This is a genomic window from Thalassospira sp. CH_XMU1420-2 (genome assembly GCF_037029325.1).
GTDB classification, from domain to species: domain Bacteria; phylum Pseudomonadota; class Alphaproteobacteria; order Rhodospirillales; family Thalassospiraceae; genus Thalassospira; species Thalassospira povalilytica.
This window is the reverse complement of record NZ_JAYMEG010000002.1, coordinates 398,120-455,790: the sequence shown is the minus strand read 5'-3', so window position 1 is coordinate 455,790 and position 57,671 is coordinate 398,120. Positions and strand designations below refer to the sequence as shown.

The window sequence follows — 57,671 nt, the reverse complement described above, 5'->3', positions numbered from 1 at the left end:
GCATGTCTCGGCGGTGGAAAAGAACCCGGCCTGCTACGAACATGTCGAACCGGAACTGGTCGGCAACCAGCGCCATATCCTGGTATCGGATCAGGCGGGCCGTTCAAATATTCTGGCCCGGTTCCGCGAGATCGGTGTTGAAGTCGATCCGAAATCCGAAGCAGTCGGCAAACTGGTTGAAACGGTCAAGCAACGTGAATTTGACGGCTATGCCTATGACGGGGCCGAGGCCAGCTTTGAATTGCTGGCGCGCAAGGCTATGGGCGAACTTGATCGCTATTTCCGTGTGACATCATTCCGCGTGATTGACGAACGGCGCTGGGTCGATGAGCAGGACGAGCAGGTCATCACCATGAGTGAGGCCACCGTCAAGGTCGTGGTCGGTGACGAACAGTATATGTCGGTCGCCGAAGGGAACGGCCCGGTCAACGCCCTTGATGCGGCGCTTCGCAAGGTTCTGGTGACGGTGCCGGAATATCGCGAAGCGGTCGAGCAGATCGAACTGATCGATTATAAGGTCCGCATCATAACGCGCGGCGACGGTACGCGTGCGGTGACCCGTGTCATGATCGAAAGCCGCGATGCCGATGGCAATAACTGGGCGACAGTCGGCGTTTCGACCAACATTATCGAGGCATCCTATAACGCGCTTCGGGATTCCATTACCTATAAGCTGTTCAAATCCGGTGTCCGCAGCCAGCATGGCTGAGCGGTTTGGAATGATGGCATGATGCATATGGCGGCCGGGGGAATTGCCCCGGCCGTTTTGATTTGGCCGGGCTGGGAAGTTCAGCCTCCGCGTCGCAAGGGGCGTGATGCTGGTGAACTGGTGTCAGGCGATGGGTGTCAGGCGATTGGCTTAATAAGATCGTCTTATTAAGACCGGCTTAAGGAGACTGGCGCAAGCGGTTGGCTTTTGCTAAGTAAGCGCCAATATGGACGGGAATATCCGTCACCAACCCGCATATCACGACCGGAGATCTGACCCGATGAGCGACGCCGTAGGGAGTGCCAAACCCGAAACCGGTGGCATTGCCAACCCGCCCGTAATCATTCTGATTGAACCGCAGCTTGGCGATAATATCGGCAAGGCAGCGCGTGCGATGTTGAATTGCGGTCTGGTTGATCTGCGTCTGGTGCGCCCGCGTGATGGCTGGCCCAATGAACGGGCAACGGCCAATGCATCGGGTGCCGATATCGTGATTGATAACACCAAGGTGTTCGAGCGCGAAGAAGATGCGCTTGCCGATCTGAACCGTGTCTATGTGACAACCGCACGCACGCGCGATGCGATCAAACCGGTCTTTACCCCCAAGGGGCTGGCACCGGAAATGCGCAATGTGATTTCGCGCGGTGAAAAGGTCGGTGTGATGTTCGGCCCGGAACGGACCGGCGTTCGTAACGAACATATCGCCATGGGCGATGCGGTGGTGACCGTGCCGCTTAATCCCGGTTTCACGTCGCTTAATCTGGCGCAGGCAGTTCTTCTGATCGGCTATGAATGGTGGCAGGCCGGTGTCGATGTGCCCGATTATCAGATGATGATGAATGACACCTTCCCGGCGACCAAGGATGATATGGAGCGCCTGTTTGTGCATCTGGAGGCCGAGCTTGATGCATCGGGATTCTTCCGGGTCGAGGAAAAGCGCCCGAACATGCAGCGCAATATCCGCAACATTTTCAACCGTGCCAACCTGACCCATCAGGAAGTGCAAACCCTGCGCGGGATGATTGTTGCCATGCGCGGTGGCAAATACAAATCCAAGGATTGATCAGGCCAAAGCCGATATCTTCCAGACGGTTAGCCGCGATATGGCCCAGTCGGACCGGGCAGTGTGATCGATTTGATCGGACGGATCGCCCAAGATCGCAGAAATGCAGGGCTTCCATGCAGGTCCGGTGCGGCGATTAATGTTTGACTCTTGATCAATCATCTCTATATTGCGCCTCACTTCCGAGAAAGTGGGTCGAAACAGGTGTTTTCGTCCCCGTTCCGCATGTTCGTTATTCGGGCGGTTGGAAACTATCGGGACAATAAGTGATCTTTAAAAAAAAGAGAGTTACAAAATGTCGAAACGTATTGCTGCAAAGCATAAGATTGACCGCCGCCTTGGCGTTAACCTTTGGGGTCGTGCAAAATCGCCGCTGAACAAGCGCGAATACGCACCGGGCATGCATGGCGCAACCCGTCGTAAGAAGCCGACCGACTATGGTACCCAGCTGTTCGCTAAACAGCAGCTCAAAGGCTACTACGGTTCGATCTCCGAAAAACAGTTCCTGCGTTACTTCAAAGAAGCATCGCGTCGTCCGGGCGATACCTCCGAGCATCTGGTTGGTATTCTCGAACAGCGTCTTGACGCAGTTATCTACCGCATGAAATTCGTTCCGACCGTGTTCGCTGCACGTCAGTTCGTTAACCACGGCCACATTCTTGTCAACGGCAAGAAAGTAACCATTCCGTCCTACCTTGTTAAAGAAGGTGACGTTGTCGAAGTGAAATCCGCTTCGCGTGAAATCCCGATGGTTCTCGAAGCTGCCAACCTTGCAGAGCGTGACATTCCGGAATATCTCGACGTTGATGCGAAAGCCTTCAAAGGTACCTTCGTTCGCGTTCCGAAATTCGCAGAAATTCCGTACCCGGTTCAGATGCAGCCGAACCTGGTCATCGAATTCTACTCGCGTTAATCCTTACGGATTTCGCGACGAAACGATACGAAGACGCCCGCTGGAAACAGCGGGCGTTTTTGTTTGTCCGGATCGTTGGTAAAATTGCCGCTGACCGACCATAAAACCCCCGATGCGGATCATGCATCGGGGCTTTTGGTATTTGGGGCCGCTTTTCGGGGCGGGCCGGTCTATTGTTTTTGGCTTTTCTTGTGGCCTATGGCTTGTTGAGCTGCTCGGACGCCTGTTGGGCGGCCGCGGCAACGGCTTCCTGTTTCTGTTCTGGCGTTGCGTCGGCGGGGACGTCGACCTTGACGTTGCGCGATGCCATCTGGATGCCGTTTTCCTTGAACATCGCAAGCACGCTTTGATAGACGGTTTTGCGGATGGTGAATTGTTCGCCGGGTTTGGCGGTGTATTTCAGCCCGATCACCATGTTGAATTCTTCCATCCGGCGCACGCCCTGGGATTTCAGCGGTTCGATGAAGCTGTCACCGATCAGCGGATCATTCAAAAGTTCCGCCGACAGCTTTTTGACCAGTTTCTTGATCTTGTTCACATCGGTATCAAACGGCACCCGGAATTCCAGTTTGACGATCACCCAGTCGCGGCTGTGATTGACGATGGATTTGATTTCGCCAAACGGGATGGTCTGAAGCGGGCCGCGATGGTGGCGCAATTGCATGGACCGGATTGAAATGTTTTCAACGCGCCCGCGCAGGTTATCGACTTCGATATATTCGCCAAGCCGGAAGGCATCATCAAGCAGGAAGAAAACCCCGGCCACCACATCGCGCACCAGCGCCTGACTGCCAAAACCAAGGGCAAGGCCGACCACACCGGCACCGGCAATCAGCGGCCCGATATCAACGCCAAGCGATGACAAGGTTACCATCGCCACCATGATGACAATCACGGTCAGGGCAAAGTTTTTAAGCAACGGTAACAGGGTCTCAACCCGCGAAAGCCCCGATCCGCCGCCTTCATCCCCGCCATGTCCGGCGTTTGACGCGCTCATGCGTTCGTCAAGGAATGCCTTGATCAATGACCAGATCAGATCGGCAATCAGCAGGATCATGATGATTTCGGTCGACGCATCAATGACGCGGGCAACGATGCCGGCATCCTCGGCCATGGCCAGCCGGTCAAGTCCCCAGATCCGCCACATGCTGGCCAGAACAAACACAAGGGCAAGCAACCTTACCCCGCGTTTGAGAACCTTGGTAAAGACCGGAAGTTTGGGGGCGACCGGTTCGAATTCGGCATCGTTTTCAAGGGCCGCGGCCTGTGCGATGGCGTTTTGGGCGTCTGCTTCCTGTTGGGCTGTTTTGACCTTGATGCGGTGCTGGCCTTCGATGATGTTGCGAAATACCACATCAAACACACAGGCAAGCCCGATCGCGATCAGCGCCTTGAGAATGCGTTCCGCACCAATGATCGCAGCCCCGCCCATCAGGATGATCCAGGCCGAAACAATCACCGGCCAAAGCCGCGCAATCGAAGTCGGAAGGGCGATCTTTTCGATCCCGTCGCCGGACTGATGGCGGGCAAAGAACCGGCCCAGCCACCAGGTGGCAACACAAAACGAAATCACCGAAATCACCACGGCATGGTCAAACAGGATGATATCGCCCTGAACCATGGTGGGGGCGGCACTGAAAACCCCGGCAATGCCAAATGAAAACAGCGAAATCCCCGCCGCCCAGGCCAGGCTTCCGGTCAGGGCGCTTGCGGTTTGCGGATCGACATTGATCATGCGCAGGCCGTCAGCCTTGGGCGCGAACAGGAATTGCAGGACAATCATGATGATGCGCAGCAGGAAGAATGCTGTCAGCAACGACAGGATTGCGGCCTTCATGATCGGAGGCCAATCAAATATCAGGAACGTGCCCACCGACCCAATGGCAAACACACCAAGTGACAGCAGCGACAAAACACAAAGTGCCGCCATCTGTTTGAGTCGGTCGGAAAACTTTTGCGGGGATTGACGTTCAAGATAGGCGCATATCGATGCCGAAAAACGGCGATATATCACTTCGGCAACAATGCCCACACCAACAAATATCGCGGTAAACAGGGCAATCCACATCAATCCGGTCTTGCCGACATCCGATGATATCAGATCAAGGGTGGCGGCAACTTCATGCGGAAACGCTTCAAGCCCGCGCAGGGTCGCGTCGATATGGGCCTGGGTGCGGTTAATGCCTTCGTCAAGGAAGGCATAATAGCTAAACGTTTCGGCAACTACGGTGTCGGGTGCGCCACTGGTTGTGGCATCTGAAGCCGGGGCTTGGGCATCGTCCGATCCGCTGATGGCGTCAATTGCAGCCATTTGTGCCTGTGCGGGGGCCGGTGGATTGGCAATCCAAGCCAAGCTGGAAAATAGCAAAAGACATGCTATTGATTTGATTGCTGCTTTCATCCCCGGTCACTTCCCCTGTTGCGCGAAGAATAGCATCCGTCAAGGATGGGGGAGAGTGCGCCAAGCATCAAGAAATAGTTTTGCGAGGGTGCATGTAATGAACGCAAAAGATGTGCCCGGGATATGTCCGGATGGATCGCAGGCACAAAAAACGCGCTGGCGATCATCGCACAGCGCGTTTGATGTCGGGGGGGGGGCGCGCCTTAGGCAGCGACGGCAACGCCCTTGTCTTTAAGATGCTGGGCCAGTTCGCCCGATGCAAACATCTCACGGACGATGTCACAGCCACCAAGGAACTCGCCCTTGACGTAAAGCTGCGGAATGGTCGGCCAGTTGGAGAAGTCCTTGATGCCCTGACGGATTGCCGGGTCGACCAGAACGTTCACGTCCTTGAACTGAACACCGAGTTCAGCCATGACCTGAACCACAGCAGCAGAGAAACCGCACTGCGGGAACATTGCAGTACCCTTCATGAACAGAACGATATCGTTATCGTCAATGTCCTTCTGGATGCGATCGAAAACCGGATTGTCGGTCATAATGATTGTCCTTGGCTTGGGCGGCGATCTCTCGGCCGCGAAAAACGGGTTAAACTTTTATGGCCGAAGATATGGCTGGAACCTGTGGTTCTGTCAACTGTTGCGGCGGTTTTTGCGCACAGTGCGCAGGTTATCCCACGTGAAAATGCCAAGTCCGAACCACACCAGCCCATAGGTCACCATATGCGCGCTGGTAAAGGTTTCGCCAAATACCAGAACCGCGACAATGAATTGCAGGGTCGGGTTAAGATACTGCATCAGACCAAGCACGGAAAACTTCATATTGCGCGCGGCATAGGCAAACAGAACCAGCGGAATGGTGGTGCAGACCCCAAGTCCGATAAACAACAGATCATTGGTCATGCCGGTATGGCCAAATGCCATTTCACCCTGTGCGGCAAGCCAGAACATGTAACCAAGGGCAATCGGTGTGATCAGCGCGCATTCGACGAAAAGTCCGGCAATCGGATCGGCTGGAACAAATTTGCGGATCACGCCATAAAACCCGAACAACGACGACAGGCTAAGCGCGATCCAGGGCAGATGCCCATAGGAAACCAGAAGGTTCAAAACCCCGAGTGCGCAAATACCCACGGACAGGATTTGAACGCGGTTAAGCTTTTCGGCAAAGAAAATGCGCGCCAGGATCAGCATGATCAGCGGCATGATGTAATAGCCAAGGCTTGCTTCAAGCGCATTGCCGGTATTGACCGCCCAGATGTAAATCACCCAGTTGCCCGCCACCAGAAGACTGCTCAGAAACAGAAGGCCAATCGTCTTGGCCGATGAAATCAGCACCCAGAGTTGCTTGCGCCGGCCAAGGGCAAAGATCATCGCAAATGTCAAAACCGCCGACCAGATGATCCGGTGCGACAGGATTTCAAGCGGCACCGCAAAGGATACCATTTTGAAATACAGCCCGAAAATGCCCCAGATGGTAAAGGCACCAAGTCCGGCGAGCGGTCCGGCACCGATCAGGGCCGGCTTATCTTGTGATGACATTTGATGAGCCGTGGTCAGTTAATGGGGCTGGTCATGCCGGATGTCGTCGGGTGGTGGCAAATCCGGTCTTGACGGGATCGGGCGCCGATGGTTGGTCGGCGCCCGAAAAAATCATCATCGCGCATCAAAGGGTGGCTTGCGCGTCTGGTAATCAGGGCAATCGCAGGACTTATTCCGGTGCAGAGGTCTGAAGGGCAAGGGCATGAAGATCACCGCCCATTTTGCCTTTCAGCGCGGAATAGACCATCTGGTGCTGAACCACGCGGGTTTTGCCGCGGAACTGTTCGGACACCACAATTGCAGCATAGTGATCGCCATCACCGCGCAGATCTTCGATCCGGACTTCAGCATCAGGAAGAGCTTCCTTGATCATGCTTTCGATTTCATAGGCTTCCATGGCCATGGCGTTTATTCCTTATAATGGACCGGTGCCCGGACGGGCCCGGTAAAACCTGTTTTCTCTGGTATATGTTGTTGTCCCGGGGGCTGTCAATTTCTGCGCAACAGCACTGCCCAAACATCTCGCAAAGTTGCGCGCAGGCTTGTCTTGCGCCCGATATTGGGGTAATTAGCCTGCCCTGGGTTGCCCACACCTGCCGTCCGCAAGGTTGATCCTTTGGTAAAGTGGTGCTTTGAAATCTTTCGGACCCGTTTCCCGATCAGGGTACGGCCCGGCAATGCGGACACCCGGCCTCCTGTGTGGAGACGAAAATGACTTCAAACAGTCTGAATATCGGTCGTGCGGATATCGAAACCGACCCGACCGAAAGCTTCAAGGCACAGGCAAAACGCCTGCGCAAGGCCCTGGCTGCGCGTGATGTTGCGATATCACATGCCGGGTCGCTTGAACTTCTCGCCCAAAGCCACGGCTTTCGTGACTGGAACACCGCAGTTGCCATGGCACGTCGCAATATCCCGACCAATGTTTCCGATCTTGGGATCGGCAAACGCTTTGCCGGATCATACCTTGGTCATGCGGTGACCGGCCTGATCCGGTCTGTGACCGCGACCCCGACACCGGGCGTGTTCCGGGTCGAGGTGCATCTTGACGAACCGGTTGATGTGGTGGAATCCAAACGCTTCACCGGTTTTCGCCAACGCATTGCGGCCCGGATCAACGAACATTGCGAACCGGTCCTGACCAACGGTATGGCCGGACCGGGGCTTTCGATTGATCTGCTTTTGCGTGATCAAGACGGCCAGTGACCCGGTTTATCGAAACGATAAATGACGAAACGCTCCGGCAGCTTCCAAAAGTTGCCGGAGTATATGTTTTACTATTCGGCATTTTCGGTGGCCTAACCATGCAGAACAAGCTCTTCACAGCACCAACCCTGCCCAAACGAACTTATCAATATTGAGGTTCGGCAAATGTGTGCGGTGCAATCGCTCTCTATTAAACTTCCTCTACAGGCTGACTCCATCGGCATGTGAATGATTTGACCTCGAATGCGGCAAGACAGTTCGCGCATAATCATAGCGTGTTATTTTTGAATCTTTATCACGCTAAGGTTTTGACACGCTGAGATGAATCAGGAATGCTTGATAAGCATTATCTTTATTAAATTAGTTTGTGTGCTGAGAAAGCGTAGATTGGAGTCTCAATGGTATTTCATGAGTCTGGGGACGTTCTGCCTATTCATTTTGATGTCGATCAGCACAGGCTGCCACTTAAAGACTTCGTGGAGACGGCACTTAGTGCCCAGAAGATCGTAGAGACTTTTAACGAAGAGATCCTAGACAATTCAGCTAAGTTAGAATTGTTTGTGGTGCCGCCCAAGCAGGGTTCATTCCTTACGTTAATCGGCATTGTTGCAAGCTCAGTTGCGGCTACTTGGGCAGTGATGCAAACCGATATAGGAAAGTCCTTTATCAAAGGTTTGACGGGGCAGGAGCCAGCTTACTGGGCCGAGGTTGCAGGTCAAAAACTTCGAGCTAGAATTGGGAGAACTGAGGATGATCTTGAAGTAGATGAAATCTCAGTTGAGGAACTTGTCCCAGAGAACTCTGAACTACAGCGCGAGATCACTGCCATCGTCCTGTCAGAGCTGATTAGGAGGTTCCTTGAGAAAGAGTATAATGAACTCCGTGCCTTAGGGTTCTCCAACAGAAAATTTCGTGCTGCTTACGAAGCCAAAAATCAGTTCTACTCTGCTTGTTACAAAGACAAACGCATCCAAGGAATCTCATTCGATAGCTCTGAGGGATTCAATATAACTAGAAAAGACTTTCCAAAGTACATCACTGAATTACCCCCTAAAGAAGATGATAATTCGTCTGACGATTGGGTCGTCGAAGTTACTTACGTAAAGGCGACTTCACCTAATTGGGACAGGTTCGACAAAAGCAGGTTATGGAAATCACGGGACGAAAACGGGCATTCAATTTTCTTCAGTATTGATGATGAAGCCTTTTGGGATTTGGCCTCTTCTGAACATCTTCAGGCTCAAGTTATCAACAACATGAAAGTGCAATGGGCATTTAACGAGGAGAATCGACGCCGAAAGGCAGTTCGCGTACTAAAAGTTCTCGAGTTCAATGGAGAGGTTTTATCTAAACCATTGGATGGGGAGCAACTAGAAAGAATAGTTGGAGAGTTTCGCCACGCACGCAAAGATCAAGATGACCTGTTTGACTAACAATCAATGAACTAGTGGCTAGGACTACTAGTTTAGGTCTTCGCTTGAAAATGCCCTCGAGTAGTTATCCACCCGTCATGCTCATATGACGACCAACGGCCGGTTTCTGGCCTTTGCGGTCGATGACGAAGTCATGGCCTTTGGGTTTGAGGTCCATGGCGGCATCAAGCATCTGATCAAGCGAACGCGGATCGCCGGTACGAAGGGCGGCGCGCAGGTCAACATGGTCTTCCTGGCCCAGGCACATATAAAGCGTGCCGGTGCAGGTTACGCGCACGCGGTTGCAGCCTTCGCAGAAATTATGGGTAAGCGGGGTGATGAAGCCCAGACGTCCGCCGGTTTCGGCCACCGTGGTATAGCGGGCCGGGCCGGGGGTGACATGGTCGGACGGGATCAGGGTGAATTCCTGTTCCAGGCGCTCACGCACCACGGTCAGTGGCAAATACTGATCGGTGCGATCACCGTCAATATCACCCAGCGGCATGGTTTCGATCAGGCAAAGATCAAAGCCTTCTTTCCCGCACCATGACACCAGACGCGACATTTCATCTTCGTTAAAGTTGCGAAGGGCGACCGTATTGATCTTGATGCTGATGCCGGCGGCCTTGGCGGCTTCCAGCCCGGCCAGAACCTGTTCAAGGCGGCCGCGACGGGTGATTTCGGTGAATTTCCGGGAATCGAGACTGTCGAGCGAGATATTGAGGCGTTTGACGCCAAGCCGCGCCAGATCATCGGCATAGGTGGCAAGCTGGCTGCCATTGGTGGTCATGGTCAGTTCATCAAGCGCGCCGGTTTTAAGATGCCGCGACAGATCGGAAATCAGATCCATGATGCCACGACGCACCAGCGGCTCCCCCCCGGTCAGGCGCAATTTGCGCACACCGCGATTGATGAAGGCCGTGCAGAGCTGATCAAGTTCTTCAAGGCTGAGAACTTCGGCCTTTGGCAGGAAGGTCATGTTTTCCGCCATGCAATAGGTGCAGCGGAAATCGCAGCGATCGGTTACCGAAACGCGCAGGTAGGAGACATGCCGGCCATATTTGTCGATCAGTGGTTTGGTCATGGCGTTGATTTGAAACAGTGTCGTGGTTGTCGCGGGGCGTTGTTTCTTGCAAGGTGACTGTGGCACAGCAGACCGGGTTTTGACCAGCCTGTTTAGATCGCGGCACATCACCTTTCCGTCAGATGAAAACAAAAAGCCGCAGGCGATACCCGACGATATCGACCATGCGGCTTTGACTATTGCTGTTTACCGGGTAACCGTCGGGTAAATGCTTGGCGGTTGGTGTGCGCCGGTCAGCTGTTGGCGTGGGCGGCGACGTCGGCGTCGATTGACTTCATGACTTCGCGCAGGGTTGCGACATCTTCACTGCCCATTTTGGCGACCAGTTCGGCCGAATGTTGCGGAACGGTCAGGATTTCGCGCACGTCACTGAACAGGGCATCGAGCAGGCGCACACAATGGGCCTCGGTAAAGGACCAGTGCACTTCACCCGATGGCAGATTGTCATTGACCAGTTGCAGCAGCCATTTCTTGCGGCGTTCATATTCACGGAAATGCAGCGCCATGCGCGCAAATACCAGATTGATGCGCAGCTTGACCGCCGGTTCCTTGGCCAGATGATCCCAATATTCGGCGGGGTTGCGCAGCTCGTCCTCGTCTTCGGCATGGGCTTCGATGATTTCGTGAATTTCGCGGTCGATTTCCTGAAGCATGTCCATGCCGACCATCATGCGGATGACCTTGAAGAACGGTTGCAGGATTTCACGCGACAGTGCGCCGTCTTCGATGCTGCCTGCGGCATTGCCTTCCAGAAGGTGGTCAAAGCGCGATACCAGCAAACGCCCGAACGGATCGTGGCGGACGGCGGCATGTTCGCGGGCCTTGATGGCTTCGAGATCGCTTTCAAGCACGGCCCAGGCCGCGTCAAACAGGTCTTCCTTTTCGCGGATGCCGTCGATGGCCTTGATGATCTGTTCTTCGGAAATCGAACCACCGTGGTTGCGCGCGTAATGGATCAGCCCCTGGGTAAATTGTTCCAGTACCGTAAAGGCGGCGACATGGTGGCGCTGCTTGAAGGTGTCTTGGGGTGGTTTGTTGGCTGCAATCATGAAGTGTCCAGACCTTGATTATGACGGTTGTGCATGATCAGGCAGATCCATCGGCGGGGATGGAATCCATGCGGCCCTGATTCTGCATACGCCGAATTTATTAATAAATTGATGTCAGCAAATCGTGTGCCAAGGACAGCCAGACGTGGGTCAAACCGGTCTGTGATCCCCCTGATCGGGCGCGAGCGGGGGAAACGACCCCTTATTCGTAACCGACCGCGGCCTCGACAATCTCAAGCACGACATGGCGGGGCCGGATGATCTGGCGACCGGCTTCCTCGAAATTGACGGCGATTCTGTCACCATCGACAGCCTGAATGCGGCCCAGACCCCAATCGGGCTGGTTGGGGTGGCGAACGATGGTGCCCGGTGTCAGCAAGAAATCCATGGGGTGCTCTGTGTTCAGTGTATCTTGTTTACATATAGGTCAAACGCCGCCGATCCACAATTTCACAGATTGCAAAACCCGATCCGGTTCGTGTTCCGGCCGTCGGTCGGCAAAAATTGCCGGGTCGGGTGGCGGTCTGTCACCAGACATCCGGACGGGCCGGTGCAGGTGTTTTCTGTGGTCGGGATCAATCGCCAGAATGCGACCGGCATTTTTCAAATACCACCGTCATCAAGGCGTCGGTTCGATCAGAAGTCAAACCGGTTTTACCGAATGGGGGATTGGTTGCGATCGGTGCAGGCTTCTTTGCCCTGTCGATGGCCGGAATGGCAAAATCGCGATGGGTCGGGTCTAAATTTCGTTCTGGCTAAATAAGCTCTTAACATATCACGGTCAATCTTGGGCATCAGAGACCCGCTTTGAGGGCGCGATATTTCGTCGTCCCGTCACGGAACGCCACCGGTGATAAAATCGGGCGGGGGACAGAGACCGGGCATCATGTTTGGGGATGTGATGCTTTGAAGAATAAATAGAAATACCTTGGAGAACCCGCGTAATGGTTCAGGACATCGCCCTTGAAATGACGCTGATCGAGTTGATCAGTTCGCGCATTTGTCATGATCTTGTCGGTCCGGTCGGGGCCGTCAATGCCGGGGCGGAACTGATGGGCGAAGACGGTGTTGCCGATGACGAGGCGCTTGCGCTGATGCGCAAAAGCGGCCTTGAAGCGGCCCGCCGTCTGCAACTGTTCCGGCTGGCCTTTGGCCGGGCGGGCAACAGCGTGGACACCAAGTCCATGCGCGATGCTGCGCGCCAGACCTATGAAGCCGAAGGCAAGGTCAGCCTGGACTGGCCGGATCTTCCGATTGATCCAGCTCATGGACGAGTCGTATTGAATATGGTGATGCTCGCCCGCGAGGCTCTGCCATTTGGGGGGACGATCACTGTTTCGCACGAATCCGGTCGCACGACCGTTCTGGCAGAAGGCAAACGTGCCGCATTCCGTCCGGAAGTCATGGAGGTGTTGGAAAAAGACGTGTCGGCAGATGCACTTGATCCACGCACAGTGCACGGATTCTTCGTGAGAAATCTGGCCAATCGGACGGGCGGGGCGCTTTCGGTCTTGCAACAGGATGCAAATATTGCATTGATCTATGGATAAAAAATTGACCTGTGGGTCTGGTAATAACGTGTGGTAGCTTCTACGTAAGTAACCGATGTAACATACGTTTCTCGCCATGCGCGTGTTAAATGGGAGTTCCGGTTCCGGTAAATCTAGCTTTGCCGGAGATTTGGAGGGGGTATATGGACGATCTATTAAGTGAATTTCTGACCGAGACTTCGGAAAGTCTCTCGACGCTTGACGTTGAGCTGGTGAAGCTCGAGCAGAACCCGAATGATCCGGACATTCTGTCTAACATCTTCCGTTTGGTGCATACCATCAAAGGGACGTGTGGATTCCTTGGCCTGCCGCGCCTCGAAGCGGTCGCGCATGCCGGCGAAAACGTTCTGGGCAAGATCCGCGACGGTGAACTGGTGGTCACACCGGAAGCCGTGACGCTGGTTCTTGAATCCATCGACACCATCAAATATCTGCTGGGCGAGCTTGAGCAGAACGAGGCAGAGCCGGATGGCAATGACGCCGAGTTGATTGCACGTCTCAATCATTTTGCCGATACCGGCACGATGATGGGCGGCGCTGCACCCGCAGCCGCACCGGTCGAAGAACCGCCGATCGAAGAAGTTTCAGAAGGCGGCGCTGTTGATAGCGACGCGCTTCAGGCGGCATTCGATGCCGCAGAAGTTGATCCCGAATTTGCCACTTCCTCCGAACCGGAAACCCCGGCACCGGCCGCAGCACCGCCTGCTGCTGCAAAATCCAAGGAAGTCGCACCGGCCAAGAAACCGGCCGAGCAAAAGGCAGAAGCCCCGCGCGGCGAAGCCAAGGAAAGCTCGGTTGCAGCCCAGACCATTCGCGTGAATGTCGAGCTGCTTGAAAACCTGATGACGCTGGTTTCCGAGCTGGTCCTGACCCGTAACCAGCTGTTGCAGATGGTTCGCGGCAAGGATGACAGTGAATTCACCGTTCCGTTGCAGCGCCTGTCGCACATTACGACCGACCTTCAGGAAGGCGTGATGAAGACCCGTATGCAGCCGATCGGCAACGCTTGGGCGAAGCTGCCGCGTATTGTTCGCGACCTTGCCCTTGAAATGAACAAGAAGATCGATCTTCAGATGATCGGTGCCGACACCGAACTGGATCGCCAGGTTCTTGAACTGATCAAGGATCCGCTGACCCACATGGTGCGTAACTCTGCCGACCATGGTCTGGAAGATATTCCGGGCCGTCGTGACGCCGGCAAGCCCGAAACCGGTACGGTTACCCTTAATGCGTATCACGAAGGCGGTCACATCATCATCGAGATTTCCGATGACGGTCGCGGTCTGAACCTTGAACGCATCAAGGCCAAGGCAATTGCCAACGGCCTGACCACCGAAAGCGAACTGGAAGGGATGGCTGATCAGCAGATCCAGCAGTTCATTTTCAAGGCCGGTTTCTCGACAGCGGAAAAAGTGACCTCGGTCTCCGGTCGTGGTGTGGGTATGGACGTTGTGCGTACCAACATCGAAAAGATCGGTGGTACGGTTGAACTGAAATCGGTCGAAGGCCGTGGTTCGACCTTTATCATCAAGATCCCGCTGACCCTGGCCATCGTGTCGGCCCTGATTGTCGAAAGTGGCGGCGAACGCTTTGCCATTCCGCAGATCAGCGTTCTGGAACTTGTTCGTGCATCGAACAATTCCGAACATTCGATCGAACGCATTCACGACACCCCGGTCCTGCGGTTGCGTAACCGTCTGTTGCCGCTGGTGACGCTGAAGAAAATCCTCGGTCTCGATACCAAGGAGGCCACCGACGAGGGTGTCGATGAAGAAGCATTCATCGTTGTGGCCCAGGTCGGGACCTATTCGTTCGGTATCATCGTTGACCGCGTCTTCGACACCGAGGAAATCGTTGTCAAACCGGTTGCACCGATCCTGCGTGATCTGTCGCTGTTCTCGGGGAACACGATCCTGGGTGACGGTAGCGTGATCATGATCCTTGATCCGAACGGCATCGCGACCCGTACAGGTGAAATCACCGTTGGTGGTTCGCAAGGTGTTGAAGGCAAGGCCAAAACCGACGCGTCCGATCGCGAAACCACCTCGATGCTGGTGTTCCGTGCCGGTGGCAGCGAAGTCCGTGCGGTTCCGCTGGCTCTTGTTGCCCGTCTTGAAGAAATTGATGTCGAGAATATCGAACATTCCAACGGACGTCCGCTGGTTCAGTATCGTGGCAAACTGATGCCGCTGGTCTTTATTGACGGCAGTTATCAGATGAAGGCCGAAGGCCGCCAACCGACCCTGGTCTTCCAGGATCGCGAACGGACCATGGGCCTTGTGGTTGACGAGATCGTCGACATTGTCGATGACGTGCTTAATGTTGAATTGACCGCAGATCAGGACGGGCTGGTTGGCTCGGCCGTGATCGACGGCAAGGCGACCGACCTGATTGATGCCGGTTACTATCTTGAACTGGCCTTCAGTGACTGGTTCGGGACCGAAGACAATGGTGGCGAGAAGAAGCGTGTTCTTCTGATCGATGACAGCCCGTTCTTCCGCAACCTGCTGACACCGATGCTGTCGGTTGCAGGTTTCCGGGTAACGGCAGTCGAGACCGCCGAACAGGCGATGGAACTCAAGAACCGTGGCCAGTTGTTTGATGCGATCATCAGCGATATCGAAATGCCGGGCATGAACGGCTTTGAATTCGCCGAGGCGCTTCAGAATGACGAGCTGTGGGGCGAAGTTCCAATCATTGCCCTGTCTTCGCACACCAGCGAAGAAGACTTCGAACGCGGCCGTCAGGTAGGTTTCAGCGACTATGTCGCGAAGTTTGATCGTGATGCCCTTGTCTCGACCTTGGTCCAGACCTTGAGCAACGTTTAATCGGGAGAAAGTCCAATGAGCGATAGTAACGCACTCGTCCCGAGCCACGATAGAGGCGGCGCACTGGATCTTGGCGGTGATAGCCAGGATTTCGTCACCGCGAATATCGGCAAACAGCTTTTCGGTATTCCGGTTCTGACGGTTCAGGACGTTCTTGGTCCGCAGCGTATCACCCGTATTCCGCTGTCTCCGCCCGAAGTCGCAGGGTCGCTTAACCTGCGCGGGCGTATTGTGACGGCGATTGATGTTCGCAAACGTCTTGGTTTGCGTGACAAGGATGACGATGATCCGGGTATGAGCATCGTCGTCGATCAGGGTGGTGAACTTTACAGCCTGATGGTTGATCAGGTGGGCGAGGTTCTTAGCGTTCCCAAGAAGGCGTTCGAGCAGAATCCGGCAACGCTTGATCCGCGTTGGCGTGAATTTTCCGACGGTATTTTCCGTCTGGATAAAAAACTTCTGGTTATTCTGGACGTTACGCGTCTGCTTGATTTTACCTCATCGATCAAGCAGGCTGGGTAACCGATATCTTGATATGTCGGGCGCGCAATGCGCCCGGTATTCTGCCGTTAGTGGCTTAACGACCTAAAGAAACGAGAAGGAAGTCGATGAAGAGTTGTCTCGTCGTCGATGATTCGAAAGTCATCCGAATGGTGGCGCGCCGTATCCTCGAAGAAATCGGGTTTGCGGTCGTAGAGGCGGTGGATGGACAGGAGGCATTGGACAAATGTCTCGAATCCATGCCTGATGCAGTTCTGCTTGATTGGAACATGCCGGTCAAAAGCGGGATCGATTTCCTGCGTGACCTGCGCGCAACTCCGGGAGGAGATGAGCCAGTCGTCGTCTTCTGTACAACGGAAAACGACCTGGAACATATCCAGGAAGCAATCACAGCTGGTGCGAACGAATACATTATGAAACCGTTCGACAGCGAGATCATTCAGGCGAAGTTCGAACAGGTCGGCCTGATCTAGTCCGGGTGGCACAGATTCTGTGCCATGCCGGGACTTTGAAATTGATCTCGTGACTCAAGCGGGGACGCTGCTACGTGGAAGACACGCCTATCCATTCGCCATATAAAGTTCTGATCGTGGATGATTCCGCCATCGTGCGCGGACTTGTGACACGCATGATGACCGAAGACAGCGATATTGACGTCGTCGGATCGGTCAATAATGGCGAAGAAGCATTATCGGTAATGGAACAGGGTGGCGTCGAAGTCATTGTTCTGGATATCGAAATGCCGGTCATGGATGGCCTGACCGCCTTGCCCAAACTGTTGGAAATCGATCCGACCGTTCGGGTGATCATGGCCTCTACCCTGACCAAGCGAAACGCCGATATCAGCTTCCAGGCCATGACCCTTGGGGCGGTGGATTACATTCCCAAACCAAGTTCGTCCAAGGACCTCAATGTCGGGGCAGGCTTCCGGGCCGAGCTTCTGGACAAGGTCAAGGCATGGGCCGAACAGCGTCGCAAGATGCTGGAAGTCGAGCAGGCGGCAGCTGCCGCTGCTGCTGCCGAGGCCCAGCTTGAGGACGAGGAAGAGCTTGCGCAGGACGCGGCCGCACAGACAGCGGTTGAGACCGCGCCAGAAGCCGCACCGGAGCCTGAACACGATGGTGACGGCGATGGCGGCGATCAGGACGGAAAGTCAACGACCTTCCGTGCTGAAATGTCGATCGAACATCAGCAGCTCCATAAGCCTGGCCGGATCCAGCGCAAAAGATTTACTGCCGAATTGCGCCCGCGTCCGATGCAACAGCATCCGCGTCCGCAACAGGTCCAGATGCGTCCGGCCCAGCCACAACCAAGCCCGGCCGCGCAAAGCCAGTCTGCGCCGCCGTCCCAGGCCGCAGCAGACAGCAACGCGACCGAGGCCCCGCGCACCGCACGCAGTGCGGCGGCAGCCAATCCGATGCCGACCCGCCCGCAGACCCCGGCCCGTGATCCGGGGCGTTTGATCCGTGATGCGGCGATTGCCGCGGGGGGCGGTCACAAATCAGCGGCACAAACGTCAACACGCAGTTCGCCGACTGCGGCGGCGGCAAGAACCGTTGCCGCCCCCAAACGGGCGGCGGGCAATGCCCCGGAAGGCGCGAAAGCAGCCCGTGCGAAAACTGCACGGGGTGGTTCCGCACCGGCACCGGTCCGTCGACAGGCGTCACGCGGGGCGATTTCGCTGTTGCCGGAAAAGCGGGTCAATGTCGAAGCCATCGCGATCGGCAGTTCGACCGGTGGCCCCCAGGCATTGTTTGAAGTTTTGCGCGGCCTCAATGGCGTGCGTCAGCCGATTTTTATTACCCAGCATATGCCTGCAACTTTCACCACAATTCTCGCCGAACATATCACCCGTCTGACCGGGTTGAAGTGTCAGGAAGGCAAGAACAACATGCCGATTGTGGGGGGACAGGTTTATCTTGCGCCCGGCGATTACCACATGACAGTAGAAGGACGTGGCGGTTCGCGGCATCTTATGCTTAATCAGAACCCGCCAGAGAACTTCTGTCGCCCGTCTGTCGATCCGATGTTGCGCAGTCTGGTGGCAAGTTATGGTGGAAATATTCTAACCGCGATACTGACCGGAATGGGACAGGATGGTATGCTGGGAGGCCGTGACGTTGTGAATGCCGGGGGCATGGTCGTTGCGCAGGACGAACAAAGCAGTGTTGTATGGGGGATGCCTGGTGCTGCTGCGCATGCGGGCATTTGTTCTGCTGTTCTGCCGGTTGGCGGAATTGCGGCCTATATCAAAAAATTTGCGGGGGGTCGTTAACCCACAATGATGAAGCCGGAAGACTTCGATTTCGTAAGCAGACTGATAAAGTCCAAGTCCGGGCTCGTTCTGAGCGAGGACAAGACTTATCTGCTCGAAAGCCGGCTGATGCCGATTGCGCGCAAGCGTGGCCTTAAGGATCTGGGCGAACTGATCGGCGCATTGCGTGGCGGTGACCGCAATCTGGTCGAAGAGGTCGTCGATGCGATGACGACCAATGAAAGTTTCTTCTTCCGCGATACCAAGCCGTTTGACCAGTTCCGTCATGTCGTTTTGCCGCACATGATCAAGGAGCGCGCGTCCAAGCGCCACCTGCGTATCTGGTGTGCGGCGGCGTCATCGGGTCAGGAACCCTATTCGCTGGCGATGATCCTTGATGAATTCAAAACCCAGCTGTCTGGCTGGCGAGTTGAAATCATCGGCACCGATATTTCGCGTGAAATTCTGGCAAAGGCCCGGGCCGGGCTTTATTCCCAGTTCGAAGTCCAAAGGGGCCTTCCGATCGGGCTTCTGGTCAAGTATTTCCAGAAAAAGGAAGACCAGTGGCAGATTTCCTCGGAAATCCGGTCAAAGGTTCAATACAAGGAGTTCAACCTTCTTGAGGACTTCCGTCCGCTCGGCCAGTTTGACGTGGTTTATTGCCGTAACGTGCTGATCTATTTTGATCAGCCGACCAAAAGCGATGTGCTGGCGCGTGTGTCGGCATTGATGCCTGATGACGGCTTCCTGTTCCTTGGCGGGGCGGAAACGGTTCTTGGCATTTCCGATAAATTCAAGCCGCTTGCCCGTCAGCGCGGTATTTACCAGCTGAACCGTCCCGGTGCGCCGGATGTTGATCTGACCGCACTTGAAAAGGTGCAGGCAGGCGGTGCCGCGGCTGCTGCGGCCGGCGGGGCTGCGGCAGGGGGCTTTGCCTTCCCTAAACCGAAACATATGCAAACCGGCGCCGGGACCACCGGAACACCTGGTGCGGGGACGACCCCGGCACGTCCGGGGACAACCGGGACCACTGGAACAACCGGCATTCGGCCGATCTCTGCAACCGGAACGTCCGGGCTTGGCAGCACGACGCGTCCTGGCACGACCGGAACGACCGGGTCCACCGGCACGACAGGTGGCACCACCGGGACAACGCCGCGTCCGCTGGGCGGGGCCGGGTCGACCACGCGTCCGACCGGCACCACAGGTAGTTCGTTCAGCAAACCGTCAGGTTCGACTGGTACTGGTTCGACAACCCGTCCGGGGACAACAGGAACGACCGGTACCACCGGTTCGACCTATCGCCGGCCGCTTGGTACCGGCACAGGTAGCAGTGGCACGACATCAAGGCCGACGACAGGCACCGGGAATACAAGCGGTTCTTCCGGAACGACACGCCCGTCCACGACCTTTGATCGATCACGTTTTGGCAAACCGGACGACAAAAAGTAGTCGGCAGCCGGTGTGACCCCGACTGTTTCCGTTAAACCGAAACGTCGGGAATGAATATGATCCCACAATTGACCGAGACCGTCGCAGCCCCGCGTCAGGCGCTGACTGTTTTGCAGCGCCGCCGCAAGCTGGTTATTGCGGCGCTTGCGCTGGTGTTGCTTGGTACATTGCCGCTGATCCAGTCTGTTGCCAAAGTTCAGATGTCGCTTCACGAGGGGATCGAGCTGGGGGGGATTGGCCTGATCGCGGTGGCGATTTTCGGCCGCGCCTGGTGTACGCTTTATATCGGCGGGCGCAAGGCACAGCAGCTTACCGATCGTGGCCCCTATTCCATCAGCCGCAATCCGCTTTATGTCTTCAGCTTTATCGGTGCAGCCGGTGTCGGTGCGCAAACCGGAAGCCTTGTGATTTCGGCCATCTTTGTTCTGGGTGCGGTTGCGGTCTTCCTGCCGGTCATCCTGCGCGAGGAACGGGCCCTGGCGCAGCTGTTCGGTCCGCAATTCGAACGCTATCAGGCCCGGGTTCCCCGGTTTGGCCCGCGTTTTTCGGCATGGAGGGATATGGACGCCATCGAAGTGCGTCCGAAGCTTCTGTGGCGGACCTTGCGCGACGGGCTGGCCTTTTTCCTGGCCGTGCCGTTGTTCGAGTTTTTTGACTGGTTGCAGGTCAGCGGGATTGTTCATCCCCTTGTGCATTTGCCCTGACAGGTGGCAAATGCAAAACGCCCCGGTGCAGAACCGGGGCGTTTTGTGTAACGAGCACTGCTGTGACGTTTCCGGGCGCTTGGACAGGAAAGGTCAGATATCAGGCCGCAGCACTGTTGGTATCGGGATCGCGCAGGACATAGCCCCGGCCCCAAACCGTATGAATGTAGTTGTCGCCTTTGGTTGCCGACTGGATTTTCTTGCGCAGTTTGCAGACAAAGACGTCAATAATCTTGAGTTCCGGCTCGTCCATACCGCCATAAAGGTGGTTGAGGAACATTTCCTTGGTCAGTGTCGTGCCTTTGCGCAGCGACAGCAATTCAAGGATGCCATATTCCTTGCCGGTCAGATGCAGCGGCGATCCGTCGACATCGACGGTGCGAGCATCAAGGTTGACGTTGAGTTTGCCCGTCGAAATCATCGACTGGGCATGCCCACGCGAGCGACGGACGATCGCCTGGATGCGTGCCAGCAATTCGACCTTGTCGAACGGCTTGGTGAGATAGTCATCAGCGCCAAAGCCAAGGCCTTTGACCTTGTCTTCGGTTTCGGTCAGACCCGACAGGATCAGGACCGGCGTGTCGACGCGTGCGTCGCGCAAACGTCTGAGAACCTCATAGCCGTCAATATCTGGCAGCATCAGGTCCAGAAGAATAATATCGTAATCATACAGCTTGCCGATCTCGAGACCATCTTCCCCAAGGTCGGTTGTGTCAATCACCATGCCTTCCGACTTAAGCATCAGTTCGATGCTATCAGCATAGGTGTTGTCATCCTCAACAAGCAGCACCCGCATGTTTCTGCTCCGTTACCGTGTTCCGCAATAAGTCCGTGTTAATCCGGATATTTGACAAGCGCCCCAACGTTTGTCGGTGGGAAATTTTTTCCCATTCCGTTAACGATACGTTGCTTTGCGACTCGTGGCAAGCAGGCGAGTCGCATCTCGTTAACTTTTTTTCATCACAAGAAGCGACTCGGGGCCGGAATGCGAGTTTTCCCAACGGTTTGCGGCGTTAACCGTCATGGGGCGCGCAAACAAAAAAATTTGCGATTTGCTGTCTACACAGCTTTTTAACATCGATTATGCCAATATATTTGGTACGACGCGGCGCGATTTGCCACCCCCATGTCATGTTCGGGGATCAAATTCGCCTGCTTGGAAAAAATTGAAATCAACTGCTGGCTGAGAAGGTCCGGGGCGTGTTTCAGATTGGTCGCAACATCATCGCAGAACTCAGACGCATTCCCGATTACCGGGTTGTCGGGCGCGTAACCGCGGTGCTCGGCCTTCTGGTCGAGATCGGCGGTGTCGAAGGGGCTCTGTCGGTTGGCGACCGCTGCAAGGTGAAGCGACGCGACGGCAAGGCGGTGATTTGCGAAGTCGTCGGTTTCCGCAATGAACGCGCGCTTTTGATGCCGTTTGGCATCCTTGACGGGATCGGGATCGGCTGCGAAGTCGAACTGGGGGATACCCAACCACAGGTCTATCCCGATGAAAGCTGGCTGGGGCGGGTGGTCAATGCCTTTGGCGAGCCGGTGGACGGCAAAGGTCCGCTGTCTGAGGGCAACAAGGCCTATCCGATCCGCAACATGCCGCCATCGGCCCATTCGCGACAGCGTGTCGCGGGCAAGATCGATCTTGGCATCCGGGCGATGAATACGTTTCTGACCTGTTGCCGCGGGCAACGTATGGGCATCTTTGCCGGGTCCGGTGTCGGTAAATCCAGTCTTTTGTCGATGATGACACGCCATACGACATCGGATGTGTCGGTGGTCGGGCTGATCGGGGAACGTGGCCGCGAAGCGCGCGAATTCATCGAAGACGATCTGGGCGAAGAAGGCCTGCGCCGGTCCGTGGTCGTGGTGGCGACATCGGATGAACCACCGCTTATGCGTCGACAGGCGGCCTATATGACCATGGCGATATCGGAATATTTCCGCGATGTCGGGCGTGATGTTCTGTGCATGATGGATTCCGTGACCCGTTTTGCCATGGCCCAGCGCGAAATCAGCCTTTCGGTTGGCGAACCGCCCGCATCAAAGGGCTATACGCCAACCGTGTTTGCCGAATTGCCGCGTCTTTTGGAACGTGCCGGCCCCGGTGGCCCGGGGCAGGGATCGATTACCGGCCTGTTTACCGTTCTTGTTGACGGCGATGATCATAACGAACCGATTTCCGATGCGGTGCGTGGCATTCTTGACGGGCACGTGGTGCTGGATCGATCGATTGCCGAACAGGGGCGCTATCCGGCGATCAATATTCTGCGCAGCGTGTCGCGTACCATGCCCGGCTGCAACAGCGAGGAAGAAAACCAGATCGTGGCGCGTGCCCGCCAACTGCTGGCAACCTACGAAGATATGGCCGAGCTGATCCGGCTCGGCGCCTATCGCCAGGGGACCGATCCCAAAGTTGACGAGGCGATCCACTATTTCCCGCTGATCGAGGAATTCCTGAAACAGCGCAAAACAGAATGCACGCGCCTGAATGAAGGATATGTCGAACTGGCCCGTCGTCTGGATCTTCTGGCCGAAGAACCCGAAGACCCCCGTATCGCCAAGGGGCGCCAGTCCCAACAGGCGCAGGCCGCACAACAAAACGCCCAGGCTGGCGGTGCGCCACACGGCATCCCCGATGAAATGCCCGCACCCGCCCCGGCACCGCCGCCGTCGATCGGTCCGAAAATCAATCGCGGGCCAAAGGTCAACAGCCGATCGCGCGCTGGCAGTGAACGCGAACTCAATGATGCCAAACGCGCCCTGCGCCGCGACAAAAAAGAAGGCTAGTGCGCCGATGATGGGGATGCCACATGACAGGCGTGGCCGTCCGGGTCGTATGAGCAGCCTGAACAGCAGGAAATAATCCATGGCCAAGGATTTCAAAACACTGGTGCGCATGCGCAAATGGGCGCTTGATGACAAGCAGCGTGAACTTGGTGAAATGCTGGGTGTTCTTGGCAAACTGGAAGCCGAGAAAGAAGCACTTGAACAGGCAGTGATCAACGAACAACGGATTGCGGCGGAAAATCCCGAACTGGCCGGATTTGCCTATGGCGGGTTTGCTAATGCGGTGATTGCCGAGCGCGAAGCAATTTCAAAAATGATCGCCCAGCAGGAAGAAAAGATCGATGCCTTTCGCGATGAAGTTGCCGATGCCTTCAAGGAACTGAAAACAGCCGAGATCGCCGAACGCAATCGGGTCGAAGCCGAACGCGCAGAAGAAGAAAAGAAAGAACAGGACGAACTTGATGAAATCGGCACCCGTTCGGCAACCCGCGATGATGGCCTGATTTAACGCCTGATCTAAGGCCCGGGCTGATGCGCCTGAAACGATTTTGTCGGTGTCTTGGCGAACGCGCTTTGACAAGGAACGAAACGCAAAGCACACGGCATTGAGACCGCGTTCCTTGACTGGTGGGCAAGGAAAACATCCGACCCACCCAAAGCCAAACAATATCAAAGCGGTCAGGTGACGATCAGGCGGGTTTGAAAAAACCTGCATATGCTTTCTTGCAAATACCGTCCGTGGATCACGCGGCAATCGTGACCCCGGTTTCAATGCCGGTAACGTTGCGCAATTCATCCGGGGTCAGGGCAAAGACCGTTTTGGGTGTGCCCGCAGCAAGCCAGATGGTCTTCTTTGCCAGCAATTTGGCATCAATCAGGGTTTCAACCGGATGGGCATGACCAAAGGGCGGGACACCGCCAATGGCGTAACCCGTATGTTCGCGAACTTCATTGGCATCGGCCTTGCGGATCGAAAGTCCGATCAGGCTTGCGACCTTGTTCAGGTCAACCTGATCGGCCCCGTTCATGATGATCAGGACCGGTTTGCCGGCTTCGGTCATGAAGACCAGTGATTTCCCGATATCACTGATGTCACAGCCGATGGCATTTGCCGCGTCGGCCGCGGATCGGGTGCCATCGGGGAATTCGAATACGTCAATATGACCAAGATTGTTGGCATCAAACGCATTTTGCAGACATTGCGGCGGAGAAACTTTTTTCATTGGCCTGTCTCTTGTGCGCGACGGTTCAGTTTGCGTTTGCGGTTGAGAAGATTAAGCGTCTCGACCGAAAGGCTGAAGACCATCGCGAAATAGATGTATCCTTTGGGGACGTGAATTTCGACACCGTCAAGCAACAGTACAAACCCGACAAGAATAAGGAATGATAGCGCTAACATTTTGACCGACGGATGCTTTTCAACAAAGTCGCCAATGGTCTTGGCCGCGGCCAGCATCACCAGAACCGACAGGATGACGGCGATCACCATGATCGAGATGTGATCAACCAGACCGACAGCGGTAATCACGCTGTCGAGCGAGAAAATCATATCAAGCAGCATGATCTGCACGATGGTCATGGCAAAGCCCGACATGATTTTGCCCGGCCCGTGTTCTTCGGGTTCGTCAATGGTGTGATGAATTTCCTTGGATGCCTTGGCAATCAGAAACAGCCCGCCAATGATCAGGATCAGGTCACGTCCGCTGATTTCCTGACCAAAGGCGGAAAACAGCGGGGCGGTCAATTGCATGACCCAGGCGATCCCGGCCAGAAGTCCAAGCCGCATGCCCATCGCCGCCAGCAACCCGACCCGGCGTGCCGATGCCTGCTGGTTCGGGGGCAGTTTGGAAACGATCACTGACAGAAAAACGATATTGTCGATCCCGAGAACGATTTCCAGCGCGGTCAGGGTGGCAAGACCCATCCACATGTGCGGGTCGCTCATCCATTCAAACATCATCAAAACCCCGTAACAGGCAGCACAGACAAAAATTGACCGCAGATAAGGTGTGGCTCATCGTGTTCTAACGCAAGCGTGAATTGATTTTACCCAAGGCGGGCTTAAAAAATGCCAACACTAAAATCAAACGGCTAACCATGGTCATGCCCATATCAAAATGGGGTATGATGACAGGTCATCAGGTGAAAAGGATTGTCCGATATGCGTTCAAGAATGCGTGCTTTTGTCTCTGCGTTGGCCCTGGCGACAGGCATTGCAACAGCATCGGTGTCATTGCCGGCATATGCGGACCCGGCCCCCGATGTCGGGAACTGGCAGTCGGTTCTTGATCAGGCCCGCGGGCAGACCGTTTATTGGCATGCATGGGGCGGGGAGCCACGCATCAATGATTATATCGCCTGGGCCGGTGATCAGGTTTTTGAACGTTACGGGGTCAAGGTCGTTCAGGTCAAACTGACCGATACCGCCGATGCCGTGACCAAGGTGCTGTCGGAAAAGACCGCCGGGGTGAATGATGGCGGTGCGGTTGATATGATCTGGATTAACGGTGAAAACTTTGCCGCGATGAAGCGCAATGAATTGCTGTTTGGTCCGTGGGTCGAAGAAACGCCAAATTTCGAATATGTCGATGTTGAAGGCAAACCCACCGTGGTGAACGATTTTACCGTTCCGACCGACGGGCTTGAAGCGCCGTGGGGCATGGCACAGGTCAGTTTCTATTACGACACCGCCAAACTTGATAGCGTGCCGAAATCTGCGCAAGCCTTGCTGGAATGGCTGGCGAAAAATCCGGGGCGCTTTACCTATCCGCAGCCGCCAAACTATATGGGATCGACCTTCCTGAAACAGATCCTGACCGAACTGGTCAAAGACCCCAAGGTCTTGCAGCAACCGGCTGACGAAGTTGATGCCAAGGCGGTTCTTGAACCGCTTTGGGGATATCTTGAAGATTTGCAGCCGCTATTGTGGCGCAATGGTCAGGCCTATCCGCAGAACGGGGCGGCGATGCGGACCCTGCTTGGCGATAACGAAATCGATATCGCGTTTTCATTCAGTTCGGGCGAAGTGTCATCGGCGATCGAAGCGTTCGAGCTTCCCGATACGGTGCGATCCTATGTGTTTGACAATGGCACATTGGGCAATACCAACTTTGTGGCCATCCCCTATAACGCATCGGCAAAGGCCGGTGCGGTGGTTCTGGCCGACTTCCTGATGTCACCGGAAGCCCAGCTGCGCAAACAGGACCCGCAATATTGGGGCGCTGATACGGTTCTTGCGATGGATAAGCTGCCTGCTGACATGCAGGAAGCCTTTGCCAATCTTGATCTTGGCATTGCATCCCTTGCACCGGCCGAACGTGGCACGGTTTTGCCTGAACCCCATCCAAGCTGGATGGAGCTGGTCGAAACCGAATGGCAGAAACATTACGGCGTGGTGCAATAATCGCGCATGTTGCGATTTGTCCCCATCATCACGATTGCCTTTATGATCGGCCCGGTATCTGCCGGGCTGATTGGCACTTTGTTGCCGGCATTTGGCATTTTGCCTGTACTTGGCGGAACTGAGCCCGGACTTGAACCGTGGGCCGCCCTTTTCGCGCAACCGGGGATCTGGCATTCAGTGCGGCTGTCGCTGGTCAACGGCCTGATTGCAAGTTTCGTGTCGGTTGCGATTGTCATGCTGTTTTGTGCCGCCTGGCAGGGCACCCGGATTTTTCGGGCCATGCAGCGGATATTGTCACCGATCCTGGCGGTTCCGCACGCGACCGCGGCATTCGGATTGGCATTTCTGATTGCGCCGTCGGGCTGGATTGCACGTGTGATTGCCCAGTTTGCCGGATGGGATCGCCCGCCCGATATCGCGATCATTCATGATCCGCTGGGGATTGCGATGATTGCCGGGCTGGTCGCCAAGGAAATCCCGTTTCTGTTTTTGATGACCCTTGCAGCCTTGCCGCAAGCCGATACCGCCCGCACCGCCCAGATTACCGCCACATTGGGCTATGGCCGGATTGCGGGATGGTTCAAGGCGACATTGCCACGGATTTACCCGCAAATCAGATTGCCGGTATTGGCGGTTCTGGCCTATTCGACGTCGGTTGTTGATGTTGCGATCATTTTGGGTCCGACAACACCGGCACCGCTGGCGGTTCGGATATTGGGGTGGCTGTCCGATCCTGATCTTGCATTGCGGTTCATGGCATCAAGTGCGGCAATCTTGCAGTTGCTTGTCGTTGTGGTAGCCATCGGGATCTGGGTGGCCGGGGAACGGATCATTGCACTGATCGGACACCAGATCGCCGCCAATGGCCAACGGTTCCGCCATGATGGCGGCATGCGCGCCGGAAGCGCGGTTTTGGCCGGATTGTCGGCCGGGGCCCTGATACTGGGACTTGTGGTTCTTCTGGTCTGGAGCATTGCCGGGTTCTGGGGATTTCCCGATATTTTGCCCCGCAGTTTCAGTCTGCGTCTTTGGCAGCGCGAATATGATGCGATCGGAAGCAGCCTTGTCACCACGCTTTTGATCGCGGTGCCGACCGTTGTGATTGCGATTGCGCTTGTTCTTGGATGTCTGGAACACGAAACCAGAATCCGTCACAAACCCGGTCGCGGGGCGATTTGGCTGATTTACCTGCCGCTGATTGTGCCGCAGATCAGCTTCATGTTCGGATTGCAGGTATTCTTTACCCTGATCGGGCTTGAACGGACGTTGATATCGGTTGTGCTGTCGCATCTGGTGTTTGTGTTGCCCTATGTGTTCCTGTCGCTGTCTGATCCGTTTCGGGCACTTGATCCGCGATACGGGCAGACGGCACTTTGTCTTGGGGCATCACCAATGCGGGTATTCTGGCACGTGCGTTTGCCGTTGCTGACCCGTGCGGTTCTGACCGCGATGGCGGTTGGGCTGGCGGTGACGGTCGGGCAATATTTGCCAACACTTCTGATCGGGGCGGGGCGGTTTGCCACCGTCACGACCGAGGCCGTGGCACTGGCATCGGGGGGCGACCGCCGCATGATCGGGATATACGGATTGTTGCAGATGGTTTTGCCATTTGCCGGATTTGCCTGTGCATTGCTGATACCGGCTATCCTGTTCCGCCATCGGCGGGGCATGAATGCACAGAACAGGGGATAGAAAATGCCATCGGATCATTCCGAAACCGGGCTTGAACTTCGCACTGTCAGTATCCGTCTGGACGGGCAGGAACTGCTTGCGGTTGATCTTGTGATTGCGCCTGGTGAAATCGTCACCCTGATGGGGCCAAGCGGTTCTGGCAAATCAAGTTTGCTTGGCCACATCTGTGGCACCTTGCCCGCGCAGTTTGATGTTTCAGGACAGGTCGTTCTGAATGGCAGGTGCCTTGATGGATGCCCGCCCCAGGATCGCCATGTAGGTATTCTGTTTCAGGATGATTTATTGTTTCCGCATCTGTCGGTTGGCGGCAATCTGGCCTTTGCGCTACCGGCATCAGTCAAGGGCAAAGCCAAGCGACGCATGTTGGTTGAGAACGCCCTGAAAAATGCGGATATGGACGGGTTTGCCGATCGCGATCCGGCAACCCTGTCGGGTGGGCAGCGTGCGCGTGTGGCCTTGTTGCGTGTCTTGTTGTCCGAACCTTGTGCGCTGTTGCTTGATGAGCCGTTCTCGAAACTTGATAGCGAATTGCGCGGTCAGTTCAGGTCATTTGTGTTTGAACAATGCCGTAAAAACCGCCTTCCGACATTGATGGTCACCCACGATCCCGAAGACGGCAGTGCCGCGGGCGGAAGGGTGATCAATCTTGCATAGATCCCTGTGAATTATGTCATGGCCAATAGCGGCAAATTTGCTGGTATTGGGGGGAGTTTGGTCGTAATAGCAATTCACCGCAAAGAATTGTCTTTGGGGCCGGGGCAACCAATACCGGTCCTGTGCGGCATGGAGAATGTCGTGAATGTTTCCAGAAGAAATGTTTGCCATCGTCCCGAACGCATTGGACGCAGCCACCTGTGATCGTCTGATCGCGGGCTTTGCGCATGAAATGGACGAAGGCGGCCTCGTACAGGGGCAAACCGCAACCCATATCCGCCGGTCAAAAATCACCTGGTTCAACGAAGAACAGGAACCGGTTGTTTGCCGCAGGATCATCGACCTTGTGGCTGATGTGAACCGCAATGTGTTTGACTTTGCCCTGACCGATTTTGCCGAAGAAGCCCAGATCGCCTGTTATGCGGGCGACTTGCGCGGTCATTATGACTGGCACAGTGATGTTGGCGCATCCGAAGTCGCCCGTCGGCGCAAACTGACCATGGTGATCCAGCTTTCCGAACCCGACCAGTATGAAGGCGGTCAGTTGCAGCTTAACCCGGCGGGGAATTTCCTGGATGCGCCGATGGAACGCGGAACCGCGATCTTTTTCCCGAGCTTTGTTCTGCACCGTGTGGCGCCGACAACCGCGGGTCTGCGCTATTCGCTGACCCAATGGGTGCACGGAAACCCGTTCCGCTGATCAGTAGCGTTCCAGACGATCGAGAAGGCGCGGGTTGCCCCATTTCGGCTGACGGTCTTCAAGGGCGGTTTCGTGATGGAAGACCTGATCATTGTCCGCGGTCTGTTTATCAAGACGCAGGCTGATCCAGCGCGGCACCAGTTCGTTGTTGAAATCATCCATCAACAACACCGCCGCGGCCTCGAAGCTTTCGAAGGTAATGGTGGAAATTTCGGCGTAATAATCCGCCAGACAATCGGTTTTAAGGATCAGTCTGTCGGGCACATAGCGCAGCGTCATGCGTGCCGGAAAGACATTTTCCACACCCGTCAGGTTGCTTTGCAACGTCACCACATAATCGACCTGTGGTCCCGGGTTGGCTTCGGTCAGGATCAGATTGCGACGTTGATAAATTTCAAGCATGACGTTTAACCGTTCTTATATATGAAAATCAGACGATCAGGATACGCTTGTGCACCGGGCAGTAAAAGCATTCATTTCATAAGCTTGTCGTGAATTACGCCTGAATCCCGCTGTGGGAATTGGGGCCGCTGCTGTCGGCAGGCGGGGCAATATGGACAAAACGTGATCCGTCCTGAAACAGGATATGCCCGCTATAACCGGAAATCTGAAGTGCCTCGCGGAAGATGCCGCGAATGTCATCGCGGTTATGTGACTGCAACGGGTTTTCGGTACGAATGATCAGATCGAACTTGCTGTCTTCGCCTTTGACAAGGCCGTCAAGCTGGGTATGTCCCACGACGCTAAAGGACAGATCCAGCAGGAAGCGCGTGCCCTGATCATCCTTTTTCTCGGGATCGTCTTCGCGATCGCCATGGCGCCAGCCAAATTGCAATTGTTCGATTTTGCCACCCATATTGAACGGCATCGCCATGACACGCCAGCCATCGGGGCGTTCGTCGGCTGCCATGGTGCGCAACTGGCCAAAGTCACCTTCAAGACGTTTTAGCCCGCCACCATCGGCCTCGGACAGGGATGAAAGACTGTTGGCGGCACGATCCCCGATCCAGCCACGCAAACCGCCCTTTGTGCTGGTCATCGCCGCAAAAAAGAACATCATCGTGGTTGTCAATTTCGGGCCGGGTTGTGGCAGATTGTTCAACAGGCTCATCGCCGCACCCGGGTCATGCTGTTGCAGGGCATGAACCGCTTTTTGCAGGCTGTCCCAATCATGGGTCAAAGCGGCATTTTGCCCGCGCAGGATCAGGTCGGCCTCTGTCATCGGCATGGATGTGGCAACACGACCGCTGCCCGCGGCATCAACACTGAATGACAGGGTCGCACCGGTTGGCGCAGGAACCGGCAATTTGATGCCGACAATCCCGGCTGACGTCCGAAGGGCGGTAAAGCCCTGTGGCAGCAGCCGGGCCTCGGCACTGTCAGGGGGCAAGACCGTCCCGCTCAGCAACAAGCCCGGTGCCTGTCCGGCTGCGGTTTGTGCGGCAATTGTCGGGGCGATGCCAGCGCCCGGTGTTGCCCCGGCAACCGTGCCACCGGCCATCCCACCCGCCGCATTCAGAACATTGGCAGCCTGTTGGGCCGTGACCGTGCCCTGACCAAGAAAAATCACCTGTGTCTGACTGCCGGCGGGCAATTGCGTGCCATTTGGCATCGCCAGGACAGAGGTGGTAACCGCATTGAATGTCTGACCGGGGGTAAGGGTGGTCGCACCGATATTGCCAGATGCCAGACTGCCCGACATAGCCGATGATCCGGGCATCAACGTTTGCGGCAGCAATTGCAGGCGCAAGCCATCGCCGGGATTGGTCGCACCGGTTGTTGTCGAACTGCTGGCGGCATTTGATGTCGGCAAGCGCGCCCAAAGCAGATCACCGAGATTGGTTGGCAAGGCGCTGGGAAGTTTGACCGTAACCTGTCCAAGTGCAGTGGCAAGGGTCAGCTGATTGCCCGATTGCGATTGGACGGACGCCTGAAGCAGCGTTTCAACCGGCAGCTTTGCAAGGGCAGCGGCAACCTGTTGCGAGGTCGCGCTGGTCACGGTTGCCGTGACCTGGGCCGGGACCGAGCCCTGGGATGCCTGTCCTGTCGTTCCGCCCGCCGAGGCCTGCCCACCGACCGCGGTTCCGGGCGAGATAGCCTGTGGCGGGAGGGTCATGACAAGGTTACTCCTCGTCCAGGAGGGTCTGGGCGATGGCTTCTATGTCACGGGCGGCATCGCAATTCGGATGACGGGTCAAAAGCGGCGTCTGATTGCGAATGCATTCCGAAACGCGCGCATCAGCCCGAATAACGCCAAGCAGCGGTGGCGAAATTTTGAGGAAGCCCTCACACGCCTTGAGCAGCTTGTTATAGATCGCCTGACCTTCTTTTTTGTCCTTGGCCATATTGATCACCACCCGGATATCGGTTTTCGGACGGGCCATGTGGGTGATCTTGATAAAGGCATAAGCATCGGTCAGTGACGTCGGATCGCCATTGGTGATGACAATCACGGTATTGGCAAGGCCGGTCATCTGGCGCACGCCCTGATCAACGCCTGCACCAAGATCAATCAGGACCTTGTCATAGGATTTCCCGGTTTGCAGAAGATCGTCGGAAAGGGCCTGCAAGCGGCTGGCCGGAAGGTTGGCGAGACTGCCCGAACCACTGCGACCGGCGATGATGTCAAAACCGCCATCGGGGAAATGGGTGATGGCGTCTTTCAGGCTGATGCGCCCGGAAATGACACCGCCCAGATCATGCTTGGGCATCAGGCCAAGCTGAATGTCGATATTAGCCAGGCCAAGGTCGCCGTCAAACAGAAGCGCATTATGCCCTTCGAGCACCATTGCATGGGTGAGCGTAATGGAAAACCAGGTCTTGCCCACGCCGCCTTTACCAGACGCGACGGCAAGAACATTGCGGCCTCTGGTGCGCGGGGCAGTTTTGGGTACAGCATCAGACTTGGTAGTCATTTCACGACCTCGGAGAAGCTCGGTTTTGCGGTGTCAGCGCGATGGGACGGTATCAGAAGTTTAGCCAAGGCAAGGGGACTTAGCGCGGTCAGGCCGTCCGCAACCTGGGCTGTCATACTGACATTGCAAAGGGAAAGATTTCCTGAATCCGCACCGTATAGCGCACCACCAAGGCGGGCGGCAACATCAAGACGCGATATCATGACACGCGTCGCCCCCCCATCAGCAAAGGCATTGGCGATATCGGCGGACTCATAGGCATCAATCCCTGCCGGGTTAACCAGTATCGGTTCACTTGGAATTGCCTTCATGAATTCACAAAGCGTGCCAATATCGGTTTCAAGATACGGATTGCAGCTTGCCGTATCGATCAGGATCACATCGGCTTCGCGGATATCGGCAAAGCGCGATTTAAGTTCATCGGGTGACTTTGCCTGAAGCAGCTCGACCTTGAGGATACGGGTAAAAGCTTCAAGCTGAGCGATGCCGCCAGCCCGTTTGTAATCGGTTGAAAGAACGGCAACTTTGCGTTTTTTCATTACTGCACGCGCAGCCGTTTTGGCAACGGCCAGCGTCTTGCCCGAACCGGGCGGGCCGACAAAGGCCAGGGCGCGCGGCGTGTTTTTTTCAGGCAAGGGCGAGAAATCAAAAATTTCATCAAGCGCACCGGCCAGAAGTTGCTGCGCAGAAGCGGCCGCGGTTTCGCGCGCCATGATGTCACACAGACGAATGCGCAGCCGTTCCGGCAAATTATGCCGCGTCAAGGCGGCTTCTGCGGTTTCAAGCTGTTCCTGCAAGGCCGGGGCAGGGGCAATGTCGTCATCAAAATCAGGATCGCGATCAAGAGCCGCGGTCAGGCGCACGCCGCTTCCCGGGATGTCCTGTGTCGAAACGATGATGGCATCCGCGCCCATATGCTCTTTTACAAGGGCCATGGCCTCGGTCATTGTCGGGGCGGTAAAGGTCTTAAGACGCATCAATCCCCCCTGTCATTTCCCTGACCACAATGCCGGTGGTCATGATGTTGTTGATCATCAGACCTGCCCCAGTGTTTTCAATTGTGCCTTGGGATGAATTTCGTTCTGCGACATGACCACGGTGCTTGGGCGGAACCGTTCAACGATCGAGCGCACATAGGGACGAATGCCGGGGCTGGTCAAAAGAACCGGTGATTCCCCCATCATGCCCAGCCGTTCAAACGTGGTGCGGACCTTGTTGATGAATTCCTGAAGCTGGCTTGGCGGAATGGAAAGCTGCTTTTCCTCGCCGGAACCGACAAGGCTTTCGGCAAAGATCTGTTCCCATTGCGGTGACATGGTCACCAGCGGAATGACGCCATCCTGATTGGTGTTCACATCCGACAGTTGGCGCGCAAGGCGCGAACGCACATGTTCGGTCATGAAGGTCGGGTTGCGGGTAAAGGCGGTGGATTCCGCAATCCCTTCGAGAATGGTCGGCAGATCGCGGATCGATACGCGTTCGGTCAACAGATTCTGAAGAACACGCTGAACACCACCAACCGATACCTGACCCGGAACGATGTCTTCGACCAGTTTCTTCTGGTCTTCATCAAGTTCATCAAGCAGCTTTTGCGTTTCCGCATAAGACAGCAATTCGGGCATGTGGTCCTTGATCACTTCGGTAATGTGGGTCGTGATCACGGTTTGCGGGTCAACCACGGTATAGCCGCGGAACATGGCTTCTTCCTTCATGCCCTGTTCGATCCACATGGCCGGCAGGTTAAAGGTCGGCTCCATGGTCTTCTCGCCCGACAGGGTGATTTCCTCGCCGCGCGGGTCCATCACCAGCAACATGTTCGGGCGCAGATCACCACGGCCGGCCTCGATCTCCTTGACGCGCAGCACGTAGGTATTGGCCGGAAGCTGCATATTGTCCTGAATACGGACCGAGGGCATGACAAAGCCCATGTCACCGGCAAGCTGACGGCGCAGGGCCTTGATCTGGTCGGTCAGTTTCTGACCGCGTTCGGTACTGATCAGCGACAGCAGGCCATAGCCCAGTTCAAGCCGCACATAATCCATGCGAAGCGCATTGGCGATCGGTTCTTCGGGCGGTGGGGCGGCGGCTTCTGCTGCGGCCTGGCTTTCTTTCATCTGTTCTTGGACGACGGCGGCCTTTTGGCGTTTGCCCATGTAATAGGCCAGATAGCCAAGGCCGACCGCCAGACCAAGGAACCAGACCATCGGAATGCCCGGCAAAAGCGACATGCCGGCCATCAGGGCGGCGGCAACGCCCAGGGCAGCAGGGTAGTTACTGACCTGGCCAAAGACGGGCCTTTTCGGTTGCGCCATCAAGACCACCCTTGGTCACCAGAAGACCGGCTGCGGTCGAGACGATCAGGGCAGGGATCTGCGATACCAGACCGTCACCCACCGTCAGGATGGTATAGGTTTCCGTTGCCTGACCCAGTGACAGGCCCATCTGTGCGGTACCGATGATGATGCCGCCAACCACGTTGATAAAGGTGATCAGAATACCGGCAACCGCATCACCACGAACGAATTTGGATGCACCATCCATGGAACCGAAGAACGAACTTTCATCTTCGAGTTCCTTACGGCGTGCCTTGGCTTGTTCTTCGTTGATCAGGCCCGATGACAGATCGGCGTCAATCGCCATCTGTTTGCCGGGCATCGCATCAAGGGTAAAGCGGGCCGCGACTTCGGCGATACGGCCAGAACCCTTGGTGATCACGACAAAGTTGATGATGACAAGGATGGCAAAAACAATGATCCCGATGACGAAATTGCCCGAAATCAGGAAGCTGCCAAACGCCTCGATCACGGCACCGGCGGCATGTGTGCCTTCGTGACCATGGCCCAGGATCAGACGCGTGGTCGCAATGTTCAGAGCCAGTCGAAGCGATGTCGCGACCAGAAGGATGGTCGGGAACGAGTTGAATTCAAGCGGCTTTTGAATGAACAGCGACGTCATCAGGATCAGCACGGAAAAACTGATCGATAATGCCAGCATGAAATCAAGCAGCCATGGCGGCATCGGGAACATCATGACCACAAGGATCATGATAAATCCGAGCGCCATGGCGATATCGCCACGCTTCATTGCCGATGCAACACGCGACTGCACGGCGCCGAAATTTATGCCTCCGGACGCACCGCCACCCTGGCCGTCAGAGCCGCCAGAACCAGTCGGTGTGATATCTTGACCTTCGGCCATGGTGTTTGCTTGTTATCCTGTTGGTTGCTCTGTGTCGCTTGCGCTTTTGTTGGTTCCCTATGATATGGGGCGCGCAAAGCCGGATGTCATCGTCAGTCCTGGCCATCACCCGGCGCGGGAACTGCCAGACCTTCGTCGGTATATTGGCGCAGTTTGTTGCGCAATGTGCGGATCGAAATGCCCAGAATATTGGCCGCGTGCGTACGGTTGCCAAAGCAATGTTTCAGGGTGTCAATGATCAGATCACGTTCAACATCGGCCACGGTGCGCCCGACAAGGGCGGCGGTCATGGACCCGTCATTGCCATTGCCATTTCCATTGCCTGTGTCGGTGTCATTCGCATCGGACCCATTTTCATCGGGTGTCGCATGTGCCGGTTCGACCGGGGCCTGTGGCGTTGGTTGGGCTGGTGCCGGTGTGCCGGACTGATAGGCCGATGACGCCGCCCCATAGGCCGCATTCGCATTGGCGTAGGCCGAACTTGCGCGTGCTGATGCCGGGGAAGCAGGGGAAGCAGGGGCGGCCGGTGCGGGCGATTGCGCATCCGGGCTTGTCTGGGGGCGTGCGGGTTCGCTGCTGCCGGTGCCTGACAGCATGATGGCCTCGGGCCCGATTTCATCGGGACTGGCGATCAGAACGGCACGATGCATGGTGTTTTCAAGTTCGCGCACATTGCCGCGCCAGTGATGGGACAACAGACGCTGGATGGCCAGCGGGCTGATCGGGCGGATCGGCACATCATTGGCATCGGAGTATTTCTTGACGAAAAATTCGGCCAGAACCGGAATGTCATCGGGACGTTCGCGCAAGGACGGAATATCAAGATTGACGACATTCAGGCGGAAATACAAATCTTCGCGGAAGTTGCCGGCATTGACTTCGGCCTCGAGATTGCGGTTCGAGGTCGCAAGAATTCGGACATCGACCTTGACCGGGGTTTTGCCACCCAGACGGTCGATTTCCTTTTCCTGGATCGCACGCAGAAGCTTGGCCTGAAGACGGACATCCATTTCGCTGATTTCATCAAGCAAAAGGGTCCCGCCATTGGCTTCTTCAAACTTTCCGATACGCCGGGCCTGTGCGCCGGTAAAGGCCCCTTTTTCATGACCGAACAATTCGGATTCAAGAAGGTTATCAGGGATGGCAGCACAGTTGACCGCAACAAACGGCTTGTCCGAACGGTTTGATTTGCGATGGACGTAGCGTGAAATGATTTCCTTGCCCGTGCCGCTTTCCCCCGTAATCAGGATCGAGGCCGAACTGTTGGCAACCTGGGATGCCAGACGCAGCGTTTCGGCCATGCGCGCATCGCGATGGATCAGCGCGTGGCTTTCTTCGGTCACAGCTTCGAAGATGGCCGCAATCAGGTCTGCTTCGGGCGGAAGGGGGATGAATTCCTGGGCACCGGCCTTGATCGCATTGACCGCACCATTGACGTCATTGCCAATGCCGCACGCAACCACCGGAACATTGATGCGTTCCTTGCTGATCGCATCGATCAGGGCAGCCACATCAAGGGCGATATCGGCCATCACCAGATCAATGCGGTTGCCTGCCCGCAGGATATTAAGCGCAGTCGTGACGCTTTCGGCCAACTGGACCGATGCGCCGCGCGCCATTGCGATCTTGCTGGCTGCGCCTATCTGTCCGCCCAGTCCACCAACGATCAGTACCTGCATAGTCTCATCTCTTTCCGATCATTTCCAGATGGCCCCGGCGACCTGCCCATATGGACGGTTTTCGGGGCCGGAATATTCACGTTTCAGATCAATCGAAATAGCTGACGCGTTTTGACGGCGGCAGGATCGAGTTGATCAGCATCTCCAGACGGCGCGGGTTTTCCTGACGGCCGATGGAAACGGCGCCGACCATATAGACCGAATTCAGAAGTTCTTCGTCGCTCGAGTTACGTTCAAGTTTACCGGCAAGCGGCATGAACACCATGTTGGCCAGAACCGCGCCATAGAAGGTGGTCAGAAGCGCAACCGCCATGGACGGACCGATTGACGACGGATCATCAAGGTTGCCAAGCATCTGCACCAGACCGATCAGCGTCCCGATCAGGCCCATGGCCGGGGCAACGTCACCGGCCTTTTTCATGATGTTCGCACCTTTCTGGTGGCGGCCGATGGTGGCATTCATGTCTTTGCGCATGATCGCTTCGACTTCTTCGGCCGGCGTGCCGTCAACAACCAGCGACAGGCCTTTCCACAGATATTCTTCGCTTTGCAGACTGTCGAGATGCCCCTGAAGGGAAAGCACGCCACCTTTACGGGCGATTTCGGCCAGCTGCAGGATTTGCAGCGCCGCATCCGCAGGATTGCGCGACTTATGGAAAATCGTCCGCATCAGGATCTTGCCCGAGCCAAGAAACTCGCCCAGTGCAAAGCTGACCGCGGTGATCGCAGCCGTACCGCCGATAACAATCAGCACAGAAGGGATATCGATAAAGGCACCCGGCGAGCCGCCGAAAATAATCGCGGCAATCACCAGCGCAAAACCGATGATCAGTCCCCCGACTGTCGCAATGTCAAACGACGTTTTAGTCCCCCCTTCGGCCATAGTCGCAGATCCTCTCTTACGTTAGCTTTTCTCAGATTTGATGATTTCCGTCATGGTCACACCAAGACGATCTTCCACAACCACCACTTCGCCACGTGCGACCAGACGGTTGTTCACATAGATATCAATAGCTTCACCAACTTTGCGGTCAAGCTCTACGACAGCACCACGACCAAGTTTCAGCAACTGACTGACCTGCATGGTTGCTTTTCCAAGGACGGCAGAAACCTGGACGGGAATGTCATAGACGGCTTCAAGGTCCTTGGATGTCTTCATTTGCTCGCTTCCGGCTTCGGCAGCGGCAAGAAGTTCGGTACCTTCGCCCTCCAACTCGATATGATCGTCGTCGAGTTCCGAGAGTTCGAGATCGTCATCATCAGCCATTTTCGTCTCCTGCGTCTTTGGTCGGTTGCTTCACAGCAGCCTGCTTCTCGGCGTCGGTCGGCGTCGCAGCCGGTTCTGCGGCATTTCGAGGCGGTTGGTTCTGCCCCTGAGATGCCTGTGGCGCGGCCTGCGGTCCGGATTGCATGGCGGTCGTGTCCCCAGTGCCCTGCGGTCCGGATGTGGATTGCCCTTCGTTGTTTTCTGTCTTGCCCGCGGGTCCTGATGCCGGTTGGGTACCAGGTGCAGGTGCTTTTGCCTGATCTGCCGGGTTTTCCAGTGCGTTGTCAGGTTTTGGCATTGCATTATCTGTCGATGTTTGCACATTCCGCGCATCGGTGCCATCGCCTTCTTTGGGCGCGGTGTTTTGGCCTGTTGCACTATTTTGTGCAGGACCGGCATTCGCGGCTGCCATATCGGGTTTTGCATTGCCAGAAGCCTGAGGCGGGGCGGGCTGTGCCGGGGTTTGTACCGCGGTTTGTGCTGGCGTGCCAGCCGGGCCCGGTTGGGACGATGCGGGCGCACTGTTTGATTGAGTTGCCTGTGCCCCCGGATTTGCCGGTTGGCCCGGATTGGCGGATTGCGGTGCCGGTTGTGGCGCGGGTGCCGCAGGTGCGGTTGCCGCAGGCTGCGAAGGCTGGCTAGCCGGGGCGGGCGGAGTAGGCGGAGCAGGCTGCGCTGTGGCAGGGGTGGGTTGTGCCGTGGCTGCTTGTTCCGGTGCGGCTGTTGCCGGGGTTTGCGCAGGCGTTGGTGTCGCCGCTTGGTCTGGTGCGGACTGCGCGTTTTGGGATGCCGGTTTTTCCGGCGCGGGTGTGGCCTGAATTTCCGGATCACCCATGTCGCATTCGGGCAGGTCGTGTTCACTGGCATGCAGGGTCAGGGCATTTTCAATAATGCCATTGATTTCAGACCAGACGCGCGCACTGTCACGCACAGCGGTTCCGTCGCCCCACGACACCATGCAATCACCAACCGCCACATCGGGTTCGCCAACAACGACGACCTTGCCGGAAAAGCCGCGCGATTCCGCAATGCGATGGGCGACTTCGACCAACTGGGTTTCAAGCTCCGGATTGACCTTGATCATCACTTTCGGGGCGTCAAACAGATTGGCCAGACATTGGCGAATGATGTCTTCGATTTCGACAAGCTGATATTGCTTTGACCAGGCCGGAGCCAGTTTGCGAATGACACCAAGCGCAACGTGAATGGCGTCTTCGTTGATTTTGGCATTGGCGCGTTTTTGCTGTTCGTCGATCTGGCCCAGCTTTTCGGCAATCACGGATTCAACATCGCCGATTGCCTTTTCGACCGACGCCATGACTTCCTGATAGCCTTGTTCAAGCCCCTTGGCGTGACCTTCGGCATAGCCTTGCTCGTGGCCTTTCTGTTCGGCCTCGGCAACCATCTGGGCGGCTTGTTCTTCGGTATAGACGGCCGGGGGCGGTGGTGGCGTGTCGTCTTTTTTCTTTTTCTTCTTTTTGCCCAGCTCGTAATGCTCATCATCATCGCCGGCAGAACGGATCACGTTGTCTGCGTCGTCGAAGCTTAGGGCAAAAGTGAACTTTTCAATGGCCGTCATATCGAACTGTTAAACCGCCTTGAGCGACAAAAGGAAGGCAGCCAAAGGGCTGCCAGTGAGCCGTCGACTGATCGGAACATCAATTTTCCTGATACAGCCAGTTGCGAATGATCGAAAGAGCTTCTTCCGGATGCTTTTCCACGATCTCGCCGATTTTCTTGACCGAGGATGCCTTAACGCGGCCTTCGACCTGCGACAGGTTGATCAGTTCCTCGCCGTCATCCATGCCCGGGGCCATCGGAACCGGTGCCGGTCCTTCAAGGGCCGGTGTGCCTTCGGCGGTCATGTCATCTGCCAGAAGCTGACGCTGGGCCATGTCCGCTGCACTTGGCAGGGTTTCGAACGCACGGGTCAGAAGCGGGCGAACCACCAGCAGGATGACCAGGATGGCGACAATGGCCAGAACCAGCATTTCAGCAATGCGGAAGATCTCGGCTTTGTCCAGACCAAGGAAGGTCTCGATTTCTTCATCCGGGAACAGATCACCGGCATCGGCGAACTGCATGTTGATGACTTCGACCTGGTCGCTGCGCTGCGGGTCATAGCCGATCGCGCTGCGCACAAGGGCTGCGATCTTTTCGAGATCCTCGGGGGAGCGTTCCTGATACTGACGTTCGCCATTCTCGTCGGTGGTATAGGTCCCGTCGACAAGGACTGCGACAGTAACGCGTGAAATTTCGCCGATTTCCTTGACCTGGGTTGTCGTGGTTTTGGAAATTTCGTAATTTACGGTTTCCTCGGACCGGCTTTCCTGACTTTGGGCGCCGGCACCGTTGGCCCCGCCAAGGTTGGGATCAGGCAGGTTGTTTTGCAGGGTAACCGGATCGGTGCCTTCGGTCTCGGAATTGGTCGAGTTTTCTTCGATCGTCTGGCTTGAACGGATCACACGTTCATCCGGGTTGAACCGTTCATCGGCAGTGGTGACCTTGTTGAAGTCCATTTCAACGGAAACTTCGGCACGCACTTCGCCATATCCAAGCGACCGTGACAGCAGATCTTCGATCGTATTGCGCAGGCGGCTTTCAGTGCGGATGCGCATTTCATCGGCCGTCTGGGTCAGGAAGGTCGATGATTGCTGTTCGCCATCGCCGCGCGCCAGAAGGCGACCACGTTCGTCGATGATCGACACCTTGCTTGGCTGCAACTGCGGAACGGCGGCCGCGACCAGATGCTGGATGGCGACAACCTGTTCGGGTTTGAGTTCACCACCGGACATCTTGACTGCGATCGATGCACTGGCTTCCTGGGTTTCGCGCGAGAACATCTGACGTTTCGGCAGAACAAGATGCACACGCGCCTGCTGGATCGACTGGATCGATGCGATGGTGCGGGCCAGTTCGCCTTCCAGGGCACGAACATGGTTGATGTTCTGCTCAAAGCTGGTGGCGCCAAAGCCGTCGGAATTGTCAAAAACTTCATAGCCGACAGAACCGCCGGCGGGCAGGCCGCTTTCGGCCATGCTCAGGCGCATGCGGTTGACCTGATCGGCGGGAACGAGAATTTCCGTACCGCCATTCAGAAGCTGATACTGGACTTGCTGATCTTCGAGACGGTTGACGATCTGACTGGCATCAGCCGGTGACAGATCGCGATAGAGCAGTTCCATATTCGGCGCGGATACACGCAAAATCAGGAAGGCAAAGAATACAAGCAGCAACACACCCACGCCGCTGATGGCCATCAGGCGTGTAGGTCCAAGACTCTTGAGTGTTTGCAACAAGCCGCCCACGTTCGACTGCTCCGAAACCAAATTTAACCACTGTCCCCGATGCGGGTCGGTCCATACGGAATTCGACCAGCATCAACAACGAATAGTTCTCCATGCTGAAGAACAGGTTAACAACCGGCAATTTTTGCCCAGTTGCGTGATTCAAATTCACCAGTGATTTGAATCATTTGTATCTTTGTTGACCGGTTTGGCCTGCGTTTAATGTAGTGAGTCATTGTGCCAAAAAGAAGCCCGGCACAAGTGCCGGGCGAGTCCCTGTAAAAGCAGAACATCGCAGGGCGGGCTAACGCCCTGCAACAGATATCAATTACCGTTTGATCCGGATCAGCTCGTCGAGCATTTCATCGGTCGTGGTAATCGTCTTGGTGTTCGCCGAGAAGGCACGCTGGGTCACGATCATGTTGGTGAATTCTTCACCGAGATCGACGTTCGACCCTTCAAGGGCGGATGCCACAACGTTACCGGCACCGTTCAGGCCCGGTTCACGCAGTAGATAGTCACCCGATTCACGCGTCTGGCGATAAACGTTACCAGTGTGGTTTTCCATTTCATCGGGGGCCTCGAAGGTCGCGATTGCCAGCTTGTAGACCGGGCGTTTCACACCGTTGGCGAATTCGACTTGCAGGAAGCCTTCTTCGGTCAGGGCGTAGTTCACCATGGTCCCTGCCTGTGCGCCGTTCTGGTTGATGAAGTGGGTGGTGTAATTGACAAGGTTCCCGTTGGCATCGGCACCGGCAGCAAACTGCGTGATACCGTTACCAAGGCCGATGGTCCCGAAATCAAGGCTGAAGGTGCTGTCATCCGCACCGTTGCTCCATTCCGCAGAAATATCGGCATCGTCAAGGTCACCGGTCGTGCCAACGGTCACACCGCCGATGGTTGCCGCAACACCGGTAAAGGTCTGCAGGTTGCCCGACCCGTCAAAGGTGATGACACCGGCCTGGATCAGCCCGTTCGGGTGATCGGCGGGGTCCAGCTCGCCAGTCGTGGTGTTGCCGGTCAGCTCAAAGCCCCAGCGGTTCTGACCCAGTTTCACGACCTGAAGGTTGACCGTATGGGAAGACCCCAGCGAGTCATAAATCGTGACAGGCATGGTGTTGTCTTCGGCAACCGTGCCGGTTGCAAGGTTACCAGCAACATAGGTCGGTGCCAGGGTGCCCGGAATACCCGGAACCGTGATGCCGGTTGCACTGAACGGCGTGCCGGTCACGTTGGCAAAGGTCACGCCCTGATCGGCAAAGGCGGCAGTCAGGGTCAGGGTATCGTTGGTGCCCGTCGTGGTGGTTGTCGCATTGATCCCGGTCACGGCACTGATGGCAGCGGCCAGATCTTCAAGCGTGTCACCGGTACTGATCGTGATGTTGGTTGTCGTACCGTTATGGGTGATGCTGAACTGGTCACCGTTGTTGATACCGGCAAGGGTGGTCAGGTCGGTGGTGTCATAATCGATACCGGTCGTGGTCGAGGTGGCGGTGCCACCTGTCACAGCGGTTTCGTCAGCGTTAAGGTTCGCACCAAACTCGATCGAGGTCGTCGAAGCCGCAGCCGTCAGGATCGAGTTGATGTCGAGCACCTGAAGGTCGGTAACAGCCGAGCTGTTTGATGTCGTGGTGTTACCATCGGCATCAAGAAGGGTACCTTCACGGTCGGTTGCCCAACCCTGAACATAGTAGCCCGCGGTATTGCGCAGATAGCCGTCATCATCAGGCTTGAAGTCACCGGCACGGGTAAAGAACAGTTCGTCATTCGTGCCCGGGTTCGCATTGTCGCGGACGATAAAGAAACCGTCGCCGGAAATTGCGGCCGCCGTGGTCGATGACGTTGCCTGAAGCAAGCCCTGCTTGCTGATCAGGGCAGTCGGGTGGAACAAGACACCGCCCGGGGTGTAACGGGTGTTGGTGGCGGATTCCGTCACCAGGGTCGAAAAACGACCAACCGTACCCTTGTACCCGATGGTATTAAGGTTCGAGATGTTGTCCGAAATGACGCCCAGGTTCTGCGACTGCGCGTTCAGGCCGGATACACCGGAAATCATTGCACCAAAAAGGCTCATTTTTCTTCTCCTGCACTTACAGGGTGTTGATCAAAATCGGAAGAAAGCCCTCAGGCTGCTTCGTCCTGTTCGTCACTTCCGGTATCATTGCCGCCAGTGTTCGTATCTGTAGAGCTCGCACCCAGCTTGACGTTGGTAAGGGTGGAGAACGGTACAGAGACGTCACCAATGCGGAGATAGATGTCGCTATCGTCGATATCGACACTATCGACAGACCCGATGATGCCAATGGCAACAGATGCAGGTTTGCCTTTGTCAGTCTGGAATGTGTCGCCGTTTGCGGCCATCGGCTTGAGAACCAGGGTATAGGCCCCGGCTGCCTGTTCGACGCCGCTATTGTTTTTGCCGTCCCAGGTAAAGGACTGCAGGCCGGACACATCGGTAAGTTCTTCGGAATAGATGGTTTTGCCGCTCTGATCCTGAATCTGCAGTTGCAGACGCGGAACTTCGGGCGAAACGTTGTATTTGTATTTCAGCTCGCCGCCTTCTTCGAGCCAGTTGGTATCACCAACGGCTTCGATTTCGGCCCCGACATAGGACAGGGCAGAAAGCTGACGCTGCTGACTTTGCATCGCAATCAGGTCTTCGAGGTTCTTGTTGCTCTGGATACCCTGTTCAACCTGGGCGAACTGGCTCAGCTGGTCGGTGAATTTATCACTTTCCATCGGCGAGGTCGGGTCCTGGTTCTTGAGCTGGGTGGTCAGAAGCGTCAGAAACGTATCAAAGTTCTGCGCAAGCTGGCTTGCCGAGCTGCTGGACGCGGCGTTGGTATCGCTTTGGGACAGACCAACGTTGGTTAGGGATGAAATGGCCATGGGAAGTTCCCTCTACCTTTCCTAGATCCGAATATCGACAAGGCCGTTGGGATTGATCCCATAGCCAATGCCAACATGTTCGGCGAGTTCGGCTCCGCTCAGGATGTCGCCATCGCCCGGGCTGCTGCCCTGGTTGGCGGTCATCCGAGATTGGCTCTGGCCTTCCTGACCCCGGCCACCTTGATCTCTGTGTTCAAAGGTGAAGCTCTGACTGTCTGCATTCAGGCCGGCATCCTTAAGAGCCTGCTGCAATGCACGGGAATCCTGGCGCAACATGTCCAGTGTTTCGCGTGTATCTGCCTGAATGACACCCTGGATACGGCCATCGTGGCCGATCTCCATTTTCACATCCACCCGCCCGAGATGTTCGGGGCGAAGCTGGACCGAAATTTTATCAACACCGTCACTGGCGGCGTTTTTGATCGACACGGCAACCTGCTGCTGGACCTGCTGGGCGGGGGCCTGACGCGCGGTCTGGGCGGTTTGGCCACCGGTATTGGTCTGATGCAGGCTGTTGGTGCTATTAAGCTGTCCCGGCGCGGTCTGGGCGGTTGCTTCGCTTGCGCCGGTTGCTGTTACCGTGCCATTTGCAGCGGCATTAGCCTGTGCCTGCGGGCTGCCAGCTGCATTTTGCATGTTCTGGGCACCGGCTGCTGCGGCCATGGCTTGCTGGGCTGCCTGGGCGGTTTGTGCCGGGTTGGTTGCGGTTGACTGTGCACCATTGGCGTTTACCGACTGACCATTGACCGTTGCGTTGGTGATGCCTGTTGCGTCGGTTTTGGCTTTGCCATCGGCGCTCATTGCATCAACAATGCGCGACAGGAATTTATCAGACGAGACATCATCACCGGCGGTCGTATCCACGCCATTCATCGCCATTTTTGCTGATGAAGCGGCGGCCGGCTGCGAGAGTGCTGTTGAACTCATCAGGCCGTCGGTCGTGCCATCGCTGGCAGCTGCATTGGCGGCCATTCCTGGATTGATCTGACCGCTTGCCGGTGTGCCGTTCTGGCCGTTGGTGCCGGCATTTGCATTAATTGATTGCGATGCCGCGGCCTGTGCTTTGGCCAGATCAATCGCCTGCTGGGATCCCGGAAGCGGGACGGTCTGGGCGGGCTGATTGGGATCGGTTACGGCAAGCTCGACCTGGGTGTCGTCACCTTCGGCAGTTTCTTTATCGCCAGCGGCAGATTTTCCATCTTCCGACGGTGCGCCATCATCAGAGGCCGCGACATCTCCGTCAGAAGGCTGATCGCTATCTGCGCTTTGGGTTTGATCCTCAGCGCGGTCGGCATCGCGGCTGCCGGTATCGACATCGCGATTGTCATCGGCCTTGCGATCATCGGTTTTGCCATGATCGTCGCGGTCATTGCGCTCTGCGCGCATCGGTTCATCATCGCGTTTGTCATCGGAACGTGATGCGCTTTTGGCATCGTCATTTTCAACGCCGCGATTGGCATGCCTGTCTGCGCGGCTATCGTCCCAGGTGCTCTGGGCAGATTTTGCCGTGTCATATTTGATCTGGCTTTTGCGCTCCGACCAGTTTTCCGTGATCGATGCCATGACATCGCCAAAGCCCGAACCCGCACTTTCATTGGCGGTTGAGCCCGGAATGGAGATGGTTGGCATGGTGCTGTTTGTAATCGCAGAGCTGTTCATGACCTTGGTCCTTTTGGAAACAGTGTCAGAACATGTGCAAGCGCCGGGCCAGTTTCAGGTGTTAACAAATTGTATAGAATTTCAGCGCCTTAGCGGGCTGTTACCGGCAGGGGAAATTTTTGCCCGACCTGTCTATCCCCCGGAACCGGGCAAAAATGATCCTGTTTCGGGAAGGCCGCAACGAATGGCATGGCTCAGACATGCAAAAGGCCCCGACAAATATGCCGGGGCCTTTATGCGGGTCAAATGACCGAATTTGTTTCCGCGATCCGGATCAGGCAGAAATTGACAGGCCCGATTTTGCCGGTGCCGGGGCTTCTTCGGTGCCCGATGCCGTATCCGGTGCTTCGATCTGTTCCGATGCGGCGGGTGCCGGGCGGTCCTGCTGGGCAATCATGATGGCCTGACGCAGTTCGCCTTCGCTTTTTTCAGCCAAGGCAGCCCACGAATCACGAAGCGGTGTCAGAAGACGGGCGACTTCATCGGCAGGTGCCGGGTCATTCTTGCGATCAACATCCATCAAGCGGATCAGGCAATGCGCATAAAGGCGCTCCAGATTGGCGGCGATTTCGCCACCCTGTTCCATATCCAGCGTGTTTGAAAGATGGGCAATCAGTTCCTGTGCGCTGCAATTCGCGTTGCAGCGCCCCTGAATGTCGTTGCGCTCAATCGCGTTCTTTGCCTCTTGCAAGCGCGACAGGGTCTTTTCGAACAGCATATACACCATCTTGGCGGGTGAAGCTGTATTGACCTGCTGGTGCTTGTACGTTTGGGCGGCGTGTTCATTCATGCGACACTCCTTGGTATGCGACGCGTCTCTTTAGTGTGCATGTATGGCATGGAAAAGTTAACTACTATCTTTACCTGCAGCCATCAATTCGTCGAGAGAGCTCTGAATGTTCTTCATCCGTGCGAGGGCAGATTCCATCGCAATGAACTGATCCATCAGGACTTCTCGCTGTCGGGAAAGGCGGTCGTCGATCCGCTCAACTTTTTCGTCATAGGACGTGTTTTGCGTTTCGAGATCCGAAATTGCCTGGGTCAATGTGCCGTTTTCATCATCCAGGATTGAGTCGAGTTCAAAATAGAACTGCGCACCAATACCAACAGATGTGGTCACAGTGGCCGTGTCGTTTGCCAGACCATCGCCACCATAAATCAGGCGAAGACCATCGGCTGTACGAATGCTGTTCCCGGTCACAACGGCGTTTTTGCCCGTCGTGGTCACGCCATCAACCGTGATGTCATAGGTCACGCTGGTGATGGCACCGCCGGACGCATTGATGTTGAAATCATAGGTCGCGGCATTGGTCTTGTTGCTAAAGCCGGTCATGGTGACGTCGGAATTGTTCGATTTCCCGCGGAACAGGAACAGTTCCATCACCTCATCAGGCTCATTGAGCAGGGCCGCATTCAGAGCTGCCTCATCGACTTCGATGGTTTTGCTGACAAGCGGGTCCTCGTTCGAGCCATAGGCCACGAAATCCAGACCGATTTCAGCCAGTACCGAATAATCATCCTTGCCCGCACGGTCGGTTACACCATTGGCAAAGGAACCGGCAATCTGCTGAAGTGCGGACTCAATGCTTTTGACAGACGTATTGCCAAGCAGAATCGCATCTTCGGATGCTTCGCCGGTGGTCGGATCGACAAAGGTCTTTTCGTTGATAAAGGTCTGAACCGCGTTATAGGCATCAACGAAGTCAAGGATTGCCGTTTTCGCCTGGTTCAGGTCCTGTTCGATCTCGATCGTGATTTCGGTGCCTGGTTCGGCATCATAAAGGCTGATGGTCAGGCCATCGATCAGATCGGAAAATTCGTTGGTGCCACGGGTAACGGTAATGCCGTCAAGCGTGATGGAGGCATCATTGCCATCATCAATCACATTGGCGGCGTTGATCGTGGTCGGATCGGTCAGAATACCCAGACTTTGCAGGACGTTACCGGTATCGTCACTAAAGGACATCCGGTTATCAACGCCTTCTTCGGTCGAGGTGAAGATGATCGTACTTTCGGTCGCCGAAACCTTGATAACAGACGCCTGAACGCCGGTGGTGTCCTTGACGTTGTTGATCTTGTCGCGAATATCCTGAAGCGTATCGCCAGCCGAAACCGTGATCGACGAACTGCCCACACCACCGGTAATGGTGAAGCTGCCGGTGCCGGTAAGACCGGTGACGTCTGCGCTTGCCGCGACGGCCTGGGTATCACTGGACAGTTTGTGCTTGCTTGCGACATCGACGATTTCGAACTTATAGCTGCCGGTCGCCGCAGCATTGGTCGCGGTAACCCCCATCAGGGACCCGGCGTCGCTGCCGTTCGATGCGGCGAAAATCTGTTTTGCTTCGAAGATGTTCTTCGATTTGTCGAAACTGGTCGCACCATAAAGGTTCGCCATGGAATCCTTGAGCGTACCAACAAGGGTTTGCAGCTCTTTCAGGGCGGCAATTTTTTCGTCGTTTGCTTCGATGCGTTTTTCAAGATTGTCCGCAGGAATACGACGGGCAGCAATCATCTGGTCGACGGTGTCGACGAAATCGATGTTGGATGAGCCGCCAGACAACTGGACGCGGCCGTTATCGCCAACATAGATGTTATTTAAATTCAAGCTGCTCATTGGTTTAGCTCCTTGGGCGCGCCCGGTCGATTTTGCCTATGTGCGGACGTATCTGTCCGAAATGTTTGCAAAAACCGTGCCTGATGTGCCCGCTGGTCCCGTTAAATTTCTTCGTCCACGAAGCTGCCAAGATATTCGCGCATCTGGGAAAACAGTTGCTGCAACTCTTTGGACGGGATTTCACGCAGGACATCGCCGCTTACGCGATCGGTAACCTTTGCGACAACACGACCGGTGTCCTGATTAAAGTTCAGCTCGACACGTGCCGATCCGTCAGCGACATCCGGCAGATCAAGACTTGCCAGCGCGTCCTGCAATTCTTTGGGAACAGCAGACTGCTTTTCAGCCGACTTCGCAGCCGTACTTGCCGCGGTCGTGTCGATTTTCGGGGCAGGTGCAGGCGACGCAGCAGCGTAACTGCTGCCCGCTGAACCCGGTGAACTATAACTGTTGTTTACAACTTCCATTTTCCTAAGCTCCTAAGCCGCCATCCTGTGACAGCAGGATGTCTTGTTGAATTACAAAGGCAATCCAACATGGACGTGCCCAAGTGAGACAGCGTGCTTACTGCAACAGACGCAGCAAATTCTGCGGCATCTGGTTTGCCTGCGCAAGCATTGCTACACCGGACTGAACAAGGATCTGCTTGGAGGTGAAGGCGGTCATTTCGGCCGCAACATCAAGGTCAAGCAGGGTCGAACGGGCAGATTCAGTGTTTTCCTGCGTGGTTGCAAGGTTCTGTCCCGCAAAGTCCAGACGGTTCTGGGATGTACCGACGGCTGCACGTGCGCGCTGCAGATCGTCAATCGCGCGGGTGACAACTTCAACAGAAGACTGCGCATTGGCCGCGGTGCTGATCGCAGTCGCGCCAAGGTCCTGCAACGATGTCTGGGTTCCCAGCGCACCGGCACCCAGGGTATCGGAATCAACCGCATTCAGGGTGATCGAAAGACGGTCATTTGCGGTATTGCCACCACCAACCTGGAATTCGATGGAGCTCTGAAGCTGCTGACCGTTATCGGCTGCCATGGATACGATGTTGCCGGTTGCGGAGTTGATGCCGCTCGCGCCAAAGGTTGTATCAGTGCCAAAGTCGGATGCGCCGGTATTGTCAGCGCGAATAGCTGCAACAGACGTCGAGAAGTTGGTGTTGACTGTGAAAGTCAGACCCAGTTCGTCAAAATTAAGCGTCGCATTTTCGCCGGCGCTAATAGCGGTCGTGCCGCCTGTTCTATAATCGGTGATATCAATTGACTGCGTGCGATCAGCGGCACCGTCGATGGTGCTGGTAACGGTCATGATGACCTGGTCGCCCGCACCGTAATTGATATTGACTTCGAAGCTGTTGTCAGTCAGGTCGGTGTCGGTATCTGTTGCCCAATAATTGTTATCGGTAATGACAAAATTATCAAAACCGTTTACCGGAACAAGGGCCTGTCCTTGTTGACCAGCCGCCAGATCACCAAAATCAAGTGCCACGTCACCGCCATCGCCCAGCAGCTGAATGCCGTTGAAATTGGTGGAAGATGCGATACGATCGATTTCTTCACGCAGCTGAACGAATTCATCGTTCAGGAAGCCGCGTTCAGTGTCTGAAAGGTTGCCAGAGGATGCCTGAACAGCCAGCGTTTTCATACGCACAAGGATGTTATCGATGGTTGCCATGCCGCCATCGGCGATCTGGAGCATCGAGTTGGCCTGGCCAACGTTTACAGAAGCGGTTTTAAGGGCCTCGGTCGTCGCGTTCAAGCGGGCGCCGATGGCCATGGAAGCTGCGTCATCGCGCGCGGAAACCACACGCGTACCGGACGACAATTTCGACAGCGAACGCGTCGCCATCGTGTCAGAAGCCGAAAGGTTACGGTGTGCTACGTTCGCAGCATAGTTCGAAATAATATTAAGAGCCATGACGCATCTCCTACTTGGACAGCTCTGAACAACATCTTGCTGTTCGTATCCGGCACATTTGCCAGAATTGCTTTTGCTGTCCTACATGGCAACAAAAGCGAAACTACAGGTAAGATGAAATATACTTTTAGGTTAGTTGCCTGTCCAGTGAAAAAAATTAATCTGTAGTTAATCATAAAAAACAAAAGGTTAGTGGGTAGGAAAATATTGTCCTGTTGCCAAAGTCGCAGATTTCAAGGCGAATCCGAGCTGGATTTACTCGGATACTGTATATTGCAATGCGGGAGACGTCATTCGTATAGGTATGCTTGTGGCTGTTCTGGTTGTGGGTGCTGTGTCGTGTGGTTGCAGTCGGTTTACAATTTCGAGGCAAGCAGCAGGGCAGTTTCGTCTTCGGTGATGGTGTAACGTCAACGTGGAGCGAGGAGCTGTAGTCATCCTCTGCGGAGCTCATGCGCGCCAAGGCCAGAAGGTGGTATTGGTCACCACGAAATAAAAAAAAGGCGGCCAACAGGCCGCCTTTTCGTGAATTTTCAGGTCGCCAGGATTACTGGAGCAGACGCAGAAGGTTCTGCGGCATCTGGTTTGCCTGTGCGAGCATGGCCACACCGGACTGAACCAGGATCTGCTTGGAGGTGAAGGCGGTCATTTCCGCAGCCACGTCAAGGTCAAGCAGGGTGGAACGTGCCGATTCAGTGTTTTCCTGCGTGGAAGCAAGGTTCTGACCAGCAAAGTCCAGACGGTTCTGATAGGTGCCGATATTGGCGCGCGCGCGTTGCAGGTCGTCAATTGCGCGTCCGATAACTTCAACAGCACTTTGTGCATTAGCAGCCGTATCGATCGCGTTGTCGGTGAGATCTGCAATAGAGTCTTGTGTACCGGCGGAACCGGACCCAAGAGTCTCAGAGTCGACTGCGGTAAACGAAATTGCCAGGCGATCATTTGCCGTATTGCCAGCGCCGACCTGGAAGTCAACGGTTTGTTGCAATTTCTGCCCGTTGTCAGCCGCCATAGTGACGACGTTGCCAGCAGCAGAGTCAAGGCCCGAGCCATTGAAGTCTGTGTCGGTGCCAAAGTCGGATGCGCCGGTGTTATCAGCGCGGATTGCCGCAACCGAAGCTGAGAAATTGGTATTGACCGTGAATGTCAGGCCAAGTTCATCGAAGTTCAGTGTCGCATTCTCACCGGCGCCGATCGCAGTCGTTCCACCCGTGCGGTAATCGGTGATATCAATCGACTGGGTACGGTCAGCAGCGCCATCAATTGTGCTGGTGACGGTCATAATGACCTGGTCGCCTGCACCATAATTGATATTTACCTCGAAGTTGTTATCGGTGAGGTCCGTATCGGTGTCGGTTGCCCAGTAGTTGTTGTCGGTGATGGCAAAGTTGTCAAAGCCGTTCACCGGGACGAGGGCTTCGCCACCCTGACCTGCGGCAAGGTCGCCGTATTCAAGTGCAACGTCACCACCATCACCGAGCAACTGAATGCCGTTGAAGTTGGTGGAGGAGGCGATACGGTCGATTTCCTCGCGCAGCTGAACGAATTCGTCGTTCAGGAAGCCGCGTTCGGTGTCCGACAGGTTGCCGGACGATGCCTGAACGGCCAGCGTTTTCATACGCACAAGGATGTTGTCGATGGTTGCCATGCCGCCATCTGCAATCTGCAGCATCGAGTTGGCCTGGCCGACGTTAACCGTTGCCGTTTTAAGCGCCTGTGTCGTTGCATTCAGTCGGGCGCCAATCGCCATCGACGCTGCATCGTCACGTGCGGAAACAACACGGGTACCAGAAGAAAGCTTTGCAAGCGACCGTGTCGCCATCGTGTCCGAATTGGTCAAGTTGCGATGGGCGACGTTCGCTGCATAGTTGGAAATAATATTGAGAGCCATTTTTTTCCTCCTACACGGATAAGACTGAATGGCCCGGCCATTCGATCTCTCGGCTACATTGCCTTGTGGAACATCAAAGCAATGCGCGTGCCAGTTATGCTAGGCAAAAATTACAGGTCATGCTGCACGGAGTATTTCTCGTTCGGCAGAATATGCTGCCAGGCGACCTGACGGCCGGTATCGACAAGAATGGGGGCGCGCAGGTTGGTTGACATCGTGATGCCCTGGCCACCCGGTGCGCTGCGGATCGTCACAACCATCAGAATGGCCATGTCCGCGCTGTCAATCGCCAGGCTTTTTTGCGCATTCGTAAGGTCTTTTTCTGCGTAGACGCCGCTTTCCATATTATAGGGTGCGACGATGAAGGACAGATTGGCGTCCGTCAGGCTTTGATACAGTTTGAACTGATCAAGCGACGTGTTCGGGATATTCGCCAGACCGAAGACATGATGTTCAGGAAAGCCAAGAAGGCCAACCGGCATATAAATGCCCTTGTCCCAACTGAATTCGATATCGCCAAAGCGTGTTTCCACTGTGACGGATTCAGGTGTTCCGTTTTCGGCGACGTTTTCGGTATCCATTCCCGTTATACTCCGGCGGTCGAAAAGTTCTGTCTGCTTGCACGTTATGCGCTATTAAGCGGACAAAACAGTTAAAGAAGCAATTAAATATCGAGGCCCAGCCCCCATTAACATGCTTGCAATGGCAGATCAGAATTCAAAAGACGCTTCAGGCAAGATATCAGAAAGATCGCATTCTTTCAAAAACTTGCAATTGAATGTTCCCCCGAATTCCCTGTCATCTCAAAGAACAACCGCACTTTTCGAAACCTTTGCCACCATCCGTGAACCCGGAATGATCGCCCGGATGCCGTGAAACGGTGCCATGTTTTCGAAAATAGCGGTTGTCATCACATTCATGTTAATGAGGTCTGACCCGTTGAATAATCAACGCAAATAGTTAGCCAAAGATAAATCTGACGCCCGCGAAATGGCAATAAAGCTTGCCTGCAGGGCAGTTTCATACTGCGACAGTTCGGCAAGGGTCAGCGGCACGTCAACAGTTTCAATGTCACTGATCGCCTGGGCAGCAAAAACCTTGAAGTCCTGATGGCGCGTTTCAAACCGTTCGACATTGGCGATATCAAGCCCGATCTGGCCCTGGACGTTGGGCAGGTCGTTGATGGCTTCGTTGATAAAGCCGATCGCAACCGTCATTGCATCCTGATCTTCGGTGCCGGCGGCAATGCCAAGCCCCTGGATCAGTTTCTGGAATGCAGGATTGTCGGCCAGAATGCCATAAGAGACATTGTATTGTTCATCGACACGCACTTCGAGGATTTGCTTGTCACCGTCATAATAATCGGCATCCGGACGCGGGTTCGGGATCTTTTCCATCCCCAGTTTGGTCAGGAAATCACCCGCACCGCTTTCGGTGATCGTGATTGTTCCGTTGCCGACATTTTCGATATTGAGCAACGGATTGCCTTCACCGCCAAAACCGCGCAGCGATGCAATCGCGCCATTGGTCGTGACACTGTTGATGGCATCGAGAATATCGTCAATGTCATCGGTCGCAGCGTTATAGTTGACGTTGGTTGTGACACTGTTGCCATCAACATCGGTGCTGACGATCTGAAGCTGTCCGGTGGTAACGCCAAGTGCGGCAAGGGTCGTCGTGCCGGTCAGCGCAACGTCAAGATCGCTCATATAGTTGTCGGGTGCGCCGATCTTGTCGATATCGACAGCCGGGTCTTCGGAACGGCCACCGGCAAACAAATAGCGCCCGTCAAGATTGGTGTTGAGCAGGTTGGCGATCTGCTGCAAGGCCTGTTCGGCCTCGTCCATGATGTTGACGTCGTCGGCCTGCTGGGCCGAACTTGCCTGAATAAGCAGCGTCTTCATCTGGGTTGCAATTTCCAGCATGCTGTCAACAGCCGTTTCCATGCTTTGCAAACGCAGCTTGGCCTGTGTCGTGTTGCGCAGATACTGCTCGGTACGGGTATATTCGCCCTCAAGATTGAGCAGGCGCTGCGCACTGTCGGCAATACCGGCATAGTCGCGCGATTTATAACCGCTCGATGCCTGGTTCTGCAAATCCGTTACCTTGGCCGCGTTCCGGATGGCCAGATCCGACAACAAGGTATGGTTTGTATAGGTTGCGACACGAGATACCATGATATCCTCACTTCATAAGCCGCAGTTTAAACTGCATTGAGCAATGCATCAAACATTTCATCAACCGTAGAGATTACCTGGGCTGATGCTGTATAGGCGCGCTGGAAGATGATGAGGTCTGACATCTCTTCATCAAGGTTGACGCCTGCTTCGTTCTGGATGCGGGTGCTCAGATCCGTGACCAGTCCGGACTGGAATTCATAGGAGCTTGCAGCCACCTTGGTCTTGGTCGCAGCGGTTGCAACGATGCCGGCTGCATAATCGGTCAGCGACGTGCGCTCACCAGACAGACCGTCGGTTGCTTCGAAATCGATATCGGTGCGTTCAAAGGCGTGGCTTAGCGAAAGGGCCGCGCTGTTGTCGCCTTCATGGACACCGAACTGAATGCCAAGCCCAAGCACCGTGGTCAGGGCGTCCGCATTCGGCAGGCCGCTGTCGGTGAAATAGAATGCATCGCCATCGGCATCGGTGACGCTAAGCTTGTAGCCGCCGATCTGGCTGTCAAACACGACTTCGGCGGTAATGTTGTTATCGGTCAGGGTCGCGCTGTTATTGATCGCATCGGCGATATCCTGAAGCGATGAGGTGCTGTCATAGGTGATGTTGACATCGGTGAACTCGCCACTGACCGTAAGGGTATAGTTCAGAGGCGGCGGCACCAGCGGACCCAGGTTGGGAATGGCATTGTCCGGATTGACCACTGCAGTCGTGGTTTCATAGGTGTCGGCATTCATCTGACCGCGCACAATTCGTGACGGGTCGTTCTGAATGGCCGAGGAAACGCTCATGTTCCCGGAAAGGTTCGGCTGATCCTCTGTCAGACCAAGCTTGCTTGACAGAGCACCGGAATCGGTAACCGTCAAGTTGGCGTTATATTCAATGACAAGACGATAGCGATCACCATCCTCGACGATAAAGGCCGTAGACTCTGAATCCGCGACTGTCATGCCGGCCCCCTGCAGGGCCGTACGGATATTGTCACGGATGTCTTCAAGGGAATCTGTTGCCGTGTAATTGACGGTGACCCCGCCAACCAGCACGCCGGACCCAGCCGAGATCGTAAAGGAATTGGCCGTAATATTCAGCGCGTCAGTCGAGCTGCGTTGTGCTGACGTCGTAATAGTGTCCGACTGCTTGACCGTCGCGATAAAGTCGTTCAGGCCGAAATAGTGCGACATGCCCTGTTTGCGACCGTCACCGGTGGTGATCTGACTGTCCATTTCGTTGATGGCAACACGGTTGCCATCTGTGCCTTCGATGACCAGCTTGTTGTCAATCAGTGACGCCGTCAGATAGCTGCCTGCATCAGAGTTGTTAATGGCATCAACAATGCCCTGAACTGTCGCCGGGGTCGTCGGCAACGCGATATCGGCCCAGCTGTCACTTGCGACAAGCTGCCCGTCGGCATCCAGTGCCGCCACACGAAACGCACCGGTTGCAGTCAGCGGATCACTGGCTGCGACGATACGGTTACCGGAAAGGTTGGCTGGGGGCGGGAATGCGGTGCCTTTGTTATGCTCTTCATTCAGGGCATCACGCAATTCGCCGGCAAGTTCGTTCACCTGATCGTTGATGGCCGGGATTTCAGAATCACGCATTTCAAACAGGCCCTTCAGCGTACCGGTACGCAGGGTGTCCGTGATGTCTTCACCGTTTAGGGTGATACCGGAACCACCGGTTCCAGGTTCGAAACCGGCCGTTTGGGTAAAGGTCAGTTTGTTGGGCGTGCGATCAAGCAGGGTGTTTGCACCCGCCGCCGAATAAATCACCATAGAACCGTCGCTGCGGCTAAACGTGGTGATGTCAATGATCTTGGATAGCGCGTTGAGTTTCTGGTCGCGCTGGTCTTCAAGCTCGGTGGTCGGCTGTCCAAGGTTCTTGAGGCGGATGATGCCGGTATTCAGATCGGCAATCTGGCTGAGCAGCGTATTGGCGGAATTGACCTCGTCCGTGATCTGGTCGTCGATGTCATCGCGCATATCCTGAAGCTGGCTTGACAGCTTCTCGAAGGATTCAACAACCTGAATGGCGCTCTCGATGGCCTCGATCCGGGGTGAATTCTGGTCCGGGGTGACGCCAAGCTGTTCAAACGCATCGGCAAGATCGTTGATGCGCTGACTGATCGCTGCATCAGACTGAACCGTGCCAAACAGCGTCTGGACACGCTGGAAAAACTCGTAGCGCGCTTCTTCGCGACCGGCTTTGCCCAGTTCACCGCGAACTTCGCGCAGAAGGCCTTCATTGACGTTGCGATAGATGTCGGCGATCTGGGACCCGGCACCCG

General features: G+C 55.6%; 47 protein-coding genes and 2 pseudogenes (2 of these 49 running past the window's edge). 18 read left to right on the top strand and 31 right to left on the bottom strand.

The features are described from left to right. From cimA to rpsD, 3 genes are all read left to right on the top strand, one after another. Positions 1-709, top strand: partial view of a citramalate synthase gene (gene cimA / locus WA429_RS06890; RefSeq protein WP_371833744.1) — the end only. It extends 905 nt beyond the left edge of the window; 709 of the gene's 1,614 nt are visible here — the last part of the coding sequence; its start codon lies off the left edge, out of view; its stop codon occupies positions 707-709. 280 nt (positions 710-989) lie between these two features. Beyond that, entirely contained in the window at positions 990-1,772 is a 783-nt protein-coding gene (locus tag WA429_RS06885; RefSeq protein WP_101248100.1) for an RNA methyltransferase, read from the top strand. Positions 1,773-2,067: 295 nt separating this feature from the next. After that, entirely contained in the window at positions 2,068-2,685 is a 618-nt protein-coding gene (gene rpsD / locus WA429_RS06880; RefSeq protein WP_068517202.1) for a 30S ribosomal protein S4, read from the top strand. Between the two features lie 196 nt (positions 2,686-2,881). On the opposite strand, the gene WA429_RS06875 is transcribed toward rpsD, so the two are convergent. The 4 genes from WA429_RS06875 to WA429_RS06860 all read right to left on the bottom strand — a co-directional run bounded on the left by WA429_RS06875 (position 2,882) and on the right by WA429_RS06860 (position 7,030). Then, positions 2,882-4,996 carry a mechanosensitive ion channel family protein gene (locus tag WA429_RS06875; RefSeq protein WP_287466599.1) on the bottom strand — a complete coding sequence of 705 codons (2,115 nt, stop codon included), beginning with the start codon at positions 4,994-4,996 and terminating at the stop codon, positions 2,882-2,884. 293 nt (positions 4,997-5,289) lie between these two features. Beyond that, the gene (gene grxD / locus WA429_RS06870; protein WP_068517200.1) at positions 5,290-5,625 is read right to left on the bottom strand and encodes a Grx4 family monothiol glutaredoxin; all 336 of its coding nucleotides are present in this window, start codon (positions 5,623-5,625) and stop codon (positions 5,290-5,292) included. 93 nt (positions 5,626-5,718) lie between these two features. After that, the gene (rarD, locus tag WA429_RS06865; protein ID WP_287466600.1) at positions 5,719-6,627 is read right to left on the bottom strand and encodes an EamA family transporter RarD; all 909 of its coding nucleotides are present in this window, start codon (positions 6,625-6,627) and stop codon (positions 5,719-5,721) included. A gap of 169 nt (positions 6,628-6,796) precedes the next feature. Continuing rightward, complete coding sequence (locus tag WA429_RS06860; RefSeq protein ID WP_068517198.1) at positions 6,797-7,030, bottom strand: BolA family protein; 234 nt, start codon at positions 7,028-7,030, stop codon at positions 6,797-6,799. 308 nt (positions 7,031-7,338) lie between these two features. On the opposite strand from WA429_RS06860, the gene WA429_RS06855 reads away from it, so the two are divergent. Together WA429_RS06855 and WA429_RS06850 are read left to right on the top strand one after the other, a co-directional pair. Continuing rightward, on the top strand, positions 7,339-7,833 hold the full coding sequence (locus tag WA429_RS06855; protein WP_068517197.1) for a glyoxalase superfamily protein: 495 nt from the start codon (positions 7,339-7,341) through the stop codon (positions 7,831-7,833). A gap of 398 nt (positions 7,834-8,231) precedes the next feature. Further along, positions 8,232-9,266 (top strand): hypothetical protein, encoded by a 1,035-nt coding sequence (locus WA429_RS06850; RefSeq protein ID WP_287466601.1) that lies wholly within the window; start codon positions 8,232-8,234, stop codon positions 9,264-9,266. A 64-nt stretch (positions 9,267-9,330) separates the two neighbouring features. On the opposite strand, the gene moaA is transcribed toward WA429_RS06850, so the two are convergent. The 3 genes from moaA to WA429_RS06835 form a co-directional block, all read right to left on the bottom strand. Next, positions 9,331-10,329: a GTP 3',8-cyclase MoaA gene (gene moaA, locus WA429_RS06845; protein WP_068517195.1), complete on the bottom strand. Its 999-nt coding sequence runs from the start codon at positions 10,327-10,329 to the stop codon at positions 9,331-9,333. 233 nt (positions 10,330-10,562) lie between these two features. Beyond that, positions 10,563-11,378 carry a hypothetical protein gene (locus WA429_RS06840; RefSeq protein ID WP_068517194.1) on the bottom strand — a complete coding sequence of 272 codons (816 nt, stop codon included), beginning with the start codon at positions 11,376-11,378 and terminating at the stop codon, positions 10,563-10,565. 202 nt (positions 11,379-11,580) lie between these two features. Next, positions 11,581-11,766, bottom strand: coding sequence for a DUF3553 domain-containing protein (locus WA429_RS06835; protein ID WP_068517193.1), 186 nt, complete (start codon positions 11,764-11,766; stop codon positions 11,581-11,583). 556 nt (positions 11,767-12,322) lie between these two features. Here WA429_RS06835 and WA429_RS06830 point away from each other — a divergent pair. From WA429_RS06830 to WA429_RS06795, 7 genes and pseudogenes are all read left to right on the top strand, one after another. Next, a complete protein-coding gene (locus tag WA429_RS06830; RefSeq protein WP_101248095.1) occupies positions 12,323-12,928 on the top strand; it encodes a histidine phosphotransferase family protein in 606 nt (201 codons plus the stop codon). Positions 12,929-13,071: 143 nt separating this feature from the next. Further along, a complete protein-coding gene (locus tag WA429_RS06825; protein WP_068517190.1) occupies positions 13,072-15,756 on the top strand; it encodes a hybrid sensor histidine kinase/response regulator in 2,685 nt (894 codons plus the stop codon). Between the two features lie 15 nt (positions 15,757-15,771). Next, on the top strand, positions 15,772-16,278 hold the full coding sequence (locus tag WA429_RS06820; protein ID WP_068517189.1) for a chemotaxis protein CheW: 507 nt from the start codon (positions 15,772-15,774) through the stop codon (positions 16,276-16,278). An 86-nt stretch (positions 16,279-16,364) separates the two neighbouring features. Further along, on the top strand, positions 16,365-16,730 hold the full coding sequence (locus WA429_RS06815) for a response regulator (protein ID WP_068517188.1): 366 nt from the start codon (positions 16,365-16,367) through the stop codon (positions 16,728-16,730). A 74-nt stretch (positions 16,731-16,804) separates the two neighbouring features. Next, positions 16,805-18,532: a chemotaxis protein CheB gene (locus WA429_RS21435; RefSeq protein ID WP_443082677.1), complete on the top strand. Its 1,728-nt coding sequence runs from the start codon at positions 16,805-16,807 to the stop codon at positions 18,530-18,532. 9 nt (positions 18,533-18,541) lie between these two features. Beyond that, positions 18,542-19,351: pseudogene (locus WA429_RS06800) on the top strand (CheR family methyltransferase); the annotation flags it as partial. A 668-nt stretch (positions 19,352-20,019) separates the two neighbouring features. After that, positions 20,020-20,667: a methyltransferase family protein gene (locus WA429_RS06795; RefSeq protein ID WP_068518030.1), complete on the top strand. Its 648-nt coding sequence runs from the start codon at positions 20,020-20,022 to the stop codon at positions 20,665-20,667. Between the two features lie 100 nt (positions 20,668-20,767). On the opposite strand, the gene ctrA is transcribed toward WA429_RS06795, so the two are convergent. Beyond that, the gene (ctrA, locus tag WA429_RS06790; RefSeq protein WP_068518026.1) at positions 20,768-21,463 is read right to left on the bottom strand and encodes a response regulator transcription factor CtrA; all 696 of its coding nucleotides are present in this window, start codon (positions 21,461-21,463) and stop codon (positions 20,768-20,770) included. A 404-nt stretch (positions 21,464-21,867) separates the two neighbouring features. On the opposite strand from ctrA, the gene fliI reads away from it, so the two are divergent. Both fliI and WA429_RS06780 read left to right on the top strand, forming a co-directional pair. Continuing rightward, the gene (fliI, locus tag WA429_RS06785; protein WP_101248091.1) at positions 21,868-23,451 is read left to right on the top strand and encodes a flagellar protein export ATPase FliI; all 1,584 of its coding nucleotides are present in this window, start codon (positions 21,868-21,870) and stop codon (positions 23,449-23,451) included. Positions 23,452-23,530: 79 nt separating this feature from the next. After that, positions 23,531-23,959, top strand: coding sequence for a flagellar FliJ family protein (locus WA429_RS06780; RefSeq protein WP_287466602.1), 429 nt, complete (start codon positions 23,531-23,533; stop codon positions 23,957-23,959). A 235-nt stretch (positions 23,960-24,194) separates the two neighbouring features. Here WA429_RS06780 and WA429_RS06775 read toward each other — a convergent pair whose 3' ends face one another. Both WA429_RS06775 and WA429_RS06770 read right to left on the bottom strand, forming a co-directional pair. Beyond that, positions 24,195-24,674 (bottom strand): YbaK/EbsC family protein, encoded by a 480-nt coding sequence (locus WA429_RS06775; protein WP_114114010.1) that lies wholly within the window; start codon positions 24,672-24,674, stop codon positions 24,195-24,197. Then, positions 24,671-25,408 (bottom strand): TerC family protein, encoded by a 738-nt coding sequence (locus WA429_RS06770; protein WP_068518029.1) that lies wholly within the window; start codon positions 25,406-25,408, stop codon positions 24,671-24,673. Before WA429_RS06770 ends, WA429_RS06775 begins: the two co-directional genes overlap by 4 nt. Before the next feature lie 204 nt (positions 25,409-25,612). On the opposite strand from WA429_RS06770, the gene WA429_RS06765 reads away from it, so the two are divergent. The 4 genes from WA429_RS06765 to WA429_RS06750 all read left to right on the top strand — a co-directional run bounded on the left by WA429_RS06765 (position 25,613) and on the right by WA429_RS06750 (position 29,900). After that, positions 25,613-26,854 (top strand): ABC transporter substrate-binding protein, encoded by a 1,242-nt coding sequence (locus WA429_RS06765; protein ID WP_228194345.1) that lies wholly within the window; start codon positions 25,613-25,615, stop codon positions 26,852-26,854. 6 nt (positions 26,855-26,860) lie between these two features. Then, entirely contained in the window at positions 26,861-28,546 is a 1,686-nt protein-coding gene (locus tag WA429_RS06760; RefSeq protein WP_287466603.1) for an ABC transporter permease, read from the top strand. Between the two features lie 3 nt (positions 28,547-28,549). Next, complete coding sequence (locus tag WA429_RS06755) at positions 28,550-29,200, top strand: ATP-binding cassette domain-containing protein (protein WP_228194343.1); 651 nt, start codon at positions 28,550-28,552, stop codon at positions 29,198-29,200. A 145-nt stretch (positions 29,201-29,345) separates the two neighbouring features. Next, positions 29,346-29,900: a prolyl hydroxylase family protein gene (locus WA429_RS06750; protein WP_068518019.1), complete on the top strand. Its 555-nt coding sequence runs from the start codon at positions 29,346-29,348 to the stop codon at positions 29,898-29,900. Here the strand turns inward: WA429_RS06750 and WA429_RS06745 are convergent, their stop codons facing one another. From WA429_RS06745 to flgK, 21 genes and pseudogenes are all read right to left on the bottom strand, one after another. Beyond that, complete coding sequence (locus WA429_RS06745; RefSeq protein WP_068518018.1) at positions 29,901-30,302, bottom strand: hypothetical protein; 402 nt, start codon at positions 30,300-30,302, stop codon at positions 29,901-29,903. 94 nt (positions 30,303-30,396) lie between these two features. Then, a complete protein-coding gene (locus WA429_RS06740; RefSeq protein WP_287466604.1) occupies positions 30,397-32,016 on the bottom strand; it encodes a hypothetical protein in 1,620 nt (539 codons plus the stop codon). A gap of 7 nt (positions 32,017-32,023) precedes the next feature. Next, positions 32,024-32,815, bottom strand: a complete 792-nt coding sequence (locus tag WA429_RS06735) for a MinD/ParA family protein (RefSeq protein WP_068518016.1) — start codon at positions 32,813-32,815, stop codon at positions 32,024-32,026. After that, on the bottom strand, positions 32,812-33,792 hold the full coding sequence (locus WA429_RS06730) for a GTP-binding protein (protein WP_101248084.1): 981 nt from the start codon (positions 33,790-33,792) through the stop codon (positions 32,812-32,814). Before WA429_RS06730 ends, WA429_RS06735 begins: the two co-directional genes overlap by 4 nt. A gap of 57 nt (positions 33,793-33,849) precedes the next feature. Then, a pseudogene (flhA, locus tag WA429_RS06725) lies at positions 33,850-36,013 on the bottom strand (flagellar biosynthesis protein FlhA). A 92-nt stretch (positions 36,014-36,105) separates the two neighbouring features. After that, a complete protein-coding gene (locus tag WA429_RS06720; protein WP_287466605.1) occupies positions 36,106-37,692 on the bottom strand; it encodes a sigma-54-dependent transcriptional regulator in 1,587 nt (528 codons plus the stop codon). Positions 37,693-37,780: 88 nt separating this feature from the next. Next, a complete protein-coding gene (locus WA429_RS06715) occupies positions 37,781-38,575 on the bottom strand; it encodes a motility protein A (RefSeq protein WP_068518012.1) in 795 nt (264 codons plus the stop codon). A 21-nt stretch (positions 38,576-38,596) separates the two neighbouring features. Further along, positions 38,597-38,959 carry a flagellar motor switch protein FliN gene (gene fliN / locus WA429_RS06710; protein ID WP_044827611.1) on the bottom strand — a complete coding sequence of 121 codons (363 nt, stop codon included), beginning with the start codon at positions 38,957-38,959 and terminating at the stop codon, positions 38,597-38,599. Continuing rightward, positions 38,952-40,538: a FliH/SctL family protein gene (locus WA429_RS06705; RefSeq protein ID WP_287466606.1), complete on the bottom strand. Its 1,587-nt coding sequence runs from the start codon at positions 40,536-40,538 to the stop codon at positions 38,952-38,954. The genes fliN and WA429_RS06705 overlap by 8 nt, the downstream gene beginning before the upstream one ends. Before the next feature lie 79 nt (positions 40,539-40,617). Next, positions 40,618-42,219, bottom strand: a complete 1,602-nt coding sequence (gene fliF / locus WA429_RS06700; protein WP_068518010.1) for a flagellar basal-body MS-ring/collar protein FliF — start codon at positions 42,217-42,219, stop codon at positions 40,618-40,620. 355 nt (positions 42,220-42,574) lie between these two features. Continuing rightward, positions 42,575-44,320: a flagellar hook protein FlgE gene (locus tag WA429_RS06695; RefSeq protein ID WP_287466607.1), complete on the bottom strand. Its 1,746-nt coding sequence runs from the start codon at positions 44,318-44,320 to the stop codon at positions 42,575-42,577. Positions 44,321-44,370: 50 nt separating this feature from the next. Beyond that, positions 44,371-45,135 carry a flagellar hook assembly protein FlgD gene (locus tag WA429_RS06690; RefSeq protein WP_068518008.1) on the bottom strand — a complete coding sequence of 255 codons (765 nt, stop codon included), beginning with the start codon at positions 45,133-45,135 and terminating at the stop codon, positions 44,371-44,373. A 21-nt stretch (positions 45,136-45,156) separates the two neighbouring features. Beyond that, a complete protein-coding gene (locus WA429_RS06685; RefSeq protein WP_287466608.1) occupies positions 45,157-46,794 on the bottom strand; it encodes a flagellar hook-length control protein FliK in 1,638 nt (545 codons plus the stop codon). A 274-nt stretch (positions 46,795-47,068) separates the two neighbouring features. After that, positions 47,069-47,584 (bottom strand): flagellar export chaperone FliS, encoded by a 516-nt coding sequence (gene fliS, locus WA429_RS06680; RefSeq protein ID WP_101248079.1) that lies wholly within the window; start codon positions 47,582-47,584, stop codon positions 47,069-47,071. A 57-nt stretch (positions 47,585-47,641) separates the two neighbouring features. After that, the gene (gene fliD, locus WA429_RS06675; RefSeq protein ID WP_287466609.1) at positions 47,642-49,411 is read right to left on the bottom strand and encodes a flagellar filament capping protein FliD; all 1,770 of its coding nucleotides are present in this window, start codon (positions 49,409-49,411) and stop codon (positions 47,642-47,644) included. Between the two features lie 101 nt (positions 49,412-49,512). Next, entirely contained in the window at positions 49,513-49,878 is a 366-nt protein-coding gene (locus tag WA429_RS06670; RefSeq protein ID WP_068518003.1) for a flagellar protein FlaG, read from the bottom strand. A gap of 97 nt (positions 49,879-49,975) precedes the next feature. Beyond that, positions 49,976-51,319 (bottom strand): flagellin N-terminal helical domain-containing protein, encoded by a 1,344-nt coding sequence (locus WA429_RS06665; RefSeq protein WP_287466610.1) that lies wholly within the window; start codon positions 51,317-51,319, stop codon positions 49,976-49,978. Between the two features lie 547 nt (positions 51,320-51,866). Next, positions 51,867-53,210, bottom strand: a complete 1,344-nt coding sequence (locus WA429_RS06660; protein WP_336107214.1) for a flagellin N-terminal helical domain-containing protein — start codon at positions 53,208-53,210, stop codon at positions 51,867-51,869. A 110-nt stretch (positions 53,211-53,320) separates the two neighbouring features. Next, the gene (gene fliW, locus WA429_RS06655; protein WP_068517440.1) at positions 53,321-53,791 is read right to left on the bottom strand and encodes a flagellar assembly protein FliW; all 471 of its coding nucleotides are present in this window, start codon (positions 53,789-53,791) and stop codon (positions 53,321-53,323) included. Between the two features lie 366 nt (positions 53,792-54,157). Then, a complete protein-coding gene (locus WA429_RS06650; protein WP_114113351.1) occupies positions 54,158-55,387 on the bottom strand; it encodes a flagellin N-terminal helical domain-containing protein in 1,230 nt (409 codons plus the stop codon). 26 nt (positions 55,388-55,413) lie between these two features. Beyond that, positions 55,414-57,671, bottom strand: partial view of a flagellar hook-associated protein FlgK gene (gene flgK / locus WA429_RS06645; RefSeq protein WP_101247572.1) — the 3' portion only. It continues 151 nt past the right edge of the window; only the last 2,258 of its 2,409 coding nucleotides appear in the window; the start codon falls outside the window, past its right edge; it ends in the stop codon at positions 55,414-55,416.

What these genes read in the sequence shown, in the direction of transcription:
- WA429_RS06795 (WP_068518030.1), top strand. Translation starts at nt 20,020, where the DNA reads ATGATCCCACAATTGACCGAGACCGTCGCAGCCCCGCGTCAGGCGCTG.
- fliD (WP_287466609.1), bottom strand. Translation starts at nt 49,411, where the DNA reads ATGAGCAGCTTGAATTTAAATAACATCTATGTTGGCGATAACGGCCGC.
- WA429_RS06690 (WP_068518008.1), bottom strand. Translation starts at nt 45,135, where the DNA reads ATGGCCATTTCATCCCTAACCAACGTTGGTCTGTCCCAAAGCGATACC.
- WA429_RS06715 (WP_068518012.1), bottom strand. Translation starts at nt 38,575, where the DNA reads ATGGCCGAAGGGGGGACTAAAACGTCGTTTGACATTGCGACAGTCGGG.
- WA429_RS06855 (WP_068517197.1), top strand. Translation starts at nt 7,339, where the DNA reads ATGACTTCAAACAGTCTGAATATCGGTCGTGCGGATATCGAAACCGAC.
- WA429_RS06860 (WP_068517198.1), bottom strand. Translation starts at nt 7,030, where the DNA reads ATGGCCATGGAAGCCTATGAAATCGAAAGCATGATCAAGGAAGCTCTT.
- rarD (WP_287466600.1), bottom strand. Translation starts at nt 6,627, where the DNA reads ATGTCATCACAAGATAAGCCGGCCCTGATCGGTGCCGGACCGCTCGCC.
- WA429_RS06665 (WP_287466610.1), bottom strand. Translation starts at nt 51,319, where the DNA reads ATGGCTCTTAATATTATTTCGAACTATGCTGCGAACGTAGCACACCGT.
- ctrA (WP_068518026.1), bottom strand. Translation starts at nt 21,463, where the DNA reads ATGCGGGTGCTGCTTGTTGAGGATGACAACACCTATGCTGATAGCATC.
- WA429_RS06650 (WP_114113351.1), bottom strand. Translation starts at nt 55,387, where the DNA reads ATGGTATCTCGTGTCGCAACCTATACAAACCATACCTTGTTGTCGGAT.
- WA429_RS06850 (WP_287466601.1), top strand. Translation starts at nt 8,232, where the DNA reads ATGGTATTTCATGAGTCTGGGGACGTTCTGCCTATTCATTTTGATGTC.
- WA429_RS06705 (WP_287466606.1), bottom strand. Translation starts at nt 40,538, where the DNA reads ATGACGGCCATTGAAAAGTTCACTTTTGCCCTAAGCTTCGACGACGCA.
- WA429_RS06750 (WP_068518019.1), top strand. Translation starts at nt 29,346, where the DNA reads ATGTTTCCAGAAGAAATGTTTGCCATCGTCCCGAACGCATTGGACGCA.
- WA429_RS06820 (WP_068517189.1), top strand. Translation starts at nt 15,772, where the DNA reads ATGAGCGATAGTAACGCACTCGTCCCGAGCCACGATAGAGGCGGCGCA.
- WA429_RS06835 (WP_068517193.1), bottom strand. Translation starts at nt 11,766, where the DNA reads ATGGATTTCTTGCTGACACCGGGCACCATCGTTCGCCACCCCAACCAG.
- WA429_RS06720 (WP_287466605.1), bottom strand. Translation starts at nt 37,692, where the DNA reads ATGCAGGTACTGATCGTTGGTGGACTGGGCGGACAGATAGGCGCAGCC.
- WA429_RS06775 (WP_114114010.1), bottom strand. Translation starts at nt 24,674, where the DNA reads ATGAAAAAAGTTTCTCCGCCGCAATGTCTGCAAAATGCGTTTGATGCC.
- WA429_RS06735 (WP_068518016.1), bottom strand. Translation starts at nt 32,815, where the DNA reads ATGACTACCAAGTCTGATGCTGTACCCAAAACTGCCCCGCGCACCAGA.
- WA429_RS06875 (WP_287466599.1), bottom strand. Translation starts at nt 4,996, where the DNA reads ATGGCTGCAATTGACGCCATCAGCGGATCGGACGATGCCCAAGCCCCG.
- WA429_RS06730 (WP_101248084.1), bottom strand. Translation starts at nt 33,792, where the DNA reads ATGCGTCTTAAGACCTTTACCGCCCCGACAATGACCGAGGCCATGGCC.
- fliN (WP_044827611.1), bottom strand. Translation starts at nt 38,959, where the DNA reads ATGGCTGATGATGACGATCTCGAACTCTCGGAACTCGACGACGATCAT.
- WA429_RS06660 (WP_336107214.1), bottom strand. Translation starts at nt 53,210, where the DNA reads ATGGCTCTCAATATTATTTCCAACTATGCAGCGAACGTCGCCCATCGC.
- WA429_RS06740 (WP_287466604.1), bottom strand. Translation starts at nt 32,016, where the DNA reads ATGACCCTCCCGCCACAGGCTATCTCGCCCGGAACCGCGGTCGGTGGG.
- WA429_RS06695 (WP_287466607.1), bottom strand. Translation starts at nt 44,320, where the DNA reads ATGAGCCTTTTTGGTGCAATGATTTCCGGTGTATCCGGCCTGAACGCG.
- moaA (WP_068517195.1), bottom strand. Translation starts at nt 10,329, where the DNA reads ATGACCAAACCACTGATCGACAAATATGGCCGGCATGTCTCCTACCTG.
- fliS (WP_101248079.1), bottom strand. Translation starts at nt 47,584, where the DNA reads ATGAATGAACACGCCGCCCAAACGTACAAGCACCAGCAGGTCAATACA.
- WA429_RS06780 (WP_287466602.1), top strand. Translation starts at nt 23,531, where the DNA reads ATGGCCAAGGATTTCAAAACACTGGTGCGCATGCGCAAATGGGCGCTT.
- WA429_RS06760 (WP_287466603.1), top strand. Translation starts at nt 26,861, where the DNA reads ATGTTGCGATTTGTCCCCATCATCACGATTGCCTTTATGATCGGCCCG.
- WA429_RS06885 (WP_101248100.1), top strand. Translation starts at nt 990, where the DNA reads ATGAGCGACGCCGTAGGGAGTGCCAAACCCGAAACCGGTGGCATTGCC.
- WA429_RS06815 (WP_068517188.1), top strand. Translation starts at nt 16,365, where the DNA reads ATGAAGAGTTGTCTCGTCGTCGATGATTCGAAAGTCATCCGAATGGTG.
- grxD (WP_068517200.1), bottom strand. Translation starts at nt 5,625, where the DNA reads ATGACCGACAATCCGGTTTTCGATCGCATCCAGAAGGACATTGACGAT.
- WA429_RS06670 (WP_068518003.1), bottom strand. Translation starts at nt 49,878, where the DNA reads ATGGAAGTTGTAAACAACAGTTATAGTTCACCGGGTTCAGCGGGCAGC.
- WA429_RS06765 (WP_228194345.1), top strand. Translation starts at nt 25,613, where the DNA reads ATGCGTTCAAGAATGCGTGCTTTTGTCTCTGCGTTGGCCCTGGCGACA.
- WA429_RS06755 (WP_228194343.1), top strand. Translation starts at nt 28,550, where the DNA reads ATGCCATCGGATCATTCCGAAACCGGGCTTGAACTTCGCACTGTCAGT.
- fliW (WP_068517440.1), bottom strand. Translation starts at nt 53,791, where the DNA reads ATGGATACCGAAAACGTCGCCGAAAACGGAACACCTGAATCCGTCACA.
- WA429_RS06830 (WP_101248095.1), top strand. Translation starts at nt 12,323, where the DNA reads ATGGTTCAGGACATCGCCCTTGAAATGACGCTGATCGAGTTGATCAGT.
- WA429_RS06825 (WP_068517190.1), top strand. Translation starts at nt 13,072, where the DNA reads ATGGACGATCTATTAAGTGAATTTCTGACCGAGACTTCGGAAAGTCTC.
- WA429_RS06840 (WP_068517194.1), bottom strand. Translation starts at nt 11,378, where the DNA reads ATGATTGCAGCCAACAAACCACCCCAAGACACCTTCAAGCAGCGCCAC.
- WA429_RS06770 (WP_068518029.1), bottom strand. Translation starts at nt 25,408, where the DNA reads ATGTTTGAATGGATGAGCGACCCGCACATGTGGATGGGTCTTGCCACC.
- WA429_RS06745 (WP_068518018.1), bottom strand. Translation starts at nt 30,302, where the DNA reads ATGCTTGAAATTTATCAACGTCGCAATCTGATCCTGACCGAAGCCAAC.
- WA429_RS06685 (WP_287466608.1), bottom strand. Translation starts at nt 46,794, where the DNA reads ATGAACAGCTCTGCGATTACAAACAGCACCATGCCAACCATCTCCATT.
- fliF (WP_068518010.1), bottom strand. Translation starts at nt 42,219, where the DNA reads ATGGCCATCAGCGGCGTGGGTGTGTTGCTGCTTGTATTCTTTGCCTTC.
- rpsD (WP_068517202.1), top strand. Translation starts at nt 2,068, where the DNA reads ATGTCGAAACGTATTGCTGCAAAGCATAAGATTGACCGCCGCCTTGGC.